Genomic DNA, 56,530 nt, shown 5'->3' with positions numbered 1-56,530 from the left:
ACGGCACGCCCGCTGTGGTCGCATCCGGATCGGTGCCCGGCCGGAACTGGGTTCTGGCCGGTCAGCACGACCCGGGGCGTCCTCCACCCCGGCTGTCGATCACGACACGATAAACAAGACGGTGCGTGGGGCAACGGTGCGAGACGAGTGAAGCAGACCGACGACTTGTCGCTATGTGGACGCGCCGACACGTGGAGTGACAGCCATGCCGTCGGGCGCGCCCCGGCGCCCTGAGCAGCACGGCAACTCCCCGGTGAGCAAGGACACAGCGTGACCGAGCTCCACACGGGGCAGCGGCGTCGCCTCAGCCCGCCAGCGCCCGGGCTCCCTGCCGGACGGGTCGCACCCAGGTCAGCAGGAAGACCGCCACGGCGACGCCCGACGTCAGCGCGGAGAACCCACCGGCGACCAGCGCGACCGGCAGCAGGTCGAAGTGCTCGGTCACCCGGTCGCCCAGGTCGATGCCCGCCGTCAGCAGCAGTGCACCCAGCGGCAGCAGCCCGAGCACGCTCGCCGCCGCGGTGACCAGGTGGGCGGTCCAGGTACGCAGGGCCTCGTCGACCGGCACGTCCGCCCCCGCGGCCGGCAGAGGCCGGCGGACCGCCCGGAACAGGGCCAGCTCGGCCAGCAGCCAGGCGACGGCGGGGACGGCCACCGCGGTCCACCCCACGGCGTCGCTGAGCTCCCCGCCCGACCACAGCCAGACACCGGCGGCGACCGCGCCGGCGACCACCGCCCGGGTCGACCAGACCAGCCACCCCGAGATCAGCTCGGCCAGCTTCGGCCGACGGGGCGGCTGGGCCAGGGCCCACCGGGGGCGGGGACGGGTCGCCTCGGCGAGCAGCACGCCGGCCAGCAGCCCCAGCGCCAGGGCGGGCACCCAGAGGAACACCGACGCCTCGGCCCAGAGCACGATGCTGCCGACGATCCCCGCGATGCCCAGCACCAGCCCCAGCCGGCGCCAGCGACGACCGTGCACGGCCTGCTGGGTCAGCGCGGCCGCCCCCTCCGACGTGGGCTCCGCGAGCTCGACCGATCCCCCGGCCACCGCCCGCCGGTCGCCCGCCCGTGACCAGGCGCGAGCCAGGAGCACGCCCGGCACCAGGACGGCGATGAACAGCACGACAGCGATGAGACGGCCCACTCTGCTGATTGTCGTCCTTCGGACGACACCGCGGCCACGTGCCGTTCCCCCGTTGCTCCGAGCGCGTTTCCGTCCCTCCTCTGGGGACCCTCCGGGCCCCCGTCGTCAGGACCCGCTACGCGGGGCATCCCGTCGTTCCTCGGGGGACCCTCCGGGCCCCCGCTCGTCACGACACCGCTGTGTCGTCTGGTTCGTCCGGAGCGGGGGCCGGAGGCTCCCCGACGGGCGGACGGATGCGCTCAGCTCATCGAGACCTGGCTCGTGGCCGCGGTGTCGTCCGGAGGACGACAGATCACGGAGCCCAGGGGCCGAAGACGCGTTCGGCGTTCTCGGTCAGGGCGTGGCAGAGCTCGGTCAGGTCGGTGCGGGTGACGTCGGCGAGGGCACGGACGGTGTGCGGGACCAGGCGGGAGGCGTTGGGGCGGCCGCGGTGCGGCATCGGCGTCAGGAACGGCGAGTCCGTCTCGACCAGCAGCTGCGACAGCGGGGTGCGGGCCGCGGCCTCGCGCAGGTAGCCGGCGTTGCCGAAGGTCAGGGTCCCGGCGAAGGACAGCACGAAGCCCCGGGAGACGCACGCCTCGGCGAAGGCGGCGTCGCCGGAGAAGCAGTGGAAGACCGTGCGCTCCGGGGCGCCCTCGTCGTCGAGCACGCGCAGGATCTCCTCGTGCGCGTCGCGGTCGTGGATGACCAGGGCGATGCGGTGCTCCTTGGCGATCCGGATGTGCGCCCGGAAGGAGGCCTCCTGCGCGGCCCAGCCCTCGGGCCCCGTGCGGAAGCGGTCCAGGCCGGTCTCCCCCACCGCCCGCACCCGCGGCTGGGCGGCCAGCCGGTCGATCTCGGCCAGCGCCTCGTCGGTCGCCTTCCCGGCGCCCGCTTCGTTCGGGTGCACCGCGACCGCGGCCAGCACTCCTGGGTGCCGGGCGGCCAGCGCGGCCGACCAGCGGGACGAGGCGACGTCCACCCCGACCTGGACCAGCCGGGTGACGTTGACCGCCGCCGCGGCGGCGATCTCGGCGTCCACCGCGGCCTCGGAGGCCCACTCGCCGTGCTCGTCGTCGGCCGGCCGCTCCCCCAGCACGATGTCCAGGTGGGTGTGGCTGTCCAGCGCCGGGGCCGGCAGCGGCTCCGGTGACGGCGGCGGTTCACCCCGCCGGTTCGCGCGGGAAGAGGCCGACCGGCTCACCGACCGCCCTCCTCGAGACGGGCCAGCTCCTCCTCGACCACCGAGTCGTCGAGCTTCTTGAAGATGGGGGTCGGCGGGCTCAGCGGGCTCCCGGACGGCAGCGGCCGCGAGCCCCACGTCGCCGAGGCGGCCGCGTAGTCCCCGGTGATGACCGGGTACGGCGAGCCGTCGTCGAGGTCCTCGGTCTCCACGATCTGCGGCGCCGGCGACCACACGCCCTCGCCACCGAGCAGCTCGTGCACCTTCTGCGCCGAGTGCGGCAGGAACGGGGTGAGCAGCGCGTTGCAGTCGCTGATCGCCTGCAGCGCCGTGTGCAGCACGGTGTCCCGGCGGGCCGGGTCCTCCTTGAGCTTCCACGGCGCCTGGTCGGACAGGTACTTGTTGGCCTCGCCGACGACCCGCATCGCCTCGCCCGCCGCGGCCTTCTGCCGGTTGCGGCCGAGGAGCTCGCCGACGGGGCCGAACGCCGACGACGTCGTCGCCAGCAGCGTGCGGTCGGCGTCGGTCAGCTCCCCCGGCGTCGGGACGGCGCCCACGTTCTTCGCCGCCATCGACACCGTGCGGTTGACCAGGTTGCCCCAGCCCGCGACGAGCTCGTCGTTGTTGCGGCGGACGAACTCGGCCCAGGTGAAGTCGGTGTCCTGGTTCTCCGGGCCGGCGGCGGCGATGAAGTAGCGCAGCGCGTCGGCGTCGTACCGGGCCAGGAAGTCCCGCACGTAGATGACGACCTGGCGGCTGCTGGAGAACTTCCGCCCCTCCATGGTGAGGAACTCGCTGGAGACCACCTCGGTGGGCAGGTTCAGCCGGCCCAGCGAGCCCGGAGTACCGCCCTTGTCGCCCTCGCCGTTGTAGCCGAGCAGCTGGGCGGGCCAGATCTCGGAGTGGAAGACGATGTTGTCCTTGCCCATGAAGTAGTAGGCGTCGGAGTCCGGCGACTGCCACCACTGGCGCCACGCCTCGGGGTCCCCGGAGCGGCGGGCCCACTCGATCGACGCCGACAGGTAGCCGACGACGGCGTCGAACCACACGTAGATGCGCTTGTCGGGGCGGTCGCGCCAGCCGTCCAGCGGCACCGCCACGCCCCAGTCGATGTCCCGGGTGTAGCTGCGCGGCTTGAGGTCCTCGAGCAGGTTGACGCTGAAGTTCAGGACGTTGGAGCGCCAGTTCTTCCGCGTCGCCAACCAGTCTCCGAGCGCCCGGGTGAACGCCGGCAGGTCGAGGAAGTAGTGCTCGCTCTCGACGAACTTCGGCGTCTCGCCGTTGATCTTGCTGACCGGGTTGATCAGGTCGGTGGGGTCGAGCTGGTTGCCGCAGTTGTCGCACTGGTCGCCGCGCGCGCCGTCGTAACCGCAGATCGGGCAAGTGCCCTCGATGTAGCGGTCGGGCAGCGTGCGCCCGGTCGACGGGCTGATCGCGCCCAGCGTCGTCTTCGGGAAGACGTAGCCGTTCTTCAGCAGCCCCAGGAAGATCTCCTGGCTGACGGCGGCGTGGTTGGCCGTCGTCGTCCGGGTGAAGAGGTCGTAGCTCAGGCCGAGCGACTGCAGGTCGTCCACGATGACGCGGTTGTTGCGGTCGGCGATCTGGCGGGGCGTGACGCCCTCGGCGTCGGCCGCCACGGTGATGGGCGTGCCGTGCTCGTCGGTGCCGCTGACCATCAGCACCCGGTTGCCGTTCATCCGCTGGAAGCGGCTGAAGACGTCGGAGGGGACTCCGAAACCGGAGACGTGGCCGATGTGCCGCGGGCCGTTGGCGTAGGGCCAGGCGACCGCGGTCAGGATGTGGCGATCAGTCACGGGTTCACAGTACGGAGGCCCGTCCACCCGGTTGCCCGGGCTCTCGGGTCAGGGCTGGTAGACGGCGACCGACGCGGTCTCGCCGGTGCGCACGGAGTCCTCCACCGGGCCGAGCAGCGCGACCGCGCCGAGGGCCAGGCCGATGAGGGCGAGCGTGGCGGTGGCGGTGGCGCGGTACGTCGTCGCCGGGTCGGCGCGCCACTCGACCGCACGGGGACCGGCCGCCAGCCAGGCCACCGTCGACGGCGACCCGGTCAGCAGCAGCTTGGCCACCGGCACCGCGGCGGCCAGCAGGAGGACGGCGGGCAGCGACAGGCCGGCCGGCAGGGCGATCGGGGTGACGGTGGCCAGGACACCGGACATCGCGACCAGGCCGAGCTCGCCGACGGCGACACCCACCAGCAGCCGACGGCCGGAGCCGTCGAACACCGAGGCACCACCGGCGGCGGCCAGCACGATCCAGGCGGCCAGCCCCAGCAGCGCGAGGGCGAGCACCGGCCCGGCCGGGCGCGACGGCGCAGTGAGCATCCCGTCCAGCCCGTGCAGGGCGACGGCGAGCAGGCCGACGGCCTCGACGACCGCGACCAGGCCGGCGAGGGCAGCGGGGAGCGGCAGCCGGCGGGGCGTCGTCCCCGGCGCGACGGTCCGGAGCGACGGCAGCACGGGACGCGGCCACGCGCTGGTGCCGCCGACGTCGTAGACGCTGATCGCCACTGGGATCTCCCTGACCGTTGCCTGCTGCCTTCACGGTCAGCTCGACCCGTCCGCGGGCGCGCTGTAGGCCCGGCACACCTGGTCCACCCGGATGGGTGAGGGAGCGCGGCGACCCGCTTACGCTGCTTCCGCCCGGCCACGAGGAGATGCCCGATGAGCAGCACCGACACGTCGTCCGCAGCTTCGACCCCGCCGCTGCCCGATCGCGCGTCGAGCCGCACGGGCTCCGAGGACGTCCAGCCCAGCCCCCGGCCCCGGCCGGCCGGCCGGGAGACGCGCTCGCCGACACGGCCCCCCGGCGCCCGCGCCGTCGTCGACTGCGCCGTCTACGTCGACGGGCACCGCCAGGCCCCGGTCCCGCCGGAGGAGGCGCTCCGGGTCGCGAGGGACAGCGGCGGGTTCGTGTGGCTCGGGCTCTACGAGCCGACGGAGGCCGAGCTCGGGTCGCTGGCCGAGCACTACGACCTGCACCCGCTGGCCGTGGAGGACGCGGTCTTCGCCCACCAGCGCCCGAAGCTCGAGCGCTACGACGACGCGCTGTTCATGGTGCTCAAGACGGCCACCTACGTGGAGCACGAGGAGCTGACCGCGACCAGCGAGGTGGTCGACACCGGGGAGGTCATGGTCTTCCTGGGCGCGCACTACGTGATCACGGTGCGGCACGGGCACCACGGCGAGCTGAGCGAGCTGCGCGCGCGCCTCGAGGAGCAGCGCGACCTGCTGTGCCTGGGCCCCGCGGCGGTCCTCTACGCCCTCGCCGACCTGGTGGTGGACACCTTCGTCGACGTCGCCGGGGCGGTCGAAGCCGACGTCGAGGAGCTCGAGGCCTCGGTGTTCAGCCCGCAGCGCACCGACGACGTGGGCCGGCTCTACCAGCTCAAGCGCGAGCTGATGTCGCTGCGGCGGGCGGTGTCCCCGCTCGAGGTGCCGCTGGAGAAACTCGCCGAGCGGCAGATCGACGTCGTCCCGGAGACCATGCGCTCGTACTTCCGGGACGTGTTCGACCACGCGATCCGGGTGCGCGACCAGGTGGCGGGGCTGGACGAGCTGCTGACCTCGATCCTGCAGGCGTCGCTGGCGCGCACGCAGATGGCCGACAACGAGGACATGCGCAAGATCTCGGCCTACGCCGGCATCATCGCCGTCCCCACCGCGATCGCCGGCATCTACGGGATGAACTTCGAGTACATGCCCGAGCTGGACGAGCCGTGGGGCTATCCGGCGGTGCTGCTGCTCATCTTCACCGCGATCGTGCTGCTGTACCGGGGCTTCAAGCGCAACGGCTGGCTCTGAGGTCGCCCGCGGCTCCGCGCTCGTCGTGGTGCGGCGTCCGTTCAGCCGGCCAACGCCGCGCGAACCATGGCCAGCAGGCGTACCGGGTCGTGCAGATCGGCCGCGGTCACGAACACGACGCGCCATCCCGCTTCCTGCAGCCGGTTGAGCCGCCGTCGGTCTCGCGCGAACTGGCCCTTCTCCCCGTGCCAGGCACCGTCGTACTCGAGCGCGACCTCGAGCTCGGGCCAGGCGAAGTCCACGCGCGCCACGAAGCGCCCGTCGTGCCGGACCTCGTACTGGGCGACCGGCGTCGGTACCCCGCGGCCGCGCAGGAGCAGCCTCACCCGCGTCTCCGGTGGCGACTCCGCGAGCCCGTCCGCGAGTGCGCACACCGCCCGCACCCGTGCGGGAACCGCGGCCCGGTCCCGCAACGCCACCAGGTCGATTCCGGTGACCCGGACCAGTTGGTCAACCGCCACGACGGCGTCATCCCGCGGCAGCGCGCGAGCCAACCGCAGCACCGTGGCCTCCGGCGTGCTCAGCCGAAACCCCCGCTCGGACGCAGACGTCCGCGTCGGGCAGCACCGTGCGACGCACGACCAGGCCGGGATGCCGCCTCGGATGGGAGCCCGGCGGAAGGGTCAGCTCGACGTGGTCACCGACCCCGGCGAGTTCGACGCCCCACAGCGCGGCCGCGCTAGCACCGGTGACCACCGCCCCCGGGACGAGCAATGCTGCGGCAGCCCGCGCCCGCAGCCGGTGCGTGTCCGGAACCGCGGCATCGACGTAGACGTCACGGAAGAGGCGACGCCAGGCCGGCCCACGGAGCTGCCCCGCGGTCAGCACTCCTGAGCGGATCGCCCGACTACCGAGGAAGAACCGACCGCGCAGCCGATCGGGGACAGCGGGGCGACCTGGCATCCGAGCACCACGCGCCCCGCGGCCCGACGACCGCGTCCGTCGTCCACAGTCTGCCGTTCGTGCACATATCGCTCCCGCGGCGGCCGCAGAACGACCGGATGTGCACATGGCGCGACGGGTCGGCGCGCGACTCGCGACGTCAGGGCGACTTCGCGGCGACGACGGCGTCGTAGACGGTCCGCCGCGGCATCCCGGTGCGCTCCACCACCGCCCGGATCGCGTCCTTGCGGGTCGCACCGGCGGCTTCCTCCGCGGCCACCTCCGCAGCCAGGTCCTCCGGCGTGAGCTGCACCGTCCGCTCCGGAGCGCCGCCCACCACCAGCGTGATCTCGCCCTTCACGCCGTCGGCGGCCCAGGTCGCGAGCTCGACCAGCGGGCCGCGGCGGATCTCCTCGTAGGTCTTGGTGAGCTCCCGGCACACCGCGGCGGGGCGGTCCTCGCCCAGCACCGCGGCGGCGTCGGCCAGCGCGTCGGCCAGGCGGTGCGGCGACTCGAAGAAGACCATCGTCCGCCGCTCGTCGGCCAACCCCGCGAAGCGCGCCCGCCGCTCCCCCGCCTTGCGCGGCAGGAACCCCTCGAAGCAGAACCGGTCGACCGGCAGCCCGGAGACGGCCAGCGCCGTCGTCACCGCGGAGGGCCCGGGCACCGACGTCACCGCGATCCCGGCGTCGATCGCGGCCCGCACCAGCGTGTAGCCGGGGTCGGACACCGACGGCATGCCCGCATCGGTGAGCAGCAGCACGGTCGCGCCGTCGGCCAGCGCGCTCATGAGCCCGGGCAGCCGCGCCTGCTCCACCGACTCGTGGAAGGTCACCACCCGCCCGGTGAAGGTGACGCCGAGGTCGGAGGCCAGCCGGTGCAGACGCCGGGTGTCCTCCACGGCGAGCACGTCGGCGGTCTCCATGACCGAGCGCAGCCGCGGGCCGACGTCGCCGGGCTGCCCGAGGGGCGCGCCGCCCAGTACCAGCCGTCCGCTCACGTCCCCGCCTCGCCGGCGCTCGTCGGCCGCGTGATCGGCGCTGCCGTGCCCATGGGTTCGCTCGCGCGCTCGCTCACCTCCGCAGCCTGTCACGGCCGGCGCCACAGCCCGGGCACCTACCCTGACGGGCATGGCCGTGCTGGCACCCGAGCAGGAGGAGCGGCAGCCGGCCCAGCCGCTCCCCGAGCCGGATCGCCGCCGGATGCGCCCCCGACGAGATCGGGGCGGCCTCCCACCGCTGCCCGCGGACAACCGGTTGTCCTGGCTGCTCACGGCGGTGCTCGGCGTGCTGACGCTGGCCAGCCGGCTGGTCGGCATCGGCTACCCGCGCGAGCTGGTGTTCGACGAGGCCTACTACCCGCCGCAGGCCGCGGATCTGCTCCGCTGGGGCTTCGAGTACAACCGCGGCTACACGTTCATCGTCCATCCGCCGCTCGGGAAGTGGCTGATCGCCGCCGGGCAGGCGGTGTTCGGCAACGACTCCTTCGGCTGGCGGTTCCCGAGCGCGGTGGCCGGCACGATCGCCGTCGTCGTCCTCGTCCGGCTGGCGCGCCGGCTGACCGGTTCGACCCTCCTCGGACTGGTGGCCGGGCTGCTCCTGGCCCTCGACGGCTTCACCTTCACCCTGTCGCGGATCGGCCTGCTCGACGTCTTCCTGCAGGTCTTCGTCCTCTCCGCGGTGGCCTGCCTGGTGGTCGACCGCGACCGCGTGCGGGCCCGCATCCGGGACGCCGGCGACCGGGCGGCCGGCGGTTTCCGCCTGGGGCCGCGCGGCTGGCGCATCGCCGCCGGCTTCCTGTTCGGCTGTGCCTGCGCGGTGAAGTGGAGCGGCATCTGGTTCCTGGCGTTCTTCGCCGTCGCCTCGCTGCTCTGGGACCGGGCCGCCTGGCGGGACGCCGGTGCGCCCCGGCCGACCCGCCGGGCGGCTCGCTACGGGCTGCCCGGAGCGGTGTGGGCGCTGGGCGCGGTCCCGGTGCTGACCTACCTCGCCAGCTTCACCGGCTGGTTCCTCGGCGAGACCTCGCAGGGCAAGGCCTGGGCCCAGCAGAACCCGGACACCGCCTTCCCCTTCGTCCCCGACGCGCTGCGCTCGCTGTGGCACCAGCACGCCGAGTGGCTGCGCTTCCACAGCGGCCTGTCGTCGCCGCACCCGTGGGAGTCCGAGCCCTGGTCGTGGCTGGTGAACGGCCGGCCGATCCTGCTGTGGAACCCGCAGGGGCTGACCGACGACGGCGGCGAGCCGGTGGTCCGCTACATCCTGATGGTCGGCACGCCGACCCTCTGGTTCCTCTTCCTGCCGGCGATGGTGTGGCTCGGCTGGCGCAGCCTGGTCCGGCGCGATCCCGCCGCCGGGGTGGCCCTCACGGCGATCGCCGCCGGGTGGCTGACCTGGCTGGTGAACACCGACCGGACGATGTTCATCTTCTACCTGGCGCCGGCGCTGCCCTTCCTCGTGCTGGCCGTGACCCTGCTGCTGCAGGACGTCCTCGGCCCGCCCGGGAGCGGGACCCGGCGCACCGTCGGCCTCGCCGCGGTGTGCCTCTACGTGGCCCTGGTCGCGGTCACGTTCGTGTACTTCCTGCCGGTGCTCACCGGAGAACCGCTCAGCAACGCGGAGTGGCTGCGGCGGATGTGGTTCCCCTCCTGGTTCTGAGCGCGACCTGCGGGGGAAGGGCCGGCCCCCGAGAACGGCTCACCCGGGACCGTCCTCCCCAGGCGCTGAGGACGCCGGGGCCGGCCGTCGCCGGCCGGCCCCGACCCTCGCTCAGTAGCGCCGGTCGACCACCCTGCCGGTGGCGGCCGTCCAGGTGATGTAGCCGCGCTCGAAGTTGGTCCGCCGGCCACCGGCGACGCTGAACTCGTCGCTGGTCGGGAAGCCGAGGTAGGACCGCTCCCAGCCCAAGGCCTCCCAGCGCGCGCGGATGGCGCCATGCACCTCGTGCGCCCCCGTCCGGGGAGTCCAGTACACCGAGCCGCCCTCGAAGTGGTTGAACCGCCCCACTCCGTCGGGAGTGGGCCACTCACTGGTGATCGGGAAGCCCAGGTGGCCCTGCTCGTAGCGGTGCTGGCCCCACTTCGCGTGGATGGCGCCGTGGACGCTGTGCGCACCCACCCCCGGCAGCCAGTAGATGCCGCCGTTCTCGAAGTTGTTGAAGCGTCCGCGCAGGCCGGGAGTGGGCCACTCGTCGCTGGTCGGGTAGCCGTGGATGCTCCGCTCGAAGCCCATGCTCCGCCAGAGGCGGAAGATCGCGCCGTGCACCTCGTGGGCACCGGTCGTGGGCGTCCAGTAGAAGTGCGCGTCCTCCTTCGTGAAGGCGTTGAGGCGGCCCCGCCCGTCCGGGGTCCCGAACTCGTCGGTCCGCGGCGCACCCCAGGTGCGCTCCGCCCCGGTCCGGTCGAAGGCCCCGAAGATGGCGCCGTGCACCTCGTGCACGCCGTGCTCCGGGGTCCAGTACATCCGGCCACCGGCGTAGTCCCGGGCGCGCAGCGTGGTGTCCCCGCGTTCGACCGAGACCGGCGCGCCCAGCAGGGACCGCACGCGTGCGTCCGAGGAGTACCGCGCGTCGATCGGGGTGACGTACTGCGCCCGCAGGGTCAGGTCGGCGTCGGGCATGACCACCAGCCGTTCGCGCGGCTGCCCGTCGCTCCAGCCGGCGAAGCTCGCGACACCGTCGCCGGCGACCGCGGGCGCGCTCACCGAGACGCGCGCACCGGCCGTCACCTGGACCGAGGCGCGGGGCACGCCGTTGACCGTGACCGGGCTCGGCGGGGTGGAGACGACGGTGAGCGTCCGGAGCTGCGGCAGGGCGACGAAGGTCTGCTCGGCGCGGACACCGGCGCGGTCGACGGCGCTCGCGGTGATCTGCAGCCGGGTGTCGTCGCCGTGGTCCTCGAACGGGACGTCGTACACGTCGCCGGTGAAGGAGATCCCCGGGTGGTCGTGGCAGTAGCCGCCGCTGCAGTGGACGAGGACGACGCTCCAGGTCACCGGGAGCGGCCCGTCCTCGGCGTCGACCGCCGACGCGGACAGGCGCACCCGCTCGCCGACGACGTACCGCTCGGCGGCCGGTGGTGCGGTCAGCGAGAGCGCAGGCACGCGGTTGCCGGGCACCACCGTCAGCGTCGCGGTGCCCGTGGCCCCCAAGGAATCGGTGACCGTCAACCGGGCGGTCACCGGGGCGGTGCCCGTCCCCTCGTAGGTGTGGGTCACCCGCGCGCCGGTCCCCCGGCGGCCGTCGCCGAAGTCCCAGGCGTACGTCAGGGCGTGGCCGTCGAGATCGAACGACCGGCTCCCGTCGAAGGTGAAGGAGCGCGCGGACGCAGGGTCGTTGGTGATGACGGCCTCCGCCGTCGGCGGGCGGTTGCCTGCGGCATGCACCAGGCGCTTGAGCCGGGAGCTCCCGATGTCGGCGTAGACGATGTCACCGTTCTCGGCCGCGCCGAACTTGACCGGCAGTCCGTTCTGGACGCCGAACCCCCCGGCCTCGGGCTGGCGCACGAGCCGGCCCTGGTCGTCGTAGCGCAGGGTGTACACCCGCTGGGAGGCGTAGTCGCCGAAGAAGTAGGCCCCCCGGTACTGCTCGGGATAGGACGCCCCGGTGTAGACGATGCCGCCGGTCACGCTGGTGCCCATCGGCCCGTGCGGATAGGCGTAGAGGGGGGCGGTGCTGGTCGTCCCGGCGCAGCCGGGCAGGTCGCGGTACCCGGGCGTCGGCCCGTTGCCCTCCCAGCAGGGCCAGCCGTAGCTGGCACCGGGCCGGACGAGGTTGATCTCCTCCCACGTGTTCCAACCGACGTCACCCACCAGCGGCGCGCCGGTGGCCGGGTCGAGGCTCACGCGGAAGGGGCTGCGGAACCCGCTGGCGTACACCCGGCTGCGCCAGGACGACGGCGCCGCGGCGTCGTAGAAGGGGTTGCTCGCCACGCCGCGACCGTCGGGCGTGACGTGCAGCAGCTTGCCGTACCCGGTGTTGACGTCGAGCGCGCGCAGCGCGGCCGGGTCGACGAACCGGAAGTCGGCGGCGTCACCGATGGTCACCCAGAGGGTGCCGTCGGGAGCGGCCACGATGCCGGTGATGGTGTGGACGTCGGAACCGATGGGCAGGTCCCAGATGACCCGCTCCGGGGCCAGCGAGGTGGGCGTGGCGCCCTGCACCGTGGCCGCGCTCAGCCGCATCGTCCACTGGTTGTTGACCATCAGCGTGCGGGCGAGGTAGATGACCTTGGACGTCGCGTAGTCGTGCGCCACCGCGATGCCGTTGAGGCCGAGGTCCTGGACGGTGACCACGGGGAGGTTGGCCAGCGTCCGGACCGTCCCGCCGTCGGCGGACACCCAGGCGACCCGGCCGTTCTTGCCGGTCGTGAAGTAGCTGCCGTCGGGTGCGTAGGCGAAGTCGGTCAGCAACTCGCTCTGGCCGCTCGGCATGTCCCGGACGGCGAACCCCGGCGGCAGCGAGGGCGCGGCCTGACCGGCTCCCGGCGTCACGACGAGACCTGCCGCGACCAGCGCCGCCACGATCGCCGCGCGCACCACGGCGGCATACCCGCCCTGACCTCGGCGTCTACGCGCCGCATTCCCCCTGATCACGGTCGGATGGGTATCAGCCGGACGAGGCCGACCACAATCAGAAGCCGGACGTGGCGGTCTCGGAGACCGCCACGGGCCCTCCATCCCCGAGCGTCGTCACGGAGGGTGTCGGGATGACGGCAGGCGCAGGCGGCGGACGGAGACCGGACGCACGAACGCCGCCGGGCGGATGCCCGACGGCGTTCGTGGCCTGCTGGGTGGAGCTGAGGGGAGTTGAACCCCTGACCCCCTCGATGCGAACGAGGTGCGCTACCGGACTGCGCCACAGCCCCTTCGACGAGTCAGCTTACCGTCCCGGCTCGCGGGTGCCACCACCGGGCGGCACCCGGCGAGCCGGGACGGCGACGCGTCAGAGATTGGCGACCCGGCGCGGCTCGTACTCGTCGATGTCGGCGAAACCGATGTCGTCGTCGTCCAGGCCGACCACGGCGCTGTGCTGCCAGCCGGCGGGAGCCGGCGTGCGAGCGGTCACCACGCGGCCCCGGAACTGGGCCACCGGGGCGAGGGGCACGCTGGGGTGCGGCAGGCCGGGCAGGACCTCGGCGGCGACGGTCTCGTGGACTTCCGGCGCGGGCCGCGGTGCGGGCGCGCTGCGCGGCTCGGGGAGGGTCGCCGGACGCAGCGCCTCGCGGGCGGCGGCACGGGCCGCCCGGCGAGCGGCCAGCCGCTCGCGGCGGGCCACCTTGCGCAGCACCAGCACGTAGCCGACGACGGCGACGTCCAGGACGAGCTGGGCGACCCACAGCCAGGAGCTGTACGCCACGGCGCCGACCAGGGCGAGGACGGCGAGCGCGACCAGGCCGCCGAGGGTCCGGCGACGCAGCGCGTGCACGTCGACCTTCAGCTCACCGCTGGTGAACAGGGCCTCGCGGTCGATGGACACCCGCTCGGTCTCGGCGTGCACCACCGGGCTCGCTGCCCGGCGCCGCTGCAGCGTCCGACCGGAGTCGGCACGGGCCGTCCGGTCGTCCTGCGCGTCGCCGCGGGTCACCACCATGGGCACGAGCACGACGAACCAGAGGACGACCAGAGCAGCCAAGAGCACGCCTGATCCCATTTCGAACACCACCCGTCACATGAGTCACTCGCGAGGGGGAGATTAGGCAGACGACCGCCCCGTTCGAGGGAGGCGCGCGGCGTGTCGCTGATCAGTCGTGTGACTGGTGTGACGAGCAGGCGGCGTGTCGACACGGGAGAGCAGGTCGCCGATCCGGCACCGTGCTATCGCCCCGGGTCACCGACCGACTCCTTCCTGCCAGCGGCCCAGCGCGCCCCGCGGCAGGTCATCGTCCAGCAGCGCGTACGCCAGGTGGTCCCGCCACTGCCCGTCGATGTCCAGGTAGCGGCGCAGCAGGCCCTCCTGGGCGAAGCCCAGGCGCTCCACCAGACGCCGGCTGGGCTGGTTCTCCGGGCGGATGTCGGCCTGCAGCCGGTGCAGCCCCATCTCTCCGAAGGCGTGGTCGCACACGAGCGCGACGGCGAGGGACGCCATGCCCCGCCCGGCGACCCCGCGGTCGATCCAGTAGCCGAGCCATCCCGACCGCAGCGCCCCGCGCACGACGTTGTCCACGGTCACCTGACCGGCGAGCCGGCCGTCGACGCGGATCGCGAGCGGCACCGTGACGCCCGTGCGCGCCCGCCGCGCCAGCGCCCGCCGCATGGCCCGGTAGGCCGCCGGGCTGTGCCGCGCCGCCCAGGGCATGGCGGCGGTGGGCTCCCACGGCCGCAGCCACTCCTCGTTCGCCGTCCGGAGCCGGCTCCACTCCACGGCGTCCCGGCGGCGCAGCGGGTGCAGCTCCACCGGCCCCCAGCTCAGCCGGGCCGGCCAGCCGGGGTGCGGTGCGGGTTCCAGCTCAGCCGCCAAGCAGGAGGGGCATGACGGTGACGAGGGCCCCGGCGGCCACCTCGGTGACGTCCTCGTCGACGACGATCAGGCAGTTGGCCCGCGCCATGCGGGCGAGGAGGGCATCGGTGCCGGTGCCCACCGGTTCGACGACGTAGCCGCCGTCGGGGTGGCGCATGACCGTCCCGTGCAGGTACTGGCGGTAGCCGAGCGGCGAGACCAGGGGCTGACCGGCGACCGCCTGGACGGTGCGGCGGAAGAGCTGGCGCTTGCCCAGCATCAGCCGGATCGCCGGGCGGACGAACACCTCGAAGGCCACCAGCGCGGCCACCGGCTCGCCGGGGACGCAGATGACCGGCACCTGGTCCCGGCCCAGCCGGCCGAAGCCCTGCACGGGACCGGGGTGCATGGTCACCTGACGGAACTGCATCTGGCCCAGCTCCCCCAGTACCTCCTGGACCATGTCGAGGCCGCCGGGGGCGAAGGTCCCCGCGATGAGCACCAGGTCGCTGCGCAGCAGCTGGCTCTCGAGCACCTCGGTCAGCCGGCGCCGGTCGGTCGGCAGGATCCCCGACCGGTAGGCCTCGGCGCCGGCGTCGCGGGCGGCCGCGGCCAGGGCGTAGCTGTTCACGTCGACGACCTGGCCCGGGGCCGGCGAGGTGCCGACGTCGACCAGTTCGGTGCCGGCGCAGAGCACGGCGATCCGCGGCCGCGGCCGGACCGAGACCCGCTCCCGGCCGACGGCCGCCAGCAGGCTGATCTGGGCCGGGCCGATCGGCGTCCCCACCTGGACGGCGGGGTCGCCGGGGGCGACGTCGTCACCGGTGCGGCGCACGTAGCCGCCGGCCGGCGGGCCGGCCAGGACCTCGACGCGCGCCGCGCCCTGGTCGGTCCACACGCCGGGGACGACGACGTCGGCGCCGGTGGGCAGCATCGCGCCCGCCGACACCCGGTAGGCCAGGCCCGGGCCGATCGACGACGGGACACCGGCGCCCGCGACCGCCTCGCCCACGACCGCCAGGGCGACCGGCGCGGCCGGCCGTGCACCGGCGACGTCCTCGGCCCGGACGGCGTACCCGTCGAGGGCCGCCTGGTCGAAGGCCGGCAGCGCGCGCTGGCTGATGACCTCCTCGGCGCAGAGCAGGCCCTGGGCGTCCAGCACCGCGAGCTCGATCGGATCGGGCTGCGGAACGCTGCTCAGGATCTCGTCGAGGTGCCGCTCCACGGTGCAGATGACCGACAGCGGCACGGACTCCGCCGGGGGCAGCGGGACCACGCCCTCCACCACCGAGCGCGGGGTGGGCAGCGGCGGCGTCATCGGCATGGCGACCTGCGCGGTGTCCCGGTACGCCCCGCCGGTCCCGTCCGTGCCGTGCTGTTCGCCGGTCATCCCCACCACCACCGTTCTGCCGTGCCGTCCGCCGTCCGGCGGCACCGGCCCGCGGAACTCCTCCGGCCCCGATCGGGAGCCGGCGCGACGCCCCGCGGCCCGATGGTCCCCCGGCGGGGGCCGCTCAGGACGACGACGCGCCCTCGGCGGGCAGCTCGTTGACGAACTCGTGCAGCCAGGCGCGCAGCGGAGGGCCGAGGTCGTCGCGCTCGGCGGCCAGCCGGATGACCGCCTTGAGGTAGTCCAGCTTGTCGCCGGTGTCGTACCGGCGGCCGCTGAAGACCACGCCGTGGACGGGCTCGCCGCGCTCGACCAGCGTGGCCAGTGCGTCGGTCAGCTGGATCTCCCCGCCCCTGCCCGGCTGCGTCTCGCGCAGCACGTCGAACACCTCCGGCGCCAGCACGTAGCGGCCGATGATGGCCAGGCTGCTCGGGGCCTCGTCGATCGGGGGCTTCTCGACCAGGCCGGTGACGGCGACGACGTCGCCGCCGTCGGTGCTCGGGTCGACGGCGACCGCCCCGTACTTGTCGATGTTCTCCATGCCGACGTCGAGCAGGGCGATGACGGAGCCGCCGTGCTCGGCCTGCACCGCGAGCATCTGCTCGAGCAGGTGGTCGCGGGCGTCGATCAGGTCGTCGCCCAGGAGGACGGCGAACGGCTCGTTGCCGACGAACGCAGCCGCCTGCAGGACGGCGTGGCCGAGCCCCTTGGCCTCGCCCTGCCGGACGAAGTGCACCTGGGCGACATCCGTCGAGGAGCGGACGGCCTCCAGACGGCCGGCGTCGCCCTTCTTCTCCAGCGCCGCCTCCAGCTCGGGGGTGCTGTCGAAGAAGTCCTCGATGGCGCCCTTGTTCCGGCCGGTCACCATGAGCACCTCGGGCAGGCCGGCGCGGGCGGCCTCCTCGACGATGTACTGGAGGGCCGGCCGGTCCACCACCGGCAGCAGTTCCTTGGGCACGGCCTTGGTGGCCGGCAGGAACCGCGTGCCCATCCCCGCCACGGGGATGACGGCCTTCCGTGCAGATCGTGCGCCCGGGCTCGTCATGGTCGCAGCCTAACTAGCCTGCCGGGATGACTCCTTGCCGAGATGCGGTCGCCGCCAAGTCGGCGCTCCGCGAGCAGCACCTCTCGGCACGCCGGGCGCGACCGGCGGCCGACCGAGCGGCGGCGGCCGCGGCGGTCGCCACGGTCCTGCTCGAGGAACTGGCGGCGGTCCGGACGGTCGCCGCCTACGTACCGGAGGAGACCGAGCCGGGGCACGGCCGGCTGCCGGCGGAGCTCGGCCGCCTCGGTGCGCGTGTCCTCCTGCCGGTGGTCGCGCCGCACGGGCGGGAGCTGGCGTGGGCGGTCGACTCCGGCCGGCTGGCCCCGGGGCGCTTCGGACTCCTGGAGCCGGTGGGCCCGCGGCTGGGTCCGGCGGCGGTGGGGACGGCGGAGGTCGTCGTCGTCCCGGCACTGGCGGTGTCGCGGGACGGGGTGCGGCTGGGCCGCGGCGGCGGCTACTACGACCGGGCGCTGCGGCACGCCCGCCCGGACGCCGTCGTCGTGGCGGTGGTCTTCGACGAGGAGCTGCTCGACGAGCTGCCCGCGGAGGCGCACGACCACCGGGTCACCGCCGTCGTGACGCCGTCGGGCGGGTGGCTGGACCTGCCGCCGCGGTGAGCTCCGGCGGGGCCGGTGTCGCGCGGCCCGGGTCCGGCGGACATCATCGGCGGTTCCTCCACCCGACCGGCAGAACGGAGCCCCCGTGACCACGCCCTCGCGGCTCGACGCCCGCGCGCTGCGCGACCTGGTGCTCGACCCGGGCTCGTGGCGGTCCTGGGACTCCCCCATCCCGGTGCGGGACGTCTCCGAGGAGTACGCACAGGAGCTGGCCCGCGCGGCGGAGAAGACCCGTCAGGACGAGTCGATCATCACCGGCGAGGGGTTGCTCCGCGGCCGCCGCGTCGCCGTGGTCGCCGGGGAGTTCGGCTTCCTCGCGGGCTCCATCGGGGTCGCCGCCGCCGACCGGCTGATCGCGGCGGTCGAGCGGGCGACCGACGAGGGGCTGCCGCTGCTGGCCGCGCCGGTGTCCGGTGGCACGCGCATGCAGGAAGGCACCGTCGCCTTCCTGCAGATGATCGGCATCACCGCGGCGATCGCGCGGCACAAGCAGGCCGGGCTCCCCTACCTGGTCTACCTGCGCAACCCCACCTTCGGCGGGGTCCTGGCCTCGTGGGGCTCGCTCGGGCACGTGACCATCGCCGAGCCGGGCGCCTCGATCGGGTTCCTCGGCCCCCGGGTCTACGAGTCCCTGTACGGGGAGCGTTTCCCCGAGGGCGTGCAGACCGCGGAGAACATGGCCGAGCACGGGCTCATCGACGCCGTCGTCCCGCACGAGGAGATCGCCGAGGTCGCCGACCGGGCCCTGCGCGTACTCGCCGCCCGGCAGACCTGGCACGTGGACGTCGCCGCCGCCGGCCGGCCCGCGGCGGACGACGACGACGGCGAGGAGAGCGACCACACCGCCTGGGACGTGGTGACCGCCTCCCGCCGGGACGACCGCCCGGGCGTGCGCCGACTGCTGCGCACCGCGGCCACCGACGTCGTCGGCCTGTCCGGCACCGGGGCCGGGGAGAAGGACCCGGGCCTGCTGCTGGCCCTGGCCCGGTTCGGCGGGGCGCCGTGCGTGGTGCTGGGGCAGGACCGGCGCGGCCAGTCGACGGCGGCGCCGCTCGGGCCGGCCGCCCTGCGCGAGGCGCGCCGCGGCATGCACCTGGCCCAGGAGCTGCGCCTGCCGCTGGTGACGCTGATCGACACCCCCGGCGCCGCGCTGTCCCGGGAGGCCGAGGAGGGCGGGCTGGCCGGTGAGATCGCCCGCTGCCTGCAGGACCTGGTGATGCTGCAGGCGCCGACGCTGGCCGTGCTGCTCGGGCAGGGCACCGGCGGTGGCGCGCTGGCGCTGGTGCCGGCCGACCGGGTGCTCGCCGCGGCCAACGGCTGGCTGGGCCCGCTGCCGCCGGAGGGCGCCTCGGCGATCGTGCACCGCGACACCGACCACGCCGGCGAGATGGCCGCGCACCAGGGTGTGCGGGCCACCGACCTGCGGCGGGCCGGCATCGTCGACCGCGTCGTCCCCGAGCGGCCGGACGCCGCCGACGAGCCGACCGAGTTCTGCCTGCGGCTGGGACGGGTGCTCGGCGAGGAGCTCGCGGGGCTGCTCGGCCGCGACGACACCGAGCGCTTCCGCACCCGGCTGCACCGGTACCGCCACCTCGGCCGCTGAGCAGCCGCGCTCCACGCCGGGATCAGGTGACCGGATCGTGGCGCCTCCTCCCTCGCGGTGGGCGGTGAGGGAGGAAGCCCGGAGGTGAGGGAGGACGACGATCGGGCGGTTCAGCGCGGGAGCTCGTCGCCCTCCTGGAAGCGCAGGCTGCGGTCGGGGTCCAGCCGGTCGAGCACCGCGCGCAACGCGTCACCCAGCACGCGGGTCTGCTCGCCGGTGAGCGGGGCGAACATCGCCTCCCGGACGGCGTCGACGTGGCCGGGTGCCAGCTTCTGGACGACGTCCCAGCCGGCGTCGGTGAGGACGGCGAGGTTGCCGCGGCCGTCCTCGGCCGAGCGCTGCCGCCGCACCCAGCCCCGCTCCTCGAGCCGGGCCACCGTGTGCGAGAGCCGGCTCTGCGACTGGTTCGACCGGCGGGCCAGGTCGCTCATCCGCCGGCTGCGGTCGGGCGCCTCGGAGAGCATCGCCAGCACCACGTAGGCGGCGTGGCTGATGCCGGCGTCGCGCTGCAGCTGGGCGTCGAGGGCGCGGGGCAGCAGCTCCGACACCGAGAGCCACGCCCGCCAGGTCCGCTGCTGGTCCTCGTCGAGCCACCGCTGCGCCACGGCGGAGACCGTACTGGTCACCCGCGGGCACCCACCACGGTCACGGGCGGGGGTTCACCCGGGTCCAGCCGCGTTCATCCCGGCGCCCGCCCAGCGCGGCCCGGCACCGCCGGCAGACCGCCTGCACCTCCTCCGCGTGCCGGCCGCTCTCCGGCTGGACGTCGGCCCAGCCGACGTGGGGGAAGCGGCGCAGCCCCGACCGGTGCAGCGAGAGACCGCAGACGGTCTCGTTGCGCCCGTGCTGCCAGCCGTGCACCTCGCCGGCCGGGTAGCGGATGCCGTCGTCGGGGTCGACCCACTGGTCCGCCGCCGCCACCGCCGCGTTCGCTGCCACGGGCACCTCCGTACCCGGCCGCACCCGTGCACGCACGGCCTCGCTGCGGTTCAGTCGTTGCAGCGCTCGACCAGGACGTACGAGGGGTCGCCCGCCACACCGAGCGCGTTCAGGAGGCCCCCACCAGCGGCCCCGGCGAGCACGCGCGGCTCCTCCTCGTCCCCGACCAGCCCCTCGCTGGTGAAGCCGGTGGTGTCGGTGAACTGCTCCAGGTAGCCGCGCATGACCGGCATGAGCTCGCCGGTCACCTCGAGCACTGCGAGGTAGCCGCCGGTCGTGCACCGGGACGGGAGCGGGTCGGTGATCAGCTCGCTGCCCTCCACGATGCGGAGGGGCGGAAGATCCGTCGACGGCGCCAGATCGGGCGCGAGCTCGTCGTCCGTGGCCGACGCCACCGGGCCGTCCGCCTCGAGAGGGGGCAGTTCCGGGGCGTCGCCCGGGTACCGGTCGGTTTCGAGGACGACGTAGCCCGCGCCGTCCTCGTCGACGAGGCCCCGCACGGACAGCACGGACACCTGCGACTCCGACATCTCCAGGCCCGACGCCGTGCACTCGGTGAGGAACGGACCGTCGACCGGGTCGTCCTCGGTCGCGTCGTCGCCCACGATCCGGTCGTCCTCCCCATCGTCGGGGCCGCTGCACTCCGCATCCACGCCGCCGTCCTCGGAGCCCACCGGGTAGCCCAGCTCCTCGGCTTGCCGGACGTATCTCTCGAAGACGCGCGGCAGGTCCCCGTCGACACGGAGGACCGCCAGCTGGCCCGCTGCGCCATGGGGGAACACCGCCCCGACCAGGCCCGACCCCGGCTCGATCTCGAACCCGCCGGCGAGCTGCCCGCTGGTGCGTACGACCTCCTCCGGCGATCCGGAGCACCCTCCGAGGGCCAGCACGAGGGCCGCTCCCACGACCAGTGCCGGGGCACCGCGCGAGGTCGTGCCTCTTACCTGGCCGCTGCGTGGCATGCGGGGATCACACCGCAGAACGGCACCTCCGTCCACCGGCTCGCCGGGCATCCCGGTCGCGGATCGGACGCGCGCGACGACGGTGCGTGGACGCACGGCCACCGGATGGCGCATCATTGGCAGTCGCCGGGCGAGAGTGCCAGCCCCGGCACCGACCTCCGCTCGACCAGGGAGCCCAGCACCGTGCCCACCTACCAGTACGCCTGCACCAACCCCGAGGGGAAGCACGAGTTCGAGGTCGTGCAGTCGTTCACCGACGCCGCGCTGACCGAGTGCCCCGAGTGCGGTGCGCCGGTGCGCAAGGTCTACGGCTCCGTCGGCGTCGTCTTCAAGGGCTCGGGTTTCTACCGGACCGACAGCCGCAAGGCCTCGTCGGCCTCGGAGAGCGCGTCCTCCGGCTCCTCGTCGTCGGACGGCTCCTCGTCGGGCGGCCCCACCCCGGCGACGCCGGCCGCGAGCAAGCCCGCCTCGACCTCCGGCAGCGGGGCCAAGGCCGCCGACTGACCGCCCCGTCCACAACCGGCGGGTCCGTCCACACCTGCTCCACCGCTCCCCCGCACGGCTGCTGACCGGGGAAGGCTCGGGGCATGCGCTTCCGCCGTCCCCGCTCCCCGGCCATCCTGGCCCGGCGGGTCGCCGCCGCTCTGCTGGCCGCGGTCGCGCTGGTGCTCGCGCTGCGTCCGGGGCCACCGGCGGGCGCGGCAGCACCGGAGGCGCAACCGGTGGTGGTCGCGGCACGATCGCTGGACGCCGGCCGGCCGCTCGGCGAGGACGACCTGGCCCTGGCCGGCTACCCGCCGGGAACCGCACCCGCGGGTGTCGTCGCCGAGCCCGGCCTGCTGGTGGGCCGGATGCTCGCCGGCCCGGTCGGTGCAGGCGAGCCGCTCACCGGCACCCGGCTCGTGGGGCCCGGTCTGACCACGCTGCTGCCGCAGGGGCAGGTGGCGGCCCCCGTCCGGCTCGCCGACCTGGCCGTGGCCGCGCTCGTGCGCACCGGCGACCGGGTCGACGTGCTGGCCACCGGTCCGGGCGCCGTCGAGGCCGAGACCCTGGCATCAGGCGTGCGCGTGCTGGCCGCCGGCGGCTCGGGTGAGGACCCGACGGCGGGGCTCCTGCTGGTGGCCGTCGACGCAGGCACCGCGGCCCGGCTGGCCGCGGCGGCGACCAGCGCGACGCTCACGGTGAGCCTCCCGCCGCCCTGACCGGCCGCGGCACCCGCGGGAAGCCCCCGCGGCGCTGTTGGATGGCGCCCATGATCAAGGGCTTCAAGGATTTCCTGCTCCGCGGCAACGTCATCGACCTCGCCGTTGCCGTGGTGATCGGCGCCGCGTTCACCGCGCTGGTCAGCCAGTTCACCGGTTCCTTCCTCGAGCCGCTGATCGCGCTCGTCGGCGGCGGGGGCCTGGAGGGGGGCACGTTCACGGTCGGCGACGAGATCTTCGACTGGGCGGCGTTCGTCAACGAAGTCATCACGTTCGTGCTGACCGCCGCAGTCCTCTACTTCGTGGTGGTCACCCCGATGAAGCGGCTGCTGGAACGGCGCGCCGCGGGCGAGGAGCCCGGACCGGTCGTGCCGACGCAGGTCGAGCTGCTCGTCGAGATCCGCGACCTGCTGCGCGCGCAGCAGGGCCAGGGACCGGGCGCCGGCCCCTCCGTCCCGGGGACGACGTCGCTGCCCGGCCAGCTCTGAGCTCAGTCGCTGCCCCAGTGCGGCGGCCGGTCCTCCAGGTAGCGCCGGTCGTCGTCGGACGTGTCGCCCGCCCGTTCCCCCCAGCCGACGTCGCTGTCGTCGGGTGCGCGCCGGGCGCCCGCCGGCGGCGCGGGAGCCGGCGCGGGCCCGTCCGGCAGCGGTTGCCCGAGCCCCTCGAGCACCTCCGCCGACGGCAGGGCCGCCAGCACCGTGCCCGGGACGGCGAGCTTGCTCCCCCGGGTGCCCGAGCCGATCACCACGAGATCGGCCGCGGCCACGGCTGCGTCGACCAGCACCGGCCACGACGAGGGCAGCCCGACCGGGGTGATGCCGCCGTAGGCCATCCCGCTCTCGGCGACGGCGACGTCCTGGGGGGCGAACGACGCCTTCCGCGCGCCCAGGTGGCGGCGGGCCAGCCCGTTGACGTCGGCGCGCGTGGTGGCCAGGACCAGGCAGGCGGCGAGCGTGGTCTGCCCGGCGCGACGGGCCGCCACCACCACGCAGTTCGCCGACGCCTCGAGAGGCACCCCGTAGGCGTCGGTGAACGCGGCGGTGTCGGCCAGCTCGTCGTCGATCGCGGCGACCCAGGCCGGACCGGCGAGCTGGGACAGGGCACCGGCGACCGGGGCTCCCAGCAGGTCGGGGTGCTCGGCGGCGGGCAGCCAGGTCAGGGAGCCCAGGACGGGCGGGATCGCGGCCACGCCTGCGATCCTGCGCCAGCGCGGATATCGGCTGCACCGCGGGGTCGGCCGGGCCAGGATGCTCACCATGATCGGTCAGCTGCACTCCGTCGTGATCGACGCGCCCGACGCCCACGCCCTCGCCGGCTTCTACGCCGACCTGCTCGGGATGGAGGTGAAGGGCGAGCCCGGGGACGAGTGGGTCGTGGTCACCGGCGCCGGCTACCGGATCGCCTTCCAGCAGGCCCCCGACCTGCGCCCGCCGGACTGGCCCGACCCGGAGCGCCCCCAGCAGTTCCACCTCGACATCCGGGTCGCCGACATCGCCGAGGCCGAGCCGAAGGTGCTCGCGCTGGGCGCTCGCCGGCTGCCCGGGGAGGGCGGCGACTTCCGCGTCTACGCCGACCCGGTGGGGCACCCGTTCTGCCTGGTGTGGGACGCGTGACCGCCGACCAGCCGCCGACCCCGCCGCCCTTCGTGGCCGCCATGGGGTTCCGGACGGGGGAGAAGAGCGGCACCCGGGTGACCGGACACGCCGTCTTCGGTCCCGATCAGCACACCCCGTGGGGCGTGGTGCACGGCGGCGTCTACTGCGCGATCGTCGAGACCGCGGCCAGCATCGGGGCCAGCGAGGCGGTGCGCGATCAGGGCCAGTTCTCCGTCGGCGTCAACAACAACACCGACTTCATCCGCTCGATGGTCGAGGGCCGCGTGGACGTCGTCGCCGAGCCGGTGCAGCAGGGGCGCACCCAGCAGCTCTGGCAGGTGACGCTGACCCGGTCCGACGACGGCAAGCTCGTCGCCTGGGGGCAGGTCCGGCTGCAGAACGTGCCGCTGCGCTCGGCCTGATCAGCTCAGGACGGCCGGATCCAGCACCACCTGGAACAGGGCGCGGGGGTCCTGCAGCGTGGCCGGGGGGCGCGCGGCCGAGCGCGGCACCACCCGTTCCCAGCGGGCCGGTCGCCGGTGCGGCAGCAGCTCGCGGCCCTGGAACAGGTAGTCCCCCACGACCTTCCCCAGCAGCAGTCCGGCGCCGTGCTCGACGGGCAGCGCGACGCGGTCCCCGGGGGCCATCTCGTCGAGGAAGGCCGACAGCTGGCGCAGGTCCTTGGCCGGCCGGCGGCCGGAGATCTCCTTGGACAGGCTCCGCAGTTCCACGGGATCCAGCCCCGTGGCGTCGACGTCGATGCCCGACTGGGTGCCCAGCCCCACCACCCCGGCGGCCAGGCAGGCACCCAGCTCGTTGTGCGCGCGGGGCCGGACCACCCACACGCGGACGCCGTCGGGCTCGGGTCGCGGGGGCACGTCGTCGGGGCCCGGCCACAGGTAGGGCAGATCCTCGGGCTCGGGACCGAACCGCTCGGTGAACCGGGCCCGGTAGAAGCCGGGGTCCTTGGCCACGAGGTTGGACCGGTGCGCGCGGTGCAGCTCCTCGTTCCCGATCCACGACGGCAGCAGCCCGGCCGCGGCGAGCTCCGCCTGCGGCCGGCCGACGACCTCGGGGGCGAACTCCCCGATCAGCGTCTCGGTGCTGTCGGCGAAGCCGCGCTCGCGCCAGACCCGCACCATCGCCAGCCCGTAGCTCACCAGCGCCGGGGTCCGGCCCCGCCACATCGTGACGGCCGGGTGGCTGGCCCAGCCGTAGTCGGGCAGCTCGAGCGCGCGCAGGATCTGCAGGGTCTCCACCCGCTGCTTGCCCAGCCGCGGGGAGTCCAGCAGCCGCGCGCTCTCCTCGAAGTCGGCCACCGGCACGAAGGTCTGCATCGCCCCCATCCTTGCCGAGCTGGGAGATGCACGCCGGATCAGCCATGGCCTCCCTGCAGGGGCCCGCTGCGAGCGTGCGAGCAGTGGGGCAGGGAGGTCCTTCCTCAACCGTCGAGCTCGCGCAGTGCGGTCTCCCAGCGGGCACGCCGCTGCGCGTCGTCCTGCTCCCACCAGGCGGTGCCGCGCTCCCCCAGCCCCGTCTTGGCCAGCTGCACCCGCGCCCGGGCCGCCGCCACGGCGGCGCCGTCCCCCGCCGACCTCGCCGTCCGCACCCCGGACCGACCGACGCCCAGGTGGTGCAGCAGCCGCTCGCGGACGTCGTCGGGCAACGCCGGGTCCGCCGTCCGCCAGCGCCGTCCGTCCACGACGAGAAAGCGGCCGTCGTCGGTGCGCTCGACCTCGCGGGTCATCCGGCCAGGCGTGCGGCCAGCGTCGGGAGCACCTCGCCCAGCGGGGCGTCGACCCGGACGTCGGCCTTGGCGTCGCCGCGGGTGGGGCCGGTGTTGACGATCGCCACCGGCACGCCCAGCTTCGCCGCGTGCAGCACGAAGCGGTAGCCGCTCATCACGGTCAACGACGAGCCCAGCACGACCAGAGTGCCCGCCCCGTCCACCAGGGAGAAGCAGTGGTCCACGCGGTCGCGGGGCACCGTCTCCCCGAAGAAGACGACGTCGGGCTTGAGCAGGTCCTCGCCGCACGCGAGGCACTCGACCATCACGAAGCCGTCGAGCAGCTCGTCGGGGAGCTCGGCGTCGCCGTCGGGGTTGATCTCGTCGACCCGCGGCCCGAAGCCGGGATTGGCCGCCCGCAGCCGCTCGTCGAGGGCTCCGCGGTCGGCGACGTCCCCGCACCCCAGGCACACCGTGCGGTCCAGCCCACCGTGCAGCTCGACGACGTCCGTCGCGCCGCCGGCCTGGTGCAGACCGTCGACGTTCTGCGTGATCAGGCCGCCCAGCAGCCCGGCGGCCTGCAGTGCCCCCACCGCGCGGTGCCCGTCGTTGGGCCGCGCGTCGCGCATCTGCCGCCAGCCGACGAAGCTGCGCGCCCAGTACCGGTGCCGACCGCCGGGGTCGCGGGTGAAGGTCTGGTAGGTCATCGGGGTGTGCCGGCGCAGGCTGCCGGTGGCGCCGCGGTAGTCCGGGATCCCCGAGTCGGTGGACAGGCCCGCGCCGGACAGGACGACGACGTCGCCGTCGGCCACCAGGTCGGCCAGGGCATCCAGCGAGGTGCCGGTCGCGGCAGCGGATGGGGCGAGGGTCACCGGCCCATGGTCCCCGCGAATCGGGGCCCGCGCCCGGATCAGCCGGCGGCGAGCTCGGCTTCGAGGCGGTGCAGCAGCTCGACGTAGACCCGGCCCAGGCCCTTGGGCGCGAAGGTGCGCTCGAAGAAGCCGCCGATGCCGCCGGCGCCGTCCCACGTCGTGCGCACCTTCACGGTGGATCCGCCGGTGCCCTGGGCCAGCACCGTCCAGGTGGTGACCATGGAGGAGTTCCGGTCGGTCTCCACCAGGGTGCCCAGCGCCGGCTCGGTGACGTCGAGCAACTGGTCGCGGACCCGCTTGGAGGTGGCGGCGAACTTCCAGTGCACCCGGGTGCCGGCGCCGTGTCCGCCGCTCTCGACGCGGTACTCGCTGAACTGCACGGGCAGGATCCGCGGGCGGACCGTCTCGTAGTCGGCCAGCGCCCGGGTCACCTGCTCGGCAGGCGCGGAGATGATCTTCTCGGCATGGACGACGACCTGGCTCATGGGGTCATCCTCCCCCGCGGCATCAGGCGGCCTGCACCTCGCCCTGCGGGAAGAGCCGGCGCAGGACGTCGGCCAGGGTGACCACTCCGACGACCGCCCCGGCGTCGACGACGACGGCGAGGTGGTTGCGGGTCTCGCGCATCGCCTTGAGCGCGGCGTGCACGGTGGTGCCGGCGTCCAGTTCGAACACCGGCCGGGCGAACGCGCCCACGGGCACGTCGTCGGCGGCGGCGAGGGTGTCGCGGACGTGCACCACGCCGGCGATGCGGTCGCCGTCGCTGGTGAGGATGCGCAGGTGACCGCTCCGGCGGGTGGCCGCCCGCACGTCACCGGCCGTGCCGTCGACGGGGACGGCGGTCAGGGTCGCTGCCGGATCGACCAGCTCGCGCACCGTGAGCTGTTCCAGCTCGAGCACGCCGGAGATCTGCTCGGAGAAGCTCGCCTCCAGCGCCCCGACGTTCGCCGAGTGCTCCACCAGGTGCCGCAGCGCGCCGGGGGTGTGGCCCACGGCCAGCTCGTCGACGGCCTCCACACCCACCCAGCGGAGCAGCCGGTTCGCTGCGGCGTTCAGCGCGCGCAGCAGCGGCCGGGAGATCGCCATGAATGCCCGCATCGGGACGGCGAGCATGGTGGCCGAGCGCTCGGGGTGCGCGATCGCCCAGGACTTGGGCGCCATCTCGCCGACCACCAGGTGGATGAAGGTGACGATGAGCAGCGCGAGGACGAAGGCGACGACGTCGGCGGCGACCAACGGCAGCCCCCAGTCCTCGAACAGCGGGGTCAGCCAGTGGTGCACCGCCGGCTTGCTGATCGCACCGAGCGCCAGCGTGGCGGCGGTGATGCCCAGCTGCGAGCCGGCCAGCAGGAGCGTCAGTTCCGAGGAGTTGCGCAGCGCGGCGCGGGCCGCCCGGCTGGTGGGCGCGGCCTCCTCGAGCCGGTGCCGCTTGGCGGCGAGCGCGGCGAACTCGACCGCCACGAAGAACGCGCTCAGGGCGACGATCGCGACGGTCGCCGTGACGACGACCGTCGGGCTGTCGGTCATCGGGACGTCTCCTGGGTACCGGCCGTGGCCTCGACGGACTGGCCGGCGCGGTCGGTGGGGTCGGTGCGGTCGGGCAGCTCCAACCGGACCCGCGACGGCACGTGCCGCTCGACGTCCAGCACCTCGACGCTCAGCAGCCGGGGCTCCGGCTCGTCGGCGTGCACCAGGTCGGCCGGGTCCGGCGGCAGCTCGATGGTCAGCCGCGTGCCGGGCTCCGGCAGGGTGCCGGCGGCGGCGATGACGAGGCCGGCGATGGTCTCGTAGTCCCCGCGGGGGAGGTCGACCGCGAGCGCCCGCTCCACCTCGTCGACGTGGACGTCCCCGGGCATCTCCCAGACACCGTTGCCCTCGACCGGGACGTAGTCGGGGCGCTCGTCGTCGTGCTCGTCGGTGATCTCCCCCACCAGCTCCTCGGCGAGGTCCTCGAGGGTGATCACGCCGGCGAAGCCGCCGTACTCGTCGATGACGCAGGCCATCTTGTTCTCCGTGTCGGAGAGCTGGTGCAGCGCATCGGGCAGCGACGTGAAGGTGGAGACGACGACGCAGGGACGGGCGATGGCGGTGACCGGCGCGCCGTCGTCCTCGGAGCTGGTCAGCAGGTCGGCCAGGTGCGCGACCGCGACCACGTCACCGGTCTCGCCGTCCAGCACCGGGTAGCGGGAGTGCCCCTGGGCCATCAGCTCGCGCAACTGGCCGACCGTGTCGGTGGTCGAGACGGTGCCCACCCTGGGCCGGGGGATCATCGCGTGCTCGACGTCGCGGTTGGGGAAGTCGAGGATGCGGTCGAGCATCATCGACAGCTCCGCGGGGAGGTTCCCGCTCTCCCGCGACTCCTCGAGGATGTGCTCGAGGTCGCGCGCCGTGGCGGCGTGCTCGACGTCGTGGACCGGCTCGATCCGGAGCGCCTTGAGCAGCAGGTTCGACGCCTGGTCGAAGATCCGGATGAGCCAGCCGAACAGCTTCATGTACAGCACTGTGGACGTCGCCAGCCACAGCGCGACCGGCTCCGGCCTGGCGATCGCGATGTTCTTCGGGAACAGCTCGCCGAAGAGCATCTGCACCAGCGTGGAGAACAGCAGCGCCAGGACCGCGCCGATGCCGACGCTCACGCCGGCGGGCACGTTGACACCGCCGAGCAGCGCGCCCAGCGACTGACCGATCAGCGGCTCGGCGACGTAGCCGACCAGCAGGCCGGTCACCGTGATGCCGAGCTGGGCGCCCGAGAGCATGAACGAGGTACGGCGCGTGACCGTCAGCGCCCGTTCGGCGGCCGCGTCGCCGGCCGCCGCGCGCGCGGACAGCGTCGAGCGGTCGGCCGCCATGTAGGCGAACTCCTGGGCCACGAAGTAACCCGTGACCGCGGTGATCGCCAGCACGACCAGCACACCCAGCAGCAGGGACAGGACTTCCATCACCGGCCACGCACCCCCTCACCGGCGGAGGGAGTCGTGGCCCGGGGACTGTGACTGGTACTCATGTCTCTCTTCGACGAGATGGCGGGCGCCGTGCGGCACTCGCGGGGGTCAACGGAAGCACGCGCCCCGACGTTCCGCGATCGGGCGAGGCGCGGGCGACGTCACCCGTGCTCGTGGAACCGGTGGACGACGGCGTGCCCCTTGCCGCGCCCGATCAGCCAGCGGTTGACCGGCACGGTGACGACGAAGGCGACCGCGAGGGCGAAGGCCAGCGACCCCCAGAACAACCAGCTGGCCACGCCGGCCTCCATTGCGCCGGGCACGAGCAGCATCACGGCGTTGTCGACGATCTCCATGACGGTGATGGAGACGGTGTCGGCGGCCAGCGCGACCGGGATCGCGGCGCTCAGCGCCAGCCCCGAGCGCATGACCGGGCCGATGGTGAAGGCGTAGCCGAAGAGGAACGCCAGCGCGACGGCCAGCGCGACGGTCTGCAGCTCCGACCAGCCCAGCGCCGTCCCGATGACCATGCCGAGCACCTCGCCGATCGCGCACCCGGTGAGGCAGTGCACCGTGGCGCTGACCGCCAGCCGGTTCAGGGCCGCGCCGGTCGGGCGGCCGTCGTGGGAGGAGTGGTCCATGCCTGGTCTCCGTCGGGGATCGGGACGATCGGTTCGACCGGATAACCGTACCCCCTGGGGGTATATTCCACAGCTGCCCGGGTTCCGCCCGCCGACCCCGCCGGCGCTATCGGGCGGCCGTGACCGCGTCCTCGACCGGCTCGTACAGCTCGGCGGCGAGCGACATCCCGAGCTCCGCCTCGGCCTCGAGCACCAGGTAGGCGCCGAACTCGCCGTCGAGGTCGAGCCACGGCACCGTCCCGTACGCGCCGGCGTCGGTGATGCGGTTGCTGTCGTCGCGGTCGACCCACCAGCCGAAGCCGTACCCCGTGCCGGTCACGGTCTGCCCGCCGAACACCTCGCCGATCCGGTCGGTCTGCATGCGCTCGACCGACTCCGGCTGCAGGACCTGCGTGTCGCCGCAGCGGCCGTCCCGCAGCTGCATGAGGAGCAGCTGGGCGTAGTCGGCCGGCTGGATGTACAGCCCGCCCTCCATGTGGGGGTTCTCGGTCGGGGCCAGCACGCTCACGTCGCCGTCGAAGCCGGCCGGGTAGCCGAACCCGCCGGCGCCGATCTGGGTCCAGTGGTTGTTGTAGCCGAGCGACTCGACGCCGCACGGCGCGATGTAGGTCTCCTCGAGCAGCTGCGACCACGGCTTGCCCGAGACGCTCTCGGCGACCGCCCCGGCGATCTGCCACTGCACTCCGCCGTAACGGAACTCGGTGTCGGGCGGCACGATGTCGCCGTCGTCGTCGGGCGTCGCCCAGGCGGTGGCCGAGCACTCCTCGAGCTCCGCCGTGGGCAGGAACTGGCAGAGGTACGGCCCGTACGAGGGAGTGGGCAGGAGTCCCACGAGGCCCGAGCTGCCCGACAGGAGCTGGGCGACGGTGATCTCGGGGTTGTGACCCGCCGCCCAGTCGACGTACTCGGCGATCGGCTGGTCGAGATCGAGCAGCCCCTGGTCTGCGAGGCGGACGAGGACCCCGGCCGTGACCATCTTCGACGCCGAGGCGACGAGCGACACCCGGTCGGCGTCGAACTCGCCGAAGTACTGCTCGCCGACGATCCCGTCGTCCTTCTCGACGACGACCAGACCAGCGCCGTCGAGGTCGTGCTCGGCGAGAAAGGCCTCGACGACCGGCTCGACCGCCGAGAAGTCGTACTCGCGTGCCTCCGCCGTCGAGGTCGACGGGGAACCGGAGGACTCCGCGGAACCGGCGGCGTCACCGTTCGAGCACCCGGCCACGACGAGCCCGAGCACGGCGAGCGCGCCGACCGTGCGCCTCCCCCGGCCGGGCGACGGGAGCCGACGACGAGAACGGACGAGGGTGGAGGTCACGATGCCTCTTTCGCCATGGAGGGACGACGACCGGGCCGGAGGTCCCGAGCGGGGACACCATGCCACGGACCCGCCACGGCTCCCCGGCACCACGTCGACGGGACGCGACCCGCGCGCCACCTGCCCCTGGTCCGCGCTCGCCGCCCGCAGGACACCGGCGATTGGCCCGCACGTCATCCGCCGGTCGTCGGCGCTGGACACATTCGCGACGACGTGTCCCGCGACCTCTGGAGCAACCGTGTCCTCTCGCCCTGCCCGGTCCCTCGTCTGCGCGGTGCCCGCCGCCGCCCTGCTGATCGCCGCCGCCGCGGGCCCCGCGGCCGCAGCACCCCGCGGCGCCGACCGGGGGTTCACCGAGGTGGCCACCTTCGCGGTGAGCGGTGAGGTCGCGGAGATCCTCGCGGTCACCCCGAACGGGCGCACGCTGCTCTACACCGACTCCGCGACCGAGGAGGTGGGGCTGGTCGACCTGACCCGCCCGGCGCAGCCCCGCGCCCTCGGCGCCGTCCCGGTCGGCGGGGAGCCGACGTCGGTCGCCGTCACCCGCGACGGCCGCTTCGCACTGGCCGTGGTGGACACGAGCTCCTCGTTCACCGCGCCCTCCGGGGAGCTGGCGGTCATCGACCTGCGCGCCCGGGCTGTGGTCCGGACCCTTCCCCTCGGCGGGCAGCCGGACTCGATCGCGATCAGCCCCAGGGGTTCGGTCGCCGCCGTCGCCATCGAGAACCAGCGCGACGAGGACGTCGTCGTCGACGGCGTCGAGGGCGGCCTCCCCCAGGCGCCCGCCGGCTTCCTGGCCGTGGTCGACCTGCACGGGGCGCCCGCGCACTGGACGGTCGACCGGGTCGAGCTGACCGGCCTCGAGGGCGCCGAGTACGCGGAGGACCCCGAGCCGGAGTACGTCGACATCAACCGGAAGGGGATCGCAGCGGTCACCCTCCAGGAGAACAACGCCGTGGCGCTGGTCGACCTCGCCTCGCGCCGCGTCGTGGACTCCTGGTCCGCCGGCACCGTGTCGCGTCCCGACGCCGACATCGTCGACGACGACACGGTCAGCTTCGACGACCCGTTCGAGGCGCCGCGCGAGCCCGACGCCGTCCAGTGGACCCCCGGCGGCAACCTGATCACCGCCGACGAGGGCGACCTCGCCGAGGAGCCCAGCGGCGGGCGCGGGTGGACGGTCTTCTCACCCCAGGGGCAGGTCGTCTTCACGGCCGGGGCCGGCGCGGAGCAGGCGCTCGCAGCGGACGGCCGCTACCCCGACGGCCGCAGCGACGACAAGGGCGCGGAGTTCGAGGGCGCCGAGGTCGCCTCGCTGCGAGGGACCGACTACGCCTTCATCGGCTCGGAGCGCGGCGACGCGGTGCTGGTCTACGACATCGCCGACGAGTCGGCGCCGGAGCTGCTGCAGGTGCTGCCGACGGGCGAGGCCCCCGAGGGGCTGCTCGCGGTCCAGCGCCAGCACCTGTTCCTGACCAGCAACGAGGACGACGGGACGATCTCGATCTTCCGGCTCGGCCGACGCTGAGGGACCGGCCAGGGGACGCGTCGCGTTCCCTGGCCGACCTGGAGCGCCTCCGCTACGGCCTGGCGATCGCCGTGCCGCTCACCTTCGCCAGCTCGGTGGCGACGACCGCCATGTTGGCCTGCCACAGGTCCTCCGGGGTCGGCGGCAGGATCTGCGCCCACATCGGCAGGCAGAAGCCGAGCATCTGTCCGGCACCGCGGGGGCGGCCGTAGAACCACATGTGGAAGTGCGAGCCACCGTCGCCCCAGCGAGCGACATGGACGCGCCCGATGCCACCGATGGCCTGGATCGCCCGGTCGAGCCGGACGATCATCTGCCCCAGCTCGCCGGCCAGCTCGCCGTCGAGGTCGTCCATGTCGAGGTGCTCACGGGTCTCGAGGAACACCTGCACCGGCACCCCTGACGGTTTGGCTGCGCTGACCCGCCAGTGCTGGTCGACCCAGATGTACTCGTCATCGGCGGCCGCACACGCGTGACAGGGGCCCCCGCCCGGCTCCCCCGAGCGTGGGCGGTCCGTCGGGTACAGCGGCTTGGGCTGTCGCACCCGGAGCTCACCCTCGAACGGGAAGATCGACCACTCCACGAACTCCGGCAAGGGCAGCGGCGAAGGCTCTCCGGCAGGTGCCATCTCCGGAGCATGCCGCATCCCGAGAGCGACCGGCTCACCCATACGCCGACCGGGATGCCGCTGTGCGCACCAGTCACCGCGCTTGCTGGTGCCCCCGGCAGGATTCGAACCTGCGACACACGGTTTAGGAAACCGATGCTCTATCCCCTGAGCTACGGGGGCCTCGGCACGACCAGCGCGCGGGACCGACGGCGCAGAGGCTATCCGGTGACCCGCCGGGAACCGCCGCCCGACCCGAATCGTCGTACGAAGAGAGACGAACCCGTTCCCAGGCGTTACGGTTCTGGGGCACACGTCGAGCTCCGGCAACGACGCCGGGGATGACGGAAGGTGGATGGCAATGGAGACCTCGGTGGTCGACGTCCCCGAGCGGGGACGGTTCGAGATCCGGCAGGGCGAGCGCGTCGTCGGACTGGCCAGCTACCACGTCGACAACGGCCAGATGACGCTCCCGCACACCGAGGTCGATCCCGCCATGGGCGGTCAGGGCATCGGCACGAAGCTCATCGACGCCGTCCTCAGGGCCGCCCGCGAGCGCGACCTGACCGTGCTGCCGTACTGCTCCTTCGTGCGCCGCCACATCCTCCAGCACCCGGAGTTCCTCGACCTCGTCACCGTCGAGGACCGGCCGCACTTCGGCCTGGAGACCGTCGACCGCTGAGCCGGCATCCCGGCACGCCGCCTACGCTGCGCGGATGCCCGAGGGCCACACCCTGTACCGCCTGGCGCGGGAGCAGTCGACGCTGTTCGCCGGGCGGCCGGTGCACGTCACCAGTCCGCAGGGCCGGTTCGAGGCGGGTGCCGCCCTCCTGGACGGCCGGGTGCTCGACGAGGTCTTCTCCTACGGCAAGCACCTGTTCGCCCGCTTCGGTGGTGACCACCTGCACGTGCACCTCGGCCTGTACGGCACCTACCTGACCGGCTCGGGCACGCCGCCGCAGGCGTCGGGCGCGCTGCGCATGCGCTGGGAGGCCGCCGGCCCCGACGGCGCCGGCGTCTGGACCGACCTGCGCGGACCGACCGCCTGCGAGGTGCTGCCCGCCCCCGAGGTGGCGACGATCCTCGACCGGCTCGGGCCGGACCCGCTGCGGCCCCGGGCCGACGGCGGCCGCGCCCACCGCCGCATCGCCGGCAGCCGCACCGCCGTCGGCGCCCTGCTCATGGACCAGTCCGTGCTCGCCGGCGTCGGCAACGTGTACCGGGCCGAGCTGCTGTTCCGTCACCGGGTCTCCCCCTTCCGACCCGGCCGCGCCGTGGACGAGGCGCTGTGGGCGCAGATGTGGGCCGATCTCGTGACGCTCCTGAGGTCCGGGGTCCGGATGGGCCGGATCGTCACCACCCGACCCGAGGACCGCACCCGCCGCGGCGGTGCCGTGCGCCGGGAGGACGCCCACTACGTCTACCGCCGGACCGGCCTGCCGTGCCGGATCTGCGGCACCGAGGTCCGCACGGAGGTGATGGTCGGGCGCAACCTCTACTGGTGCCCGACCTGCCAGGCCGTCTGAACGCTCCCCTCCACCGGCCCGCGCCGGTACCGTCGAGGGGGTGGGCATCGGGGGCACGCGTCGCGGCAGGCTGCGTTCGGCAGCCCTCGTTCCGCTGGCCGCCGCCGCCAGCGTGCTCGCCCTGCAGGCGCCGGCGGGCGCGGCGCCGTCGGAGTCCGAGATCCCGGTGAGCCCGTCCGGCGTCGACATCTCCCACCCGCAGTGCGACACCGACCTCCCCGACGAGCGCGCCTTCACCGTCGTGGGCGTCAACGGTGGGCTGGCCACGCGACCCAACCCCTGCCTGGCCGAGCAGCTCGAGTGGGCGTGGGAGTCCAATGGGTCGGTGCCCGAGCAGCCGGTCGCCCAGCTGTACCTGAACACCGCCAACCCCGGGCAGGTGCAGGACCTGGTCGACACGTGGCCCTCGGCCGGCGAGACGCCCTACGGCGACTGCGACGGCGGGAACTCGGCCGCGTGCTCCTGGCGGTACGGCTGGGAGCGCGCCCGGGCGAGCGTCACCGACTTCTTCCAGCCCGCGGCGCGCGACGCCGAGCTGGACACCGTGCCGTCCAGCTACCGCTGGTGGCTCGACGTCGAGACGATGAACACCTGGCAGACCGGGTCCGACGACGCCCGGGAGCGCAACCGGGCAGCGCTCGAGGGCATGGCCGCCTACCTGGACTTCCGCGGGGCCGACGTCGGCCTCTACTCGACGGGCCGGCAGTGGGCGCGGATCGTCGGCACCGTGCCCGCCGACAGTCCGCTCGCGGGGCTGCCCAGCTGGCTCGCCGGATCGGTCAGCCTGGGTCAGGCCGTGGCCGCCTGCGACACGTCGCCGCTGGTCCCCCGCGGCCGGGTCACCATGACCCAGTACGTCCCCGACGACCTCGACCGCAACCACTCCTGCGGCTGAGGTCGCCGAGGTGCCGGGAGCAGGTCAGACGGCGCCCTTGCCGGCGTCACCGGCCGGCAGCGGCGTGAGGCGGCGGACGTCGGGAGCGGCGGCGAGCTTGCCCGCCAGCGCGGCACCCAGCGTGGTCAGCGGCTCGGCCTTGCCGTGCGCCTTCATCGCGTCGGCGTCGGCCCAGCGCTCCACCATGACGAAGCTGCCGTCGGCCTCGTGCAGGGCGTAGAGCTCGCAGCCGGGCTCCTCGTGGACCTTCGGGACCGCGGCCTGCAACGCCTCCCGGACGGCGTCGATGGCGTCGGGCTTGGGCGTGATGGTGGCGACGACGACGATGGACAAGAGAGGGCCTCCTCGAGCGACGGTGATCGGGAAGCCGGGCGCGCGCTCTGGTGGAGTGGCCCCGGCCACGTCAGGATGCCAGTCATGGTCGCCGACGGTTCCGCCGCTCCCCCGTCCGAGCGCCGCCCGCTGCGCGTGGCGATCATCGGCGCCGGGCCGGCGGGCATCTTCGCCGCCGACGCGCTGACGCAGCAGGACGACGTCCCGGTGTCGGTGGACCTCATCGACCGGCTGCCCACGCCGTTCGGGCTGGTCCGGCACGGCATCGCCCCCGACCACCCGAAGATGCGCGCCATCCGCGAGACCCTGCACCGCAGCTTGGACCAGCCGCTGGTGCGGTTCGTCGGCAACGTCGACGTCGGCGTCGACCTGTCCCTGGAGGAGCTGCGCGCCCACGTCGACGCCGTCGTCTACACCTACGGGGCGGCGCTGGACCGGCGCCTGGGCATCCCGGGTGAGGAGCTCCCCGGCAGCCTCGCGGCCACCGACGTCGTCGCCTGGTACTGCGGGCATCCCGACGCCGACCGCGACCGGGTGGAGGCCGCGCTGGCCGGCGCCCGCTCGGTCGTCGTCATCGGTGTCGGCAACGTCGCGCTGGACGTGGCGCGGGTCCTGGCCCGCACGCCCGAGGAGCTCGAGCCGACCGACATGCCGCAGCACGTCCTCGACGTCCTGGCCGCCACGCCGGTCGAGCAGGTGACGGTCCTCGGCCGCCGCGGTCCCGCGCAGGCCACCTTCACGACGCAGGAGCTGCGCGAGCTCGACGACATGGCCGCCGCGACCGCGCTGGTCGACCCGGCCGACCTGGAGCTCGACCCGGCCAGCGAGGAACGCGCCGCCGCCGACCGCGTGGTGGGCCGCAACCTCGGGGTGCTGCGCGGCTGGGCCGAGCACGCGCTCGAGGCCGGCCGCATCCCGCTGCGGCTGCGCTTCTTCCGCCGGCCGGTGCGGCTGCTCGGCGAGGACCGGGTCACCGGTATCGAGGTGGAGCGCACGGCCGTCGACGGCGACGGGCGCGCCGTCGGCACCGGCGAGCTGGAGGTGCTGCCGGCCGACCTGGTCGTCCGGTCGGTGGGCTACCGGGGCACGCCGCTGCCCGGGCTGCCGGTGGACGAGGGCAGCGGGACGGTGCCGCACGACGGCGTGGGCCGGGTGCTGCGGGACGGGCAGCCCGCAGCCGGGGAGTACGTCGCCGGGTGGATCAAGCGCGGGCCCAGCGGCGTCGTGGGCACCAACAAGCACGACGCCCGGGAGACCGTGGCCGCCCTGCTGTCCGACGCGGCGGCCGGGACGCTCGCCGTCCGCGGCGACGTCGACGACCTGGTGACGACGCTGCAGGCCCGCGGCGCCGAGCCGGTCCTGCTGGAGGACTGGCGCGCCATCGACGCCGCCGAGGTGGCGCTCGGGGCCAGCCGCGGCCGGGCGCGCACGACCCTGCACGAGCGCGAGGCCCTGCTCGCCGCCATCCGGGCCGCCACCGCCTGAGCCGGCGGCAGGAGCGGTCAGGCCACCGCGTCGAGGAGCGTGCGGGCCACCGTCTCGTCGGCCGCCGCGACGAACCGGACCTTGCCCCCGGGCTGCGGCGGGAGCTCCACGGGCCGTCCGTCCGCGGTCAGCGCGGCTCCTCCCGCGGCCAGCAGCACGGCGAGCCCGCCGGCCACGTCGCGCACCTCGGTGCCGGTGCGCTCGACGTCGTGCCAGGCGGCGGCCGCGCCGTCGGCCACCAGGCACAGGTCGACCGCCGTGCACCCGGTGATCCGCACCCGCCGGGCCGCGCCGATCGCGCCCCCGTCCAGTGCGCTGGGGACGACCACCGTGCCCCCCGCCCGCGTGCGCACCGGCACGCCGTCCCGCTCCGCGCGGCCCTCGATCGCCGACCACCGCCGCCCGCAGGAGAGATCGACGACCAGGCCCGCGACCGGCCGGCCCTCGTGGACCAGCGCGGCGGAGAAGGCCCACGGCGGCAGCCCCGCCCGGTAGTTGCCGGCGCCGTCGAGCGGGTGGACGACGACCCACGGACTCCCCTCGGCTCCCGGCCGGTCGCCGCCCTCCTCGCCGAGCACCGGCACCCCGAGCGCGCCCAGGACCCCGACCGCCGCGGCGTGCGCGGCCTCCTCCGCGGAAAAGTCCGGGCCGCCGTCGTCCGTGGTGTGCCTGCCGACGTCCCGCGCCAGCGCGACCGCCGTCTCCACCCGCGTGGCCGCGAGGGCGGCGAGGTGGGCGAACCGGAGCGCCAGCGGGGCCCGTTCCGGTGGGGCAGGCACCGAAACGCACCGGTCGGTGGCCAGGTGCCGGACGCGGTCGCACCCCCAGGTCGCGGCCGCCGCGAGGACCCCGGGGTGGTCGAGGGGGACACCGGCCCGGCGGACGACGACCGCCTCGGCGGTCGCGTCGTGCGACCAGTGCCGGCGCAGCAGCACGACCTGCCCCTCGGTGCCGATGAGCACCCGCGCGCCCGGCTCGACCATCGCCGGGGCCAGCGCCGGGGCCGACAGGCCCAGCGCCTCCCCGACCGCCGTGAGGTCGGCACCCGTCGCGGTCCGCAGCGCATGTGTGGCCTGGGTCACCCGGCCAGTATCCGACACCAGCGGAACGGATCCGTACCGGGACCCCCGCGCGGCGACGGGCTCAGCCGAGTTCGAGCCCGCGCAGCGTCTGCACGGCCAGCTGGTCCCCGGCCTCGGCGCCGAGCCGGAACTGCTCCACGGCGCCGTCGAAGTCACCGCGGTCGGCCAGCAGCACGGCGAGGTTCTGGTGGCAGTACACGTCCCCGGCGGCGATGCCGGCGCGGAAGGCCTCCTCGGCGGCCTCGTCGTCGCCGAGGTCCTCGCGGTAGAGGTTGCCCAGGGGCAGCCAGGCCACCTGCTCACCCAGCTTGGCGCCGCGCTCGAGCACCGAGCGGGCCTCGGCTCCGCGGCCGCTCTCCCGGAGCAGGTGCGCCAGGTCGGTGCGGGCGGCCGGGAAGTGGTCGGCACCCGCCCGCAGGTCGGCCTCGAGCGCGGGGTCCAGGGTCGAGCAGAACCGCCAGCAGGCGAGGACGCCGGCGGCCTCGGCGTCACCGGCGGCGGCGATCTCCTCGGCGACGGACATCGCCTCCTCGCGCTCCCCCTGCTCGCGGAGCAGGAAGGCCAGCTGCAGGCCGCCCTCGAGGTCGCCGGCGTCGACGGCGCCGCGGTAGGCCCGCATCGCACCGGCCAGGTCGCCGAGGTCCTCCAGCACGAGGCCGAGGTTGCGCCAGGCGTCGGCCTCGCCGCCGGCCAGCGCCACCTCGTAGGCGTCGACCGCCTCCTGCCACCGGCCCTGGGCGGCGAGGGCGTTGCCGAGGTTGAACGACGCGACCGTGTCACCGGCCTGGGCGGCCCGCCGGAAGCACTCCTCGGCGTCGGCGTGCCGGCCGGCGTCGGCGAGGTCGCAGCCGAGATCGATCAACGCGTCGCCGTCCCCGGAGGCCCGCAGCCGCCGGAGGCGCCTGTCGAGGTCCTCGGTCATGCCGGGAATGATCGCGGGCACTCCCCCGCCGGCGCGCCGCTCGCGGGGGTGACCTCACCCCAACGGGAGGGTCAGGGGCGGGTGAGGGGCGAGTCAGCTGCCGAACGCCTCCCGCCAGGCCGGCAGCAGGGTGCTGCGGGTCCACTCCAGGTAGGGCTCCTGCTGGTCCCCACCGATCTGCACGAGGGCCAGGTGGGTGAAGCCCGCGTCGGCGTACTCCTTGGCCGCCTCGATCACCGCGGCGACGTCGTCCCCGCACGGGATGCTGCTCTCGACGTCCTCCTCGCGGACGAACTGGGCGGCGGCGTCGAAGGCCGCCGTCCCCGGCAGCTCGGCGTTGACCTTCCAGCCCAGGCCGAACCAGCGGAACAGCGTGTGCGCCCGGGTGACGGCGGCAGCCTTGTCCGTGCCGTAGCTGATCGGCATCTGCGCGACCTTCGGCTTGCCCTCGCCGCCCGCGGCCTCGAACGCCTCGACCAGCTCGGCCAGGGGATCGGTCGCCACCAGCACGTCGGCCAGCTCGCCGGCGATCGTGGCCGCCTGCTTCCCACCGGCGGCGAAGCCGATGGGCACGCGCTTGTCCGGCAGGTCCCAGAGCTTGGCCGACTCGACGTCGAAGTGCTCACCACGGAAGTTGGTGTAGCCCTCGCCGTCGAACAGGTCGCTGATGATCTGCAGCGCTTCCATGATCATCTCGTGCCGGACATCGGCGGGCGGCCAGCCGGCGCCGACGACGTGCTCGTTGAGGTTCTCGCCGGCGCCCATGCCGAGGGTGAACCGGCCGTCGGAGATGATCTGCAGCGTCGCGGCCTGCTGGGCCACGACCGCCGGGTGGTAGCGGAAGATCGGGCACGTCACGTAGGTCATCAGCGGGATGCGGCTCGTCGCCTGGGCCACGGCACCGAGCGACACCCACGCGTTGGGCGAGTGGCCCATCTCGTCCAGCCACGGGAAGTAGTGGTCGCTGCTCACCGCGAAGTCGAACCCGACCTCCTCGGCGCCCACCACGTGCCCGACCAGGTCCTTCGGCCCGGCCTGCTCGGTCATCATCGTGTAGCCCAGTTGCATGCCCATGCCGCGCGGCTACCCGGACGCCAGGAGGGCAATCCTCAGAGGCGCTCGGCGGCCAGCGCCTCCCGCATCTTGATCTTCCCGCCGGTGCGCAGCAGCGCGCCGGAGTAGATCCGCCCACCCAGCCGGACCACCAGCCCGATGGCCAGCACCATGAGGACGACCGCCAGCGCGATCTCCCACAGCGCCACGTCCCCCGCGGCCTGCCGCACCGGCATGACCAGCGGGGACAGACCGGGGATGTAGGACGTCACCCGCGCCAGCAGACCGCCCGGGTCCGCCGCGGCCTGGATACCGATGAAGAAGCCGACGATCAGCACCATCGACGTCGGCATCAGCACCGTCGCCAGGTCCTCCTGCCGGCTCACCAGGGACGCCGCGACGGCGAAGACCGCGGCGTACCAGGCATAGCCGAGCACGAACCAGGCGATCACGATGGCCACGGTGCTGATCAGGTCGCCCGGGACGTCGACGACGTCGAAGGCGAGCGCGGCGGCGACGGCGACGACGCCGATGGCCACGATCTGCCCCAGCGCCAGCACGCCGAGGCCGAGGATCTTGCCGGCGAGCAGCTGCCACGGGCGCATCGTGGCCAGCAGCAGCTCGACCACCCGGCTGGACTTCTCCTCGACGACGCCCTGGGCGATGAACTGGCCGAAGAGGATCAGCAGGCTGTAGAGGATGACCACGCCGAAGATCGCGGTCACGATCCGCTGCTGGTCGGCCGCGGCGTCCTGGTCGAGTGCCGTGACCGCGACCTCGGGCACGTCCAGCTCGGTGATCCCGGCCGCCCCGAGCTGCTCGGCGACCGCGACCTGCCCGACGGCGCCCTGGACGATCGACTCGAGGGTGCTGCCGCCCGACTCGCGCACGAGCAGCTCGGCGTCGTCCCCGGCCAGCAGCGCACCCTCGACGTCCTCGTCGTCGACCGCCGTCCGGGCCGCGGCCTCGTCGTCGAACTCGACCACGGTGACGTCGACATCGAGGGCCTCGCCCTGCGCCTCCAGGGCGGTGACCAGGGAGGCATCGCCCCCGACGACGCCCACCCGGGTCTCGTCGTCGCCCGAGCCGACGAGCACCTGGAACAGCATGGCGCCGACGATCACCAGCAGGATCACGACCGAGCTGATGATGAAGCCCTTGTCGCGGATGCGGCTGGACACCTCGCGCGCGGCGACCAGCCGGACCAGCGACGCGCTGGAGGGCTCGGAGTTCGTGGGTGCGGTCACGCCGCCACCTCCTGGGTGCTCGGGGCCGCGACGGCTCCGCGGAACAGCTCGACGAGGGTGGGCTGCTGCCAGGCGAAGTGGGTCACCCGGCCGGTGCGCAGCGCCGCGGAGAGCACGGACTGGTCGTCGGCGTCCGGCGCCAGCTCCAGCAGGGTGTCGCCGGCCTGCTCGGACACCACGCGTACCCCGGGCAGGCCGTCGGCCCAGCGCGGCGCGGCATCGGGGACGACGACCCGCAGCAGCCGGCCGGCCTCGCGGCGGCGGAGCTCGTCGACGGTCCCGGTGGCGACCATGCGGCCGCGCGCCAGGATCCCGACGGAGTCGCACAGCCGCTCCACCAGGTCGAGCTGGTGACTGGAGAAGACGACCGGCACGCCCTCGCGCACCTGGGCCAGCAGGGCGTCGGCCAGCGAGTCGACACCGACGGGGTCCAGCCCGGAGAACGGCTCGTCGAGGATGAGCACCTCGGGGCGGCTGACCAGCGCGGCGGCGAGCTGCACGCGCTGCTGGTTGCCCAGCGACAGCTTCTCCACCGGATCACCCCGGCGCTCACCGAGGCCGAGTCGCTCCACCCAGTCCTCCGACGCCTTCGCGGCCGCGGCGCCGTCCAGGCCGTGCAGCCGGGCGAAGTAGGCGACCTGCTCGCCGACCTTCATCTTCGGGTAGAGACCACGCTCCTCCGGCATGTAGCCGACCCGGCGGCGCGTGGCCTGGTCCAGCGGTCTGCCCTGCCAGCGGACCTCGCCGGCGTCGGCGCGGACGAGCCCCATCGCGATCCGCATGGTGGTCGTCTTGCCGGCCCCGTTCGACCCGCAGAACCCGAACATCGAGCCGGGGGCGACGGTGAACCCGACGCCCTCCAGGACCCGTACGTCGCCGAAGCTCTTGTGGAGCCCGTCGAACTCGAGCACCTGTCCTCCTGCCGTCGTCCTGACTGTCGCCCGACCGTATCGGTCCGAGGTGTCCGGATCGGCTCCGTTCCCGTGGACGCCGCGGGACCCATCGGTGACCGGTCGCGCACGCCGTCGTCCTGCGGTGTCATCGGGCCATGAGCGAGGGCAACGGTGTGGCGCAGCCGCCGACGGGAGTGGGCCTCGACGGCCTCGCGAGCGCCGCGGCCGGCTGCCGGGCGTGCGAGCTGTGGGAGCCGGCGACCCAGACGGTGTTCGGGGAGGGTCCACCGACGGCGCGGATCGTGTTCGTCGGCGAGCAGCCCGGCGACCAGGAGGACCGCACCGGCGAGCCGTTCGTCGGGCCCGCGGGCCGCCTGCTGGACAAGGCGCTGGCCGACGCCGCCATCGACCGCCGGGACGCCTACATCACCAACGCGGTCAAGCACTTCCGCTTCACGCCGAAGGGGAAGCGGCGGATCCACCAGACCCCGGGCACCGAGCACCTACGGGCCTGCCGTCCGTGGCTGGCGTCCGAGCTCGCCGTCCTCCGCCCCGAGGTCGTCGTCGCCCTGGGGGCGACGGCGGCCAAGAGCCTCATCGCGCCGTCCTTCCGGATCACCCAGGACCGCGGGCGGCTGCTCCCCTGGGCCCTGCCCGGCCTCCCGCCGCCCCCGGTCACCGACGAGGCGGACGACGACGAGCCCGACGAGGCCGCACCGAGTCAGACGTGGATCCTCGCCACGGCCCACCCGTCGGCGGTCCTGCGCACGCCGGAGGAGGCGCGCGCGGCCGCCTTCGGCGCGCTGGTCGAGGACCTGAGGGTGGTCGCCGCCGCGCTCGCCTGACCGCGCGGGCAGCAACTACGGGGAACGAGAGCTTCGCGACCGCTCCGCAGGGCCACCTTCCCCGCAGTTGCGGCGCCCCGGCACTCAGACCGCGGACCGCGAGGCGCGGAAGAGCCAGAACGAGGGCACGAGCACCGCGACCAACGCCATGGCGAGCACGACGACGACGCCGCCGGACACCATCGCCACGCTCACCGACGCCGCGCTCGCCAGCGCACCGGCCCGCAGGTCGCCCAGCCGCGGCCCCCCGGCGACGACGACGATGAAGACGCCCTGCATGCGACCGCGCATCTCCTCCGGCGCCGCGAGCTGCAGCATCGAAGAGCGCAGCACCGCGCTGACCATGTCGGCGGCCCCGGCCACCGCCAGGCAGAGCACGGCCAGCCACAGCGCCTGCGCCCAGCCGAAGCCGACGATCGCCACGCCCCACACCGCGATGGCGCCCAGCACCACCGCTCCCTGCCGGTCGACCCGCGACACCCAGCCCGAGGTCAGCCCCATGAGCAGCGCGCCGATGGAGACCCCGGCGAACAGCCAGCCCAGGGAGTTGGGCGAGTCGGCGAACCGGTTCTCCGACAGCTCGGGGAAGACCGCCTGCGGCCAGGCGAAGCACATCGCGATGATGTCGACGACGAAGGTCATGAGCAGGACCGGCTGCGTGCGCAGGAAGACGAATCCCTCCCCCACGCCGCGCACGGCGGCGCCCAGCCGGAGCGGTCCGGCGTTCCGCCCCGGCGGCAGCGACGGCAGCCCCCGCAGCAGGAGCGCCGCGACCAGGAACCCCAGCGCGTCGACGGCGTAGGCCAGGAACAGCTCGCCCACTCCGATGAGGACGCCGGCCAGCAGCGGGCCGACGATCACGCCCGCTTGGCGCACGGTCATGGACAGCGCGTTGGCCGCGGGCACCCCGGCGGGCCCGACGATCGCCGGGATGACGGCGCTGCGGGTGGGCTGGTTGACCGCCGCGAACCCCGAGACGCAGGCCGTCAGCACCCACAGCACGGCGAGGTTCCCCTCACCCGGCAGCAGCGCCTGCAGCGCCAGCAGCGCGCTGGTGACGGCGGCGCCCACCGACGTGATGAGCATGAGCCGGCGGCGGTCCATCGAGTCGGCGATCGCACCGCCGAGCAGACCGAAGACGATCAGCGGCACCAGCGCGACGATCGAGGTCACGCCGACCATCAGGGAATCACCGGTCAGCGCGTAGACCTGGAAGGGGACGGCGACCAGTGTCATCTGCTGGCCGAGCATGGTCGCGGCCACGCCCCAGAACAGCCGCCGGTAGGCCGGGTTGCGCAGCGGCGTGGTGTCGATGGCCCAGGACCGCCGGCGGGTCACGGGGACCGGCTGCTCGACCGCCTTGCCGCCCTCGACCGGGTCGACCGGCGACGTCACGGAATCATCGGTTCGCTACCGCGGGCCGCTCCGCTCCTCGCTCGCTGGCGCTCGCTGCGATGCTCACGTCCCTGTCCGCTCACGGCGCCAGTCGCTGGACCACCCAGCCGCCGCCTTCCTCGTCGTCCCGCACGAACCGGATCCGGTCGTGCAGCCGGTCCGCGCCCCCCTGCCAGAACTCCACCCGCTCGGGCACGACCCGGTAGCCGCCCCACGTCTCCGGGCGCGCCAGCTTCCCCTCCGGCGTCTGCTCGTCGAGCCGGCGGACCCGCTCGGCCAGCTCGTCGCGCGAGTCCACGACCGTCGACTGCACCGACGCCGCGGCCGCCAGCTGCGCGCCCCGCGGCCGCGGGTCCCACAGCGCGTCGGAGGCGGTGGCGCCGATCCGCTCCACCGCCCCGGTCACCCGCACCTGGCGCTGCAGCGGGTGCCACGGGAAGACCAGCGCGGCCCGCGGGTTGACCGCCAGCTGCGCGCCCTTCGCCGAGGCGTAGCTCGTGCCGAAGACGATCCCGCTGGCGTCGTACCCCTTCATGAGCACGATGCGCGCGTCCGGTGCGCCGTCGGCGTCGGCGGTGGCGACGACGACGGCGTTCGGCTCGGGCACCTCGGCGGCGACGACGTCGGCGAACCAGCGGTCGAACTGCTCGACCCAGGTGGGTGCGACGTCGGCCTCGCTCAGCTGCCCCAGCGTGTAGTCGTTGCGCATGCGGGAGAGATCGGGCACGCCGCCATGCTGACACCGCGGCGGCCGGCCGGCTCGGGAGAGCCCGCGGGGCCTTCCGGCGACGGCCCCCACTTGCGCCGGGCGTGTCCCCACGGCCTAGGGTCGGCAGGCAATCGTGCGGCATGTCCTATGCGCGCACGGGTCCCGCGCGCAGAGGAGCATGCGAGATGGCCGACGACTTCGTACCCGGCCTGGAAGGCGTCATCGCCTTCGAGACGGAGATCGCTGAACCCGACAAGGACGGCGGTGCGCTCCGCTATCGCGGCGTCGACATCGAGGACCTCGTCGGGAAGGTGACCTTCGGCAACGTCTGGGCCCTGCTGGTGGACGGCAAGTTCGGCCCCGGCCTGCCCCCGGCCGAGCCCTTCCCGATCCCGGTCCACACCGGTGACGTGCGGGTGGACGTGCAAGCCGCGCTGGCCATGCTGACCCCGATCTGGGGGTACCGCCCGCTGCTGGACATCACCGACGACGAGGCACGCGAGGAGCTCGCCCGGGCCGCCGTCATGGCGCTGTCCTACGTCGCGCAGTCGGCCCGCGGCATCGGCACGCCCGCCGTTCCGCAGAAGCGGGTCGACCAGGCCTCGACGATCGTCGAGCGCTTCATGGTCCGCTGGCGCGGCGAGCCCGACCCCCGCCACGTCGCCGCCGTCGACGCGTACTGGACGTCGGCCGCCGAGCACGGCATGAACGCCTCCACGTTCACCGCCCGCGTCATCGCCTCCACCGGCGCCGACGTGGCCGCCTCGCTCTCCGGCGCCATCGGTGCGATGTCGGGTCCGCTGCACGGCGGCGCCCCCTCCCGCGTCCTGCACATGCTGGACGAGGTGGAGTCGACCGGGAACGCCGAGAAGTACGTCAAGGACCTCCTCGACAAGGGCGACCGGCTCATGGGCTTCGGCCACCGCGTCTACCGCGCCGAGGACCCCCGCGCCCGCGTGCTCCGCCGCGCGTCGGAGGAGCTGGGTGCGCCCCGCTTCGAGGCCGCCCTGGCCCTGGAGCAGGCCGCGCTCAAGGAGCTTCGCGAGCGTCGCCCCGACCGGCCGGTCGAGACCAACGTCGAGTTCTGGGCGGCGATCGTCCTCGACTTCGCCGAGGTGCCCAGCCACATGTTCACCTCGATGTTCACCTGCGCCCGCACCGCCGGCTGGTGCGCGCACATCCTCGAGCAGAAGCGGACCGGACGCCTCGTGCGCCCCTCGGCCCGCTACATCGGGCCCGACCCGCGCAAGCCCCAGGAGGTCGAGGGCTGGGACACCGTCCAGACCAAGACCACCACGCAGGTCGCCCCCGCCTGATCGCAGCAGGACCCTGCAGCCCCCGCCCCATGGGTGGGGGCTGCAGGGCGGCACCCGCCCTCCGGGGCATCGCACCGCACCGTCGAGAGGCACTTCCCGGATGACCATCTCCATCCCCGCCGAGCTCCTGCCGTCCGACGGTCGGTTCGGCTGCGGCCCGTCCAAGGTCCGCCCGGACGCCCTCCGGGCGCTGGCCGCCGACGGCGCCGCGATCATGGGGACCTCGCACCGCCAGGCGCCGGTGAAGAACCTGGTCGGGTCGGTGCGCGAGGGGCTGCGCGCGCTGTTCGACGTGCCGGACGGCTACGAGGTGGTCCTCGGCAACGGCGGGACGACCGCCTTCTGGGACGCCGCGTTGTTCGGACTGATCCGCGACCGCGCCGCCTTCGGGACCTACGGGGAGTTCTCCGCCAAGTTCGCCTCCGGCGCGAAGGAGGCCCCGTTCCTCGGTGAGCCGGTGATCGTCACGGCCGAGCCCGGCACGCTCGCCATCCCGACCACGCAGGACGGGATCGACGCCTACGGCTGGGCGCACAACGAGACCTCCACCGGCGTCATGGCCCCGATCGAGCGGCCGGCCGGGACCGAGGACGCCCTGGTGCTCATCGACGCGACCTCGGGTGCCGGCGGGCTGCCGGTCGACGTGTCGCAGACCGACGTCTACTACTTCGCCCCGCAGAAGTCCTTCGCCGCCGACGGCGGGCTGTGGGTGGCCCTCATGTCGGCCGATGCCCTGGAGCGGATCGCGGCGATCAAGGCCTCCGGGCGCTGGATCCCCGGGTTCCTCGACCTGTCCATCGCGGTCGACAACTCCACCAAGGACCAGACCTACAACACCCCCGCGGTCGCGACCCTGTTCCTGCTGGACGACCAGATCCAGTGGCTGCTGTCGCTGGGCGGGCTGTCCGGCGCCGTGGCCCGCACGCGGGACTCGTCGAGCCGGCTGTACTCCTGGGCGGAGAAGTCGCCCTACGCGACGCCGTTCGTCAGCAACCCCGACGAGCGCTCGTTCGTCGTCGGCACCATCGACTTCGCCGACTCCGTGGACGCCGCCGCGCTGGCGAGGATTCTGCGCGCCAACGGCGTGCTGGACGTCGAGCCGTACCGCAAGCTGGGGCGCAACCAGTTGCGCGTCGGCATGTTCCCCGCCGTCGAGCCCGACGACGTCTCCGCGCTCACCGCCTGCATCGACCACGTGGTCGAGCGTCTCTGACGCGTGAACCCCGGTAATCGCGGCGCCGCCGACCCGGACGGCCTGTTCGCCGCCGGTGGCGAGATGGGCCGGCTGATGGCCGGCTTCGACTGGGCGACCACCTCGGTCGGGCCGGTGGAGAACTGGTCGGCCAGCTTCCGGCACGCCGTCCGCATGGTGCTCGTCTCCCGCTTCCCCATGGTCCTCACCTGGGGTCCGGAATACCTGCAGTTCTACAACGACGCCTACATCCCGCTCATCGGGGCGAAGCACCCCACGTCGCTGGGCCGGGACATCCGCGTCACCCAGTCGGAGAGCTGGGAGGCGCTGCGGCCCCTGATCGAGCACGCCATGTCGACCCTCGAGGCCTCCTGGCTCCCCGAGCTGCTCCTGCCGCTCGAGCGGGCGGGCTTCCGCGAGGAGACCTACTTCACCGTCTCGCACGCGCCCGCGTTCGACGACAGCGGCGACGTGGCCGGCATGCACTGCGTCTGCACCGAGGTGACCGGGCGGGTGCTGGGCGCGCGTCGGCAGCGGCTCCTGCACGCCCTCGCGGCCACCGGCGGCCGGCTGGGTGAGGAACGCGCGACGGCAGGGGCCATGTGCGCCGCCCTGGACGCCGAGCCCGACGTCCCGTTCGCGGCCCTCTACCTGTCCACCCCGGGTGAGTCCGGCTTCGGCCGGGTGGCCGCGGTGGGGTGCGATCCGGCGGGGCTCCCGGACCGCGTCGACGACGACGCCGATCTCGCTGCCGTCGCACTACCGCCGGGAGTGACCGGCCGCCCGTTCGGCGACCCCGTCACCGGCGCGGTGGTCCTCCCCCTCACCACCACCCGGGACGGCTCACCCCTGGGGCTGCTCCTGCTCGGGACCAGTCCGAACCTGGCGCTGGACGCCGAGTACCGCGCCTTCCACGAGCTGGTCGCAGCCCAGTTCGCCGGCGCCGTCGCCAACATCCGGGCCTTCGAGACCGAGCGGCTGCGCGCGGAGTCCCTGGCCGAGCTGGACCGCGCGAAGACGACGTTCTTCTCCGACGTCAGCCACGAACTGCGCACCCCGCTCACCCTGCTCCTCGGTCCGATCAGCGACGTCCTGGCGGACACCGCCGAGCCGCTCACCGCCGGTGCCCGCGAGGAGCTCGAGCTCGCCCTGCGCAACGGCCAGCGCCTGCAGCGGCTGGTCAACGACCTGCTCGACTTCGCCAGCATCGAGGCCGGCCGGGCGAACCCGGTCCGCGTCGAGACCGACGTGGCCACCTTCACCGCCGAGCTCGCCGGGGTCTTCCGCTCCGCCGCCGAGCGGGCCGGGCTGCGGCTGACCGTCGACTGCCCGCCGGTGGCGCAGCCCGCCTACGTCGATCCCCGCATGTGGGAGAAGATCGTCGTCAACCTGCTCGCCAACGCGGTGAAGTACACCTTCGTCGGCGGCATCGACGTCGCGCTTGACTCGGACGGGTCCGGCTTCCGGCTGACCGTCCGCGACACCGGGGTGGGCATCGTCGCCGACCAGCTGCCGCACCTGTTCGAGCGCTTCCACCGGGTCCCCGGGGCCACCGCGCGCACCCGGGAGGGCACCGGCATCGGGCTGGCGCTGGTCCAGGAGCTCGCCGCGCTGCACGGCGGCACGGTGGCGGTGAGCAGCGAGCCGGGCGTGGGCAGCACGTTCACGGTGACGCTCCCCTACGGGGCCTCGGACGTCGGCACGGACGAGGAGCGCACCGCGGCGCACCCGTCCGACGCCGCGCTCGGCGAGGCCGCGAGCTGGGAGCAGGACACCACGCGTCCCGGTGAGCCGGCGGCCGCGCGCCCCCATGGCGCCGACGTCCTGGTCGTGGACGACAACGCCGACATGCGCAGCTACCTCGCCCGGCTGCTCGGAGCGCACTGGTCCGTGCGCACCACGGCCAACGGGGAGGAGGCGCTCCGGGCCGTCGCCGAGCGGCAGCCCGACGTCGTCCTCACCGACGTGATGATGCCCCGGGTGGACGGCTTCGAGCTGCTGCAGATCCTGCGGTCGGACCCGGCGACCCGGCACATCCCGGTGATCATGCTGACCGCGCGGGCCGGGCAGGAGGCATCGGTCGAAGGCCTCGAGGCCGGCGCGGACGACTACCTGGCCAAGCCCTTCCGCGCCGACGAGCTCATCGCCCGGGTCCGGGCGCTGCTGGAACGCAGCACCGGTCGCACCGGCCCCATCACCCTCCCCGTGCTGGCCACCGGCCCGGACGACGCCGCGCCGCCGCTCGCCCCCGGGCCTGCCCCGGAGGCCGCCCCCGCACCCGCAGCCGCGCCGGCCCTGTCCGCCCCCGCCGCGGCTCCTCCACTCCCCCGCTCCCCGGCCGAGACGACGGCGCCGGAGCAGCAGCTGGGCCGGTGGCGGCTGCCGGCCGAGCTCGTCTCGGTGCCCCTGGTGCGGCGGGGGCTGCGCACCGTGCTGCACGAGGCGGGCGTCGAGCCCGACCAGGCCTACGACCTCCTGCTGGCTGCCGGCGAGGCGGTGACGAACGCGATCGAGCACGCCCAGTACCCCACCGAGCCGTTCGTCGACGTGGTCGTCTCCGTGCGCGGGGACGTGCTGGAGATCCGGGTCAGGGACTACGGGCAGTGGCGGGAGCGGGTGCCGAGCATGGACCGGGGCCGCGGATCCACGCTGATGAGCGCCTTCGGCGACGTCACCGCCGTCCCCAGCCCCACGGGGACCACGGTGCTGATCAGCACCCGGCTGGACTGAGCGCGGAGCCCGTCAGGGCAGCAGCCAGGTGTCCTTGCTGCCGGCCACGGGCGCGCCCAGCTCCACCCGCGTCCACGGCGCCGGCAGCGCCCGGGCACCGCCGCCGCTCGCGACGGAGAACACCCGGAGCCGGGCCGTCCGCGGGCGCAGCGCCCCGTCCACGAACGCCGGCAGGGTCGCCTCCTCGACGGGCTCCCGGGCGACGAACCGGTGCGGAGCCGCGTCGATCGCGGCCTCCAGCCGGGCCAGCTCGTCCGGAGCGCAGGTACGGCCGTCGACGGCGTCCCGGCCCCCGTATCCGGCGACCTCCTCGACCCTGAGCTCGTGCAGCCGGCCGCGGACCTCGGCGACCGCGGCCGGATCGGCCAGCACCCAGGTGCGGGGCGACGGCAGCAGCGGCTGCTCGCCGAGGTAGAAGCCGATCATCGCCGGCACCCAGGCGAACGTGGTGGCGTCGTCGGCCACGCCGTTGCCGGGCACGTTCGCCAGTCCCAGCCGCCCCGCCCGGACCGCCTCGGTGAGCTGCACGTCCAGCGGCTGACCGACGGGCGTCCGGTAGGCGGCGAGGCCGTCCTCGCCGAACCGCCGGTACAGCACGTCGACCGGGCGGCGCTCGCCGTCCACGGCGATCTCCAGCCCGCCGTCGGCGCGCGGCCAGAGGTCCTCGGTCCGCACCAGCGGCACGCCCAGGGCCTCGGCGAGGACGGCGTGCTCGAACCAGGAGGGGTCGGTCTCCCCTCCGCTGAGGACGGCGATCCGGGGTGGTCCCGGGCAGGCCGGTGGCGCAGCCTCGGCGAGGGCCTCGCGGAGCAGGGTCAGCGCGGCGGCCGGGTGGCCGGGAGGGCCGGCCGCGAAGAGCTCCGGGACGGCGGCGCGCAGGGCCAGGCGGTCCTCCACGGCGAATCCGAGGCCCGCGGGGGTGCGCAGGTCGTCGCCGGTCACCATCCACCCGCCCTCGGCGGTGCGCACGAGGTCGACCGCGGCGACCGTCACACGGGGCTGACCCGGCCAGGCCTGGCCGACCGCGCCCGGGTCGCGAGCCGGGTTGTGCACCACGGCCCACTCCGGGAGGACCCCCGCGCGCACGATCTCCGGGGCGCGGTCCACGTCGCTCCGGCGACGGCCCGCCGCACGGTAGGCGTCCGCGAGGAAGGCGCCCAGGGCACGGTGCCGTTGCTCCACGCCGGCGGACAGGAGCTGCCACTGGTCGGCGGGGATCAGCCGCGGCAGCGGGTCGAGCGCCACCGGATGCCGCTCGTGGCGGCCGTCGCGCCAGCTGCCCAGGACCACGCCACGGGCCGCACGCAGCCCGGCGAGGGACTGGGCGGCGGCAGCCAGGCCCCCGGCGCCCAGCTCGGTGAGCACCGGCTCCAGGTCCGCGTAGCCCGGACGCAACCGGCCCTCGGCGGTCACCGCCTCGTCGCTCGCGGAGGCTCCATAGGCGGCGAAGAGGTGTGGCACGCCGCTGATCGAACCAGGCGCTCCGGTTCCCGGTGCGGCGGGCGGCCGGGACGCCTTCCTTCGGGATGACGCAGGAGCAGGCGGCGCGAGGTCGCGCGCGTCAGCGGGCCGTGCGGCCGTCCGCCGGTTGCACCGCGGTGCTCGGGAAGTCGCTCAGGTCACCGGTCGGCTTCCGGTCCCACGTGCGGAAGGTCAGATCGGTCTGCAGATACAGCGCGATGAGCTCCGCGGTGTTGCGGATCCCGTCCAGATGGGTTCGCTCGTGGCCGTGGCTGCCGTCGATGCCGAAGCCGATCAGGGCGGCCCGGGTGTTGAGGCCCGCCTCGAGCGCTGAGGCCGCGTCGGACCGGTAGTACTTGTAGACGTCGCGGCGGTGCTGGACGCCGTGCGCCCGGCAGAGCTCGATGAGGTGACGGGTCAGGTGGTAGTCGAAGGGACCCGTCGAGTCCTGCATCGCGATGTTGACGGTGTGCTCGGACGACGCCTGGCCCGGCGCCACCACGGAGGTGTCGATCGACACGAGTTCGGCCACGTCGCCGTCGAGTCCGTGGTTGGCCCCGAGCCCCACCTCTTCGGCGATGGTGACGAGCAGGTGAGCGGTGACGGGCACCTCGACGCGGTGGTCCAGGATCGCCTTGAAGGCCCCGAGCGCCGCGGCGATGCCCGCCTTGTCGTCGAGGTGCCGCGAGTTCACGAAGCCCGACCGGGTCACGACCGCCCGTGCGTCGATGGCCACGAAGTCGCCGACCTGGATGCCCAGGCGCTCGAGGTCGAGGCTGCTCTCGGCCGCCTCGTCGACCCGCACCTCGACGTAGTCCCAGCCGACGCCCTGCTCGTCCACCTCGTCACCGAAACGGTGCCCGCTCGCCTTCAGCGGCAGGATCGTGCCGGTGTGCCGGTAGTCCCCCTGCACGTCGTCGGAGAAGATCGTGACGCGCGCACCTTCGGCGAAGCGCGCACTGTGCGTGCCGACGGGCACGAGCGCCAGCCGGCCGTTGTCCTTGAGCTCGCGGACCATGCAGCCGATCGTGTCGGCGTGCACGACGATCGCCCGGTCGGCCACCGCGTCCACGTTCTTGCTGGTGATCTCGCCGAGCAGAGCTCCCCGTCGCGTCATCTCGAAGTCGATGCCGAGGTCGCGCAGCTCGCCACCGATCAGCTGCATCACGTGATCGGTGCGGCCGGAGGGGCTGGGGATCTCCAGCATCCTGAGCATCACCCGCTGGACGTAGTCCATGTCGATCGGCAGGTGCCGCTGCCCGGCATCCACGGGCGACGGCAGGAATCGTCCGTTGGGCACGGGGACGGGAGCGGGGCCGGCAGACATGGTCGCCGAGTCTAGGTCGGGTATCCGGACGCGCCGCTCCGGGCGCGCCTGCGGCGCGCCAGGGGCGGGCGCCGATAACCTCGGCCCCGTCTCTCTCCGGACCCCGACCGCTCACGCCTTCCAGGAGGTCGCCCGTGCGCACGCTGCGCCTCGTGGGGCTCTCCGACGACGGCTCGAGCCTGCTGCTGGTCGCGGACACCGAGGACGGCGAGGAACGGTTCTCGCTGCCGGTGGACGACCGCGTCCGTGCCGCCGCACGCGGGGACTCCCGCCGGCTCACCCAGATCGACGTCGACCTGGGCACGGAACTGCCCCCGCGGGTGATCCAGTCCCGCATCCGGGCGGGTGAGACGCCCGAGCAGGTCGCCGCCGCCTCCGGCACGCGCGTGGAGCGGATCATGCGCTTCGCGCACCCCGTGCTGCAGGAGCGCGAGCGGGTCGCCGAGCAGGCCCGCGAGGCGCGGGTGCGGCTCACCGGGAGCACCCCGGGCACCACGCTGCAGCAGTTCATGACCGAGCGCCTGCGGCTGATCGACACCGACATCGACGCCGTCACCTGGGACGCCTACCGCAGTGACACCGGCGCCTGGGTGGTCAGCGGCGAGTGGCGCGCCGGCGACAAGTCCGGCACCGCCCGCTGGACCTTCGACCTGCCCTCGCGCACCGTCGCCCCGTTCGACGCCGTGACCACCGACTTCGCGGAGGGCACCCGCCTGGTCCGCGTCGTCCCCGACGTGCCCACCGGACCACCACCGGCGCCGGTGCAACCCGCCCGGCCGGTGTCGGTCGTGCGCGAGGAGGTGCGGCCGGCTCCGGCTCCCGGGCTCCCGGCCCCGCACGACGACCTCCCCGTGCGCGACGTCCACCCGGCCAGCGGCTCCCCGGACGACACCCGCTCGGTGGACCTCCTCCTGGACGAGATCGCCGACCACGACACCGTCGTCCTCGGCCGCCCCGGCGAGGACCTCGACTCGGACGATCCCCGCGCCCGGATCCCGGCGTGGGAGGACATCGTCTTCGGGGTGCGCCGCAACCGCTGACCGAGGGCGAAAGTCGGTCGCTCCTGTCGGTGGCCCGGCCTAGCCTCGATCCGCCATGGACGACGCCGCTGCCCCCGCACCCGAGGACCGGGGCCGGCTCTCCGCGCTGCTCCGGCTCTGGCCCTACGCCCGGCCCTACCGGGGGCTGATCGCGGCCACGTTCGCCGCGGCGCTGCTCGCCACCCTCACCCAGCTGGCCGTCCCGCTGATCATCGCCGCCGTCGTGGACGGGCCCATCGCCGACGGCGACCGCGCGGGGCTGGTGCCGCTCGTGGGCCTGGCGCTGCTCTTCGGCGTCGCCGAGGCGGCGTTCTTCTTCGTCCGCCGCTGGGCGATGAACCGCAGCTGCCTGCAGATCGAGCGCGACCTGCGCGACGCCCTGTACCAGCGGCTGCAGCGGCTGCCGGTGGCCTTCCACGACCGGTGGGCCTCGGGCCAGCTGCTGTCCCGCGCGACCAGCGACATGTCCACCGTGCGCCGCTTCGTGGGCTTCGCCGCGGTGTTCCTGGTCGTCAACCTGATCACCTGCGTGATCGTCGCGGTCCTGCTGCTGGTCACCTACTGGCCGCTGGGTCTCGCCGTACTGCTCACCACGGTGCCGCTGACCGTCCTGGGGCAGCGCTGGGAGCGGCGCTACAACGTCCAGTCCCGCCGGGTGCAGGACGAGCAGGGGGAGCTGGCGACCGAGGTCGAGGAGTCCGTGCAGGGCATCCGCGTGGTGAAGTCGCTGGGCCGGGGCAGGCTGGTGTTCGACCGCTACGACGCGAAGGCGCGCCGGCTGCGGCGCCTGGAGCTGGACAAGGTCCGCACGCTCGCGCTGCTCTGGTGCGTCTTCGAGCTGCACCCGCAGCTGACACTGGCGCTCATCCTGGTCGGCGGGGCGCTCGCGGTGGGCAGCGGCGCCCTCACCATCGGCGGGCTGGTCGCGTTCGTGGCCCTCTTCACCGTGCTGCTCTGGCCGATCCTGTCGCTGGGCTTCCTCCTCGCCTTCGCCCAGGAGACCGCCAGCGCCTGCGACCGCATCGGCGAGCTGCTGGACGAGCCGCTCACGGTCGCCGACCGCCCCGGGGTCACGCCGCAGCCCGTCGGCTCGCCGGCCCGGCTGGCCTTCGAGGGTGTCAGCTTCACCCATCCGGGCTCCCCCACGCCGGTCCTCTCGGGCGTCGACCTCGTCCTCGAACCGGGCGAGACCGTCGCGCTGGTGGGGGCCACCGGGTCCGGCAAGACCACGCTCAGCTCGCTGGTCGGGCGCCTGCACGACGTCAGCGCCGGACGCGTCACCCTCGACGGCTTCGACGTGCGGGACCTGCCGCTGGCCCAGCTGCGCGGCATCGTCGCCACCGCCTTCGAGGAGGCGACGCTGTTCTCGATGAGCGTCCGGGAGAACCTGACGCTCGGGCGGCCCGACACCACCGACGCCGACCTCGACGAGGCCGTGCGGGTGGCCCAGGCGGAGTTCGTGCACGACCTGCCCTGGGGGCTGGACACCCGCATCGGCGAGCAGGGCCTGTCCCTCTCCGGCGGTCAGCGGCAGCGGCTCGCGCTGGCCCGTGCGGTGCTGGGCCGCCCGTCGGTCCTGGTGCTCGACGACCCGCTGTCGGCCCTCGACGTGCACACCGAGGCGCTCGTCGAGCGGGCGCTGCGCGACGTGC

At 74.2% G+C, this 56,530-nt stretch carries 54 protein-coding genes, 2 tRNA genes and 2 pseudogenes (1 of these 58 running past the window's edge); 22 read left to right on the top strand and 36 right to left on the bottom strand.

Going from position 1 to position 56,530, the window contains the following annotated elements; translation table 11 throughout:
* Window positions 1–304: 304 nt before the first annotated feature.
* From ACI793_RS02505 to ACI793_RS02490, 4 genes are all read right to left on the bottom strand, one after another.
* Window positions 305–1,144: a hypothetical protein gene (locus tag ACI793_RS02505; protein ID WP_456604773.1), complete on the bottom strand. Its 840-nt coding sequence runs from the start codon at window positions 1,142–1,144 to the stop codon at window positions 305–307.
* Between the two features lie 292 nt (window positions 1,145–1,436).
* Window positions 1,437–2,327, bottom strand: coding sequence for a TatD family hydrolase (locus tag ACI793_RS02500; RefSeq protein WP_456604772.1), 891 nt, complete (start codon window positions 2,325–2,327; stop codon window positions 1,437–1,439).
* Complete coding sequence (metG, locus tag ACI793_RS02495; protein ID WP_456604771.1) at window positions 2,324–4,120, bottom strand: methionine--tRNA ligase; 1,797 nt, start codon at window positions 4,118–4,120, stop codon at window positions 2,324–2,326. The genes ACI793_RS02500 and metG overlap by 4 nt, the downstream gene beginning before the upstream one ends.
* A 48-nt stretch (window positions 4,121–4,168) precedes the next feature.
* Complete coding sequence (locus ACI793_RS02490; protein ID WP_456604770.1) at window positions 4,169–4,834, bottom strand: hypothetical protein; 666 nt, start codon at window positions 4,832–4,834, stop codon at window positions 4,169–4,171.
* 153 nt (window positions 4,835–4,987) lie between these two features.
* On the opposite strand from ACI793_RS02490, the gene corA reads away from it, so the two are divergent.
* Window positions 4,988–6,127, top strand: coding sequence for a magnesium/cobalt transporter CorA (gene corA, locus ACI793_RS02485; protein ID WP_456604769.1), 1,140 nt, complete (start codon window positions 4,988–4,990; stop codon window positions 6,125–6,127).
* A gap of 41 nt (window positions 6,128–6,168) precedes the next feature.
* Here the strand turns inward: corA and ACI793_RS02480 are convergent, their stop codons facing one another.
* Complete coding sequence (locus ACI793_RS02480) at window positions 6,169–6,588, bottom strand: endonuclease domain-containing protein (RefSeq protein WP_456604768.1); 420 nt, start codon at window positions 6,586–6,588, stop codon at window positions 6,169–6,171.
* A 581-nt stretch (window positions 6,589–7,169) separates the two neighbouring features.
* The gene (gene rsmI, locus ACI793_RS02475) at window positions 7,170–8,009 is read right to left on the bottom strand and encodes a 16S rRNA (cytidine(1402)-2'-O)-methyltransferase (RefSeq protein ID WP_456604767.1); all 840 of its coding nucleotides are present in this window, start codon (window positions 8,007–8,009) and stop codon (window positions 7,170–7,172) included.
* A gap of 130 nt (window positions 8,010–8,139) precedes the next feature.
* Between rsmI and ACI793_RS02470 the strand changes: the two genes are divergently transcribed.
* Entirely contained in the window at window positions 8,140–9,663 is a 1,524-nt protein-coding gene (locus tag ACI793_RS02470; protein ID WP_456604766.1) for a dolichyl-phosphate-mannose--protein mannosyltransferase, read from the top strand.
* 111 nt (window positions 9,664–9,774) lie between these two features.
* On the opposite strand, the gene ACI793_RS02465 is transcribed toward ACI793_RS02470, so the two are convergent.
* From ACI793_RS02465 to galU, 6 genes are all read right to left on the bottom strand, one after another.
* Complete coding sequence (locus ACI793_RS02465; protein ID WP_456604765.1) at window positions 9,775–12,540, bottom strand: PQQ-dependent sugar dehydrogenase; 2,766 nt, start codon at window positions 12,538–12,540, stop codon at window positions 9,775–9,777.
* A 255-nt stretch (window positions 12,541–12,795) separates the two neighbouring features.
* A tRNA-Ala gene (locus tag ACI793_RS02460) sits at window positions 12,796–12,869 on the bottom strand.
* Window positions 12,870–12,946: 77 nt separating this feature from the next.
* The gene (locus ACI793_RS02455; RefSeq protein ID WP_456604764.1) at window positions 12,947–13,642 is read right to left on the bottom strand and encodes a hypothetical protein; all 696 of its coding nucleotides are present in this window, start codon (window positions 13,640–13,642) and stop codon (window positions 12,947–12,949) included.
* Between the two features lie 189 nt (window positions 13,643–13,831).
* A complete protein-coding gene (locus ACI793_RS02450; protein ID WP_456604763.1) occupies window positions 13,832–14,461 on the bottom strand; it encodes a GNAT family N-acetyltransferase in 630 nt (209 codons plus the stop codon).
* Window positions 14,451–15,830, bottom strand: coding sequence for a molybdotransferase-like divisome protein Glp (gene glp / locus ACI793_RS02445; protein WP_456604762.1), 1,380 nt, complete (start codon window positions 15,828–15,830; stop codon window positions 14,451–14,453). The genes ACI793_RS02450 and glp overlap by 11 nt, the downstream gene beginning before the upstream one ends.
* A gap of 124 nt (window positions 15,831–15,954) precedes the next feature.
* Window positions 15,955–16,875 (bottom strand): UTP--glucose-1-phosphate uridylyltransferase GalU, encoded by a 921-nt coding sequence (gene galU / locus ACI793_RS02440; RefSeq protein WP_456604761.1) that lies wholly within the window; start codon window positions 16,873–16,875, stop codon window positions 15,955–15,957.
* Window positions 16,876–16,901: 26 nt separating this feature from the next.
* Between galU and ACI793_RS02435 the strand changes: the two genes are divergently transcribed.
* Both ACI793_RS02435 and ACI793_RS02430 read left to right on the top strand, forming a co-directional pair.
* Window positions 16,902–17,492: a 5-formyltetrahydrofolate cyclo-ligase gene (locus tag ACI793_RS02435; protein WP_456604760.1), complete on the top strand. Its 591-nt coding sequence runs from the start codon at window positions 16,902–16,904 to the stop codon at window positions 17,490–17,492.
* Window positions 17,493–17,577: 85 nt separating this feature from the next.
* Complete coding sequence (locus ACI793_RS02430) at window positions 17,578–19,095, top strand: carboxyl transferase domain-containing protein (RefSeq protein WP_456604759.1); 1,518 nt, start codon at window positions 17,578–17,580, stop codon at window positions 19,093–19,095.
* A 110-nt stretch (window positions 19,096–19,205) separates the two neighbouring features.
* Here the strand turns inward: ACI793_RS02430 and ACI793_RS02425 are convergent, their stop codons facing one another.
* The 3 genes from ACI793_RS02425 to ACI793_RS02415 are packed head-to-tail and all read right to left on the bottom strand — an operon-like array spanning window position 19,206 to window position 20,924.
* Window positions 19,206–19,700: a MarR family winged helix-turn-helix transcriptional regulator gene (locus ACI793_RS02425; protein ID WP_456604758.1), complete on the bottom strand. Its 495-nt coding sequence runs from the start codon at window positions 19,698–19,700 to the stop codon at window positions 19,206–19,208.
* A gap of 40 nt (window positions 19,701–19,740) precedes the next feature.
* Window positions 19,741–20,034, bottom strand: a complete 294-nt coding sequence (locus ACI793_RS02420) for a hypothetical protein (protein ID WP_456604757.1) — start codon at window positions 20,032–20,034, stop codon at window positions 19,741–19,743.
* A 50-nt stretch (window positions 20,035–20,084) separates the two neighbouring features.
* Window positions 20,085–20,924: a hypothetical protein gene (locus ACI793_RS02415; protein WP_456604756.1), complete on the bottom strand. Its 840-nt coding sequence runs from the start codon at window positions 20,922–20,924 to the stop codon at window positions 20,085–20,087.
* Window positions 20,925–21,179: 255 nt separating this feature from the next.
* Between ACI793_RS02415 and ACI793_RS02410 the strand changes: the two genes are divergently transcribed.
* The 3 genes from ACI793_RS02410 (at window position 21,180) to mscL (ending at window position 22,686) form a co-directional block, all read left to right on the top strand.
* A complete protein-coding gene (locus ACI793_RS02410) occupies window positions 21,180–21,500 on the top strand; it encodes an FmdB family zinc ribbon protein (RefSeq protein ID WP_456604755.1) in 321 nt (106 codons plus the stop codon).
* A gap of 83 nt (window positions 21,501–21,583) precedes the next feature.
* Window positions 21,584–22,198, top strand: a complete 615-nt coding sequence (gene cpaB, locus ACI793_RS02405) for a Flp pilus assembly protein CpaB (protein ID WP_456604754.1) — start codon at window positions 21,584–21,586, stop codon at window positions 22,196–22,198.
* Window positions 22,199–22,248: 50 nt separating this feature from the next.
* The gene (mscL, locus tag ACI793_RS02400; protein WP_456604753.1) at window positions 22,249–22,686 is read left to right on the top strand and encodes a large conductance mechanosensitive channel protein MscL; all 438 of its coding nucleotides are present in this window, start codon (window positions 22,249–22,251) and stop codon (window positions 22,684–22,686) included.
* A 2-nt stretch (window positions 22,687–22,688) separates the two neighbouring features.
* On the opposite strand, the gene ACI793_RS02395 is transcribed toward mscL, so the two are convergent.
* Window positions 22,689–23,387 carry a YbaK/EbsC family protein gene (locus ACI793_RS02395; protein ID WP_456604752.1) on the bottom strand — a complete coding sequence of 233 codons (699 nt, stop codon included), beginning with the start codon at window positions 23,385–23,387 and terminating at the stop codon, window positions 22,689–22,691.
* Window positions 23,388–23,454: 67 nt separating this feature from the next.
* Between ACI793_RS02395 and ACI793_RS02390 the strand changes: the two genes are divergently transcribed.
* Both ACI793_RS02390 and ACI793_RS02385 read left to right on the top strand, forming a co-directional pair.
* Complete coding sequence (locus ACI793_RS02390) at window positions 23,455–23,811, top strand: VOC family protein (RefSeq protein ID WP_456604751.1); 357 nt, start codon at window positions 23,455–23,457, stop codon at window positions 23,809–23,811.
* Window positions 23,808–24,215, top strand: a complete 408-nt coding sequence (locus tag ACI793_RS02385; protein WP_456604750.1) for a PaaI family thioesterase — start codon at window positions 23,808–23,810, stop codon at window positions 24,213–24,215. The genes ACI793_RS02390 and ACI793_RS02385 overlap by 4 nt, the downstream gene beginning before the upstream one ends.
* On the opposite strand, the gene ACI793_RS02380 is transcribed toward ACI793_RS02385, so the two are convergent.
* From ACI793_RS02380 to ACI793_RS02345, 8 genes are all read right to left on the bottom strand, one after another.
* Window positions 24,216–25,130, bottom strand: a complete 915-nt coding sequence (locus ACI793_RS02380) for an MSMEG_6728 family protein (RefSeq protein WP_456604749.1) — start codon at window positions 25,128–25,130, stop codon at window positions 24,216–24,218.
* 104 nt (window positions 25,131–25,234) lie between these two features.
* Window positions 25,235–25,540 (bottom strand): biopolymer transporter Tol, encoded by a 306-nt coding sequence (locus ACI793_RS02375; protein ID WP_456604748.1) that lies wholly within the window; start codon window positions 25,538–25,540, stop codon window positions 25,235–25,237.
* Window positions 25,537–26,391, bottom strand: a complete 855-nt coding sequence (locus tag ACI793_RS02370) for an NAD-dependent protein deacetylase (protein WP_456604747.1) — start codon at window positions 26,389–26,391, stop codon at window positions 25,537–25,539. Before ACI793_RS02370 ends, ACI793_RS02375 begins: the two co-directional genes overlap by 4 nt.
* Window positions 26,392–26,429: 38 nt before the next feature.
* Complete coding sequence (locus ACI793_RS02365) at window positions 26,430–26,876, bottom strand: SRPBCC family protein (protein WP_456604746.1); 447 nt, start codon at window positions 26,874–26,876, stop codon at window positions 26,430–26,432.
* Window positions 26,877–26,898: 22 nt separating this feature from the next.
* Complete coding sequence (locus ACI793_RS02360; RefSeq protein WP_456604745.1) at window positions 26,899–27,918, bottom strand: CNNM domain-containing protein; 1,020 nt, start codon at window positions 27,916–27,918, stop codon at window positions 26,899–26,901.
* Window positions 27,915–29,330, bottom strand: a complete 1,416-nt coding sequence (locus tag ACI793_RS02355) for a hemolysin family protein (protein WP_456604744.1) — start codon at window positions 29,328–29,330, stop codon at window positions 27,915–27,917. The genes ACI793_RS02360 and ACI793_RS02355 overlap by 4 nt, the downstream gene beginning before the upstream one ends.
* Before the next feature lie 164 nt (window positions 29,331–29,494).
* Window positions 29,495–29,974: a DUF4396 domain-containing protein gene (locus ACI793_RS02350; protein WP_456604743.1), complete on the bottom strand. Its 480-nt coding sequence runs from the start codon at window positions 29,972–29,974 to the stop codon at window positions 29,495–29,497.
* Between the two features lie 106 nt (window positions 29,975–30,080).
* The gene (locus ACI793_RS02345; protein ID WP_456604742.1) at window positions 30,081–31,292 is read right to left on the bottom strand and encodes a serine hydrolase domain-containing protein; all 1,212 of its coding nucleotides are present in this window, start codon (window positions 31,290–31,292) and stop codon (window positions 30,081–30,083) included.
* Between the two features lie 238 nt (window positions 31,293–31,530).
* Between ACI793_RS02345 and ACI793_RS02340 the strand changes: the two genes are divergently transcribed.
* Entirely contained in the window at window positions 31,531–32,820 is a 1,290-nt protein-coding gene (locus tag ACI793_RS02340; protein WP_456604741.1) for a hypothetical protein, read from the top strand.
* Window positions 32,821–32,872: 52 nt separating this feature from the next.
* On the opposite strand, the gene ACI793_RS02335 is transcribed toward ACI793_RS02340, so the two are convergent.
* Window positions 32,873–33,448 carry a hypothetical protein gene (locus ACI793_RS02335; protein ID WP_456604740.1) on the bottom strand — a complete coding sequence of 192 codons (576 nt, stop codon included), beginning with the start codon at window positions 33,446–33,448 and terminating at the stop codon, window positions 32,873–32,875.
* A gap of 86 nt (window positions 33,449–33,534) precedes the next feature.
* Window positions 33,535–33,610 (bottom strand) — tRNA-Arg (locus ACI793_RS02330).
* 178 nt (window positions 33,611–33,788) lie between these two features.
* On the opposite strand from ACI793_RS02330, the gene ACI793_RS02325 reads away from it, so the two are divergent.
* From ACI793_RS02325 to ACI793_RS02315, 3 genes are read left to right on the top strand one after another with little or no spacing between them, the layout of a single operon-like run.
* Window positions 33,789–34,109: a GNAT family N-acetyltransferase gene (locus ACI793_RS02325; RefSeq protein ID WP_456604739.1), complete on the top strand. Its 321-nt coding sequence runs from the start codon at window positions 33,789–33,791 to the stop codon at window positions 34,107–34,109.
* 34 nt (window positions 34,110–34,143) lie between these two features.
* On the top strand, window positions 34,144–34,953 hold the full coding sequence (locus ACI793_RS02320) for an Fpg/Nei family DNA glycosylase (RefSeq protein ID WP_456604738.1): 810 nt from the start codon (window positions 34,144–34,146) through the stop codon (window positions 34,951–34,953).
* A 40-nt stretch (window positions 34,954–34,993) separates the two neighbouring features.
* A complete protein-coding gene (locus ACI793_RS02315; RefSeq protein WP_456604737.1) occupies window positions 34,994–35,848 on the top strand; it encodes a hypothetical protein in 855 nt (284 codons plus the stop codon).
* Window positions 35,849–35,872: 24 nt separating this feature from the next.
* On the opposite strand, the gene ACI793_RS02310 is transcribed toward ACI793_RS02315, so the two are convergent.
* On the bottom strand, window positions 35,873–36,181 hold the full coding sequence (locus ACI793_RS02310) for a putative quinol monooxygenase (RefSeq protein WP_456604736.1): 309 nt from the start codon (window positions 36,179–36,181) through the stop codon (window positions 35,873–35,875).
* Window positions 36,182–36,265: 84 nt separating this feature from the next.
* On the opposite strand from ACI793_RS02310, the gene ACI793_RS02305 reads away from it, so the two are divergent.
* Complete coding sequence (locus tag ACI793_RS02305; protein ID WP_456604735.1) at window positions 36,266–37,666, top strand: FAD-dependent oxidoreductase; 1,401 nt, start codon at window positions 36,266–36,268, stop codon at window positions 37,664–37,666.
* Between the two features lie 17 nt (window positions 37,667–37,683).
* Here ACI793_RS02305 and ACI793_RS02300 read toward each other — a convergent pair whose 3' ends face one another.
* The 5 genes from ACI793_RS02300 to ACI793_RS02280 all read right to left on the bottom strand — a co-directional run bounded on the left by ACI793_RS02300 (window position 37,684) and on the right by ACI793_RS02280 (window position 42,881).
* Window positions 37,684–38,748, bottom strand: a complete 1,065-nt coding sequence (locus ACI793_RS02300) for an inositol monophosphatase family protein (RefSeq protein ID WP_456604734.1) — start codon at window positions 38,746–38,748, stop codon at window positions 37,684–37,686.
* A gap of 61 nt (window positions 38,749–38,809) precedes the next feature.
* Window positions 38,810–39,670: a tetratricopeptide repeat protein gene (locus ACI793_RS02295; protein ID WP_456604733.1), complete on the bottom strand. Its 861-nt coding sequence runs from the start codon at window positions 39,668–39,670 to the stop codon at window positions 38,810–38,812.
* Window positions 39,671–39,763: 93 nt separating this feature from the next.
* The gene (locus tag ACI793_RS02290) at window positions 39,764–40,744 is read right to left on the bottom strand and encodes a TIGR03557 family F420-dependent LLM class oxidoreductase (RefSeq protein ID WP_456604732.1); all 981 of its coding nucleotides are present in this window, start codon (window positions 40,742–40,744) and stop codon (window positions 39,764–39,766) included.
* A 35-nt stretch (window positions 40,745–40,779) separates the two neighbouring features.
* A complete protein-coding gene (locus ACI793_RS02285) occupies window positions 40,780–41,970 on the bottom strand; it encodes an ABC transporter permease (RefSeq protein WP_456604731.1) in 1,191 nt (396 codons plus the stop codon).
* Window positions 41,967–42,881, bottom strand: coding sequence for an ABC transporter ATP-binding protein (locus ACI793_RS02280; protein ID WP_456604730.1), 915 nt, complete (start codon window positions 42,879–42,881; stop codon window positions 41,967–41,969). Before ACI793_RS02280 ends, ACI793_RS02285 begins: the two co-directional genes overlap by 4 nt.
* A gap of 137 nt (window positions 42,882–43,018) precedes the next feature.
* Here ACI793_RS02280 and ACI793_RS02275 point away from each other — a divergent pair, with 137 nt between their 5' ends.
* Entirely contained in the window at window positions 43,019–43,708 is a 690-nt protein-coding gene (locus ACI793_RS02275; RefSeq protein ID WP_456604729.1) for a UdgX family uracil-DNA binding protein, read from the top strand.
* An 84-nt stretch (window positions 43,709–43,792) separates the two neighbouring features.
* On the opposite strand, the gene ACI793_RS02270 is transcribed toward ACI793_RS02275, so the two are convergent.
* Together ACI793_RS02270 and pdxH are read right to left on the bottom strand one after the other, a co-directional pair.
* A complete protein-coding gene (locus tag ACI793_RS02270; protein WP_456604728.1) occupies window positions 43,793–45,103 on the bottom strand; it encodes an MFS transporter in 1,311 nt (436 codons plus the stop codon).
* Window positions 45,104–45,182: 79 nt separating this feature from the next.
* Window positions 45,183–45,830, bottom strand: coding sequence for a pyridoxamine 5'-phosphate oxidase (pdxH, locus tag ACI793_RS02265; RefSeq protein WP_456604727.1), 648 nt, complete (start codon window positions 45,828–45,830; stop codon window positions 45,183–45,185).
* A gap of 167 nt (window positions 45,831–45,997) precedes the next feature.
* Here pdxH and ACI793_RS02260 point away from each other — a divergent pair, with 167 nt between their 5' ends.
* The 5 genes and pseudogenes from ACI793_RS02260 to ACI793_RS02240 all read left to right on the top strand — a co-directional run bounded on the left by ACI793_RS02260 (window position 45,998) and on the right by ACI793_RS02240 (window position 51,050).
* Window positions 45,998–47,128, top strand: a complete 1,131-nt coding sequence (locus ACI793_RS02260) for a citrate synthase 2 (RefSeq protein ID WP_456604726.1) — start codon at window positions 45,998–46,000, stop codon at window positions 47,126–47,128.
* A 100-nt stretch (window positions 47,129–47,228) separates the two neighbouring features.
* Complete coding sequence (gene serC, locus ACI793_RS02255) at window positions 47,229–48,341, top strand: phosphoserine transaminase (RefSeq protein ID WP_456604725.1); 1,113 nt, start codon at window positions 47,229–47,231, stop codon at window positions 48,339–48,341.
* A 63-nt stretch (window positions 48,342–48,404) separates the two neighbouring features.
* Window positions 48,405–49,991, top strand: a pseudogene (locus tag ACI793_RS02250) (sensor histidine kinase); the annotation flags it as partial.
* Window positions 49,971–50,492, top strand: a pseudogene (locus tag ACI793_RS02245) (response regulator transcription factor); the annotation flags it as partial. The pseudogenes ACI793_RS02250 and ACI793_RS02245, both read left to right, overlap by 21 nt.
* 33 nt (window positions 50,493–50,525) lie before the next feature.
* The gene (locus ACI793_RS02240; protein ID WP_456604794.1) at window positions 50,526–51,050 is read left to right on the top strand and encodes an ATP-binding protein; all 525 of its coding nucleotides are present in this window, start codon (window positions 50,526–50,528) and stop codon (window positions 51,048–51,050) included.
* Between the two features lie 12 nt (window positions 51,051–51,062).
* Here the strand turns inward: ACI793_RS02240 and ACI793_RS02235 are convergent, their stop codons facing one another.
* Window positions 51,063–52,511: a circularly permuted type 2 ATP-grasp protein gene (locus ACI793_RS02235; protein WP_456604724.1), complete on the bottom strand. Its 1,449-nt coding sequence runs from the start codon at window positions 52,509–52,511 to the stop codon at window positions 51,063–51,065.
* A gap of 100 nt (window positions 52,512–52,611) precedes the next feature.
* Entirely contained in the window at window positions 52,612–53,838 is a 1,227-nt protein-coding gene (locus tag ACI793_RS02230; protein WP_456604723.1) for an osmoprotectant NAGGN system M42 family peptidase, read from the bottom strand.
* Between the two features lie 134 nt (window positions 53,839–53,972).
* Here ACI793_RS02230 and sepH point away from each other — a divergent pair, with 134 nt between their 5' ends.
* Both sepH and ACI793_RS02220 read left to right on the top strand, forming a co-directional pair.
* A complete protein-coding gene (gene sepH / locus ACI793_RS02225; protein WP_456604722.1) occupies window positions 53,973–54,878 on the top strand; it encodes a septation protein SepH in 906 nt (301 codons plus the stop codon).
* A gap of 55 nt (window positions 54,879–54,933) precedes the next feature.
* On the top strand, window positions 54,934–56,530 hold the 5' portion of the coding sequence (locus ACI793_RS02220; protein ID WP_456604721.1) for an ABC transporter ATP-binding protein. 185 nt of this gene lie beyond the right edge of the window; only the first 1,597 of its 1,782 coding nucleotides appear in the window; the start codon lies at window positions 54,934–54,936; its stop codon lies off the right edge, out of view.

Source organism: Blastococcus sp. SYSU DS0617 (genome assembly GCF_054051075.1).
This window is presented reverse-complemented; position numbering and strand designations above follow the sequence as displayed.

What these genes read in the sequence shown, in the direction of transcription:
- corA (WP_456604769.1), top strand. Translation starts at nt 4,988, where the DNA reads ATGAGCAGCACCGACACGTCGTCCGCAGCTTCGACCCCGCCGCTGCCC.
- ACI793_RS02470 (WP_456604766.1), top strand. Translation starts at nt 8,140, where the DNA reads ATGGCCGTGCTGGCACCCGAGCAGGAGGAGCGGCAGCCGGCCCAGCCG.
- glp (WP_456604762.1), bottom strand. Translation starts at nt 15,830, where the DNA reads ATGACCGGCGAACAGCACGGCACGGACGGGACCGGCGGGGCGTACCGG.
- galU (WP_456604761.1), bottom strand. Translation starts at nt 16,875, where the DNA reads ATGACGAGCCCGGGCGCACGATCTGCACGGAAGGCCGTCATCCCCGTG.
- ACI793_RS02435 (WP_456604760.1), top strand. Translation starts at nt 16,902, where the DNA reads ATGACTCCTTGCCGAGATGCGGTCGCCGCCAAGTCGGCGCTCCGCGAG.
- cpaB (WP_456604754.1), top strand. Translation starts at nt 21,584, where the DNA reads ATGCGCTTCCGCCGTCCCCGCTCCCCGGCCATCCTGGCCCGGCGGGTC.
- mscL (WP_456604753.1), top strand. Translation starts at nt 22,249, where the DNA reads ATGATCAAGGGCTTCAAGGATTTCCTGCTCCGCGGCAACGTCATCGAC.
- ACI793_RS02390 (WP_456604751.1), top strand. Translation starts at nt 23,455, where the DNA reads ATGATCGGTCAGCTGCACTCCGTCGTGATCGACGCGCCCGACGCCCAC.
- ACI793_RS02380 (WP_456604749.1), bottom strand. Translation starts at nt 25,130, where the DNA reads ATGCAGACCTTCGTGCCGGTGGCCGACTTCGAGGAGAGCGCGCGGCTG.
- ACI793_RS02375 (WP_456604748.1), bottom strand. Translation starts at nt 25,540, where the DNA reads ATGACCCGCGAGGTCGAGCGCACCGACGACGGCCGCTTTCTCGTCGTG.
- ACI793_RS02365 (WP_456604746.1), bottom strand. Translation starts at nt 26,876, where the DNA reads ATGAGCCAGGTCGTCGTCCATGCCGAGAAGATCATCTCCGCGCCTGCC.
- ACI793_RS02360 (WP_456604745.1), bottom strand. Translation starts at nt 27,918, where the DNA reads ATGACCGACAGCCCGACGGTCGTCGTCACGGCGACCGTCGCGATCGTC.
- ACI793_RS02355 (WP_456604744.1), bottom strand. Translation starts at nt 29,330, where the DNA reads ATGGAAGTCCTGTCCCTGCTGCTGGGTGTGCTGGTCGTGCTGGCGATC.
- ACI793_RS02350 (WP_456604743.1), bottom strand. Translation starts at nt 29,974, where the DNA reads ATGGACCACTCCTCCCACGACGGCCGCCCGACCGGCGCGGCCCTGAAC.
- ACI793_RS02335 (WP_456604740.1), bottom strand. Translation starts at nt 33,448, where the DNA reads ATGGCACCTGCCGGAGAGCCTTCGCCGCTGCCCTTGCCGGAGTTCGTG.
- ACI793_RS02325 (WP_456604739.1), top strand. Translation starts at nt 33,789, where the DNA reads ATGGAGACCTCGGTGGTCGACGTCCCCGAGCGGGGACGGTTCGAGATC.
- ACI793_RS02320 (WP_456604738.1), top strand. Translation starts at nt 34,144, where the DNA reads ATGCCCGAGGGCCACACCCTGTACCGCCTGGCGCGGGAGCAGTCGACG.
- ACI793_RS02305 (WP_456604735.1), top strand. Translation starts at nt 36,266, where the DNA reads ATGGTCGCCGACGGTTCCGCCGCTCCCCCGTCCGAGCGCCGCCCGCTG.
- ACI793_RS02295 (WP_456604733.1), bottom strand. Translation starts at nt 39,670, where the DNA reads ATGACCGAGGACCTCGACAGGCGCCTCCGGCGGCTGCGGGCCTCCGGG.
- ACI793_RS02290 (WP_456604732.1), bottom strand. Translation starts at nt 40,744, where the DNA reads ATGGGCATGCAACTGGGCTACACGATGATGACCGAGCAGGCCGGGCCG.
- ACI793_RS02275 (WP_456604729.1), top strand. Translation starts at nt 43,019, where the DNA reads ATGAGCGAGGGCAACGGTGTGGCGCAGCCGCCGACGGGAGTGGGCCTC.
- ACI793_RS02260 (WP_456604726.1), top strand. Translation starts at nt 45,998, where the DNA reads ATGGCCGACGACTTCGTACCCGGCCTGGAAGGCGTCATCGCCTTCGAG.
- serC (WP_456604725.1), top strand. Translation starts at nt 47,229, where the DNA reads ATGACCATCTCCATCCCCGCCGAGCTCCTGCCGTCCGACGGTCGGTTC.
- ACI793_RS02230 (WP_456604723.1), bottom strand. Translation starts at nt 53,838, where the DNA reads ATGTCTGCCGGCCCCGCTCCCGTCCCCGTGCCCAACGGACGATTCCTG.